The following is a 57,671-nucleotide window of genomic DNA, read 5'->3' as shown; positions in this document are numbered from 1 at the left end:
TCCGCCTAAAACCAAAAGTGTTTTTTTATTTGCATCTAATTTAAAATAAGCAATTGCTTCACTTTTACTTGCTTCGTTAATCAAATCTTCACGTACTGGATTTCCAGTTAAAATCATTTTATCTTTTGGAAAAAATTGTTCCAAATTTTCATAAGCGACGCAAATTTTATTCGCTTTTTTAGCTAATAACTTGTTCGTGATTCCTGGATACGAATTTTGCTCTTGAATTACTGTTGGTATATTCAACATTGATGCTGCTTTCAACACTGCTCCACTTGCAAAACCACCAGTTCCAATAACCACATCAGGTTTAAAACTATTGATAATTCGGAATGAATTCCACATACTTGAAAGTAATTTCAATGGAAACATTGCATTATCTAAAGTTAATTTTCTTTGAATTCCTGAAATCCATAATCCTTTGATGGCGTAACCTGCTTGAGGCACTTTTTGCATTTCCATTTTATCTTTGGCACCTACAAAAAGAAACTCTGCTTCTGGGAAACGAGATTTTAATTCGTTTGCAATCGCAACAGCTGGATAAATATGTCCGCCTGTTCCGCCTCCGCTTATTATGAATCTTGGTTTTTTCATCTTACACTCCTAAAGTCCCCTCGAGGGGACAATTATATGATTTTGCTTTTTATTTTTTATTTAAAACTGCGTTCATTGGATTTTGTCCGTTTACAAGCACATCTCCGTTTTCATCTTCAATTAAAGATTCTCTAATCGAACTTTTAATATCGTTTATTTTTTGCTGATTTTCATCGGCTTCTTTCTCTTCATTCAAAGCCACTTGCGCATCAATAATTTGCTGTAAAGCTTCATCACGTTTGCGTTTTTCTTCTAAGTCTAAAGCCACTTCTTCTTCTTTCTTAGTAACACTTAATATGATTCCGACAGCAATACATGTCATCCAAATAGAAGTTCCTCCACTACTAATCAACGGTAATGGCTGACCTGTAACTGGTAATAATTCTACAGCAACTCCCATATTCACAAAAGCTTGAAATATGATTGGGAATCCGAGTCCGATGATTAATAATTTTCCGAATAAACTAGAAGCTTTTTGAGCATTGATTACAAAACGAATCAACAATAACAAATACAATCCGATGATAGTTACTGCTCCTACTAATCCCCATTCTTCTACGATAATGGCGAAAATAAAATCGGAAGAAGATTGTGGTAAAAAATTTTTCTGAACACTCTTTCCGGCTCCCAATCCAATAACTCCACCAGAAGCGATGGCGATTTTTGCTTTTTCAATTTGGTAATCATCTTCGTTTGGCGTGTCTTTTGTAAAACGCTCAATACGTTTTTCCCAAGTACTTACCCTGCTGAAGAATTTATTATCTGGAAATGCTTTGGCTAATAATAAGAACAATAAAAGTGCAGCAATTCCCATTCCTAAAACATATCCTAAATATTTTAAAGGATATTGTCCGATGAAAATTAGCATGCAAATCATGGCAAAAATTAAGGCTGTTGTTGAAAAATTGGCTGGTAAAATCAGTACTAAAACCGCGCCAACAGGCACCCATAATTCTAAAAATGATTCCTTAAATGAATACACTTTATCGCTAACTTTTGCTAGATAGCGCGCTACATAAACCATTATTACAATAAATGCCAAAGTAGAGGTTTGAAAACTCACTCCTACAAACGGAATTTGAATCCAACGACTGGCATTTGCACCGCCAATTTCTGTTCCTTTGAGTAACGTGTAAACCAATAGCAATGCAACTAAAGGAATACCAAAAATGGATAAGGCTTTGAAATAATGATAAGGCATTTTATGAATCCAATAAATAATACCAAAACCTAAACCAACATGCACTGCGTGTTTAAATAAATGTCCGATTGTTGTTCCGTTTCCGATAACGTAAACTAAGTTAGTACTAGCGCTATACACAGGCAAAAAAGAAACTAAAGCCAACAGAAAAACTATGGCCCAAATGGTTTTATCTCCTCTTATTTTACCTATGATATCGAACATTTCTTATTTTTTAATTTTATATGAAATTGATATTTGATTTCTCCTTACGTCGAAATGACAATCAAAAATTTACAAATTATGAACGGCTTGTTTGAATTGTTTTCCTCTATCTTCGTAGTTTTCAAATAAATCGAAACTTGCACAAGCTGGTGATAATAAAACACTATCCCCTTTTTCTGCTAAACGTTGCGCCAGTTGAACTGCTTCAGACATTGAAGTGGTTTCTACCATCACATCTACCACATTATTAAATGCGTTGCTAATTTTTGTATTATCAACACCTAGGCAAACGATAGCTTTTACTTTTTCACGAACTAAAGGCATTAACTCATCGTAATCATTTCCTTTATCAACACCACCTACAATCCATACGGTTGGAGTAGTCATACTATCTAAAGCATAAAAAACCGAATTTACATTCGTAGCTTTAGAATCATTAATGTATTGCACTCCTTGAATTTTTAATACTTTTTCTAAACGGTGCTCTACTCCTTGGAAATTAGTCAAACTTTCTCTGATGGTTTGTTTTCTAATGTTCAACAATTGCGCCACAGCTGTTGCTGCCATTGCATTTTTAATGTTGTGTTTTCCTTCTAGTGCTAGTTCGTTGATTGGCATAGTAAATAATTCGTTTTTAATAGTACTGTTGATGTTGTTGTCTTTTATAAATCCTCCGTCATTTTCAGGTTTTTCTGTTAATGAAAAAGGCACTTTATTTGCTTTTATCTTATTGTTTTTTAACCAATTTTGAATCGCTTCATCTTCATTATCATAAATCAAATAATCGGCTTCTGTTTGGTTTTTTGTAATTCTAAATTTTGAATTGATATACAAACTATAATCGTAATTGTATCTATCTAAATGATCTGGACTAATATTGGTCAAAATCGCAATATGTGGCTTATAATTGATGATACCATCTAATTGAAAACTACTTAATTCTAAAACATAGATGTCGAATTTGTTTTCGGCTACTTGCCAAGCGAAACTTTTTCCAATATTACCCGCTAATCCAACATTTAAACCACCTTGTTTTAACAAATGATACGTCAAAAGCGTTGTGGTTGTTTTTCCGTTACTTCCGGTGATTCCAACCGTTGTTGCATCTGTAAATTGAATAGCAAATTCGATTTCAGAAATTACTGGAATACCTTTTTCGATTAACTTTTTTACAATCGGTGCTTTTTCGGGAATTCCAGGGCTTTTCATTACTACATCGGCATTTAGAATTAAATCTTCTGTATGCTTTTCATCTTCCCAAGCGATTCCATTAATAGTAAGAACTTCTTTATAATTTTCTTTTATTTTTCCAAAATCTGACACGAATACATCGTATCCTTTTTTCTTTCCTAAGATGGCGGTTCCTACTCCACTTTCGCCTCCGCCTAAAACTACCAGTCGCATCTTATCTTAATTTTAAAGAAACCAATGAGAAAATCGCTAACAAAATTCCGACAATCCAAAAACGAGTTACAATCTTACTTTCATGATATCCTTTTTTCTGATAGTGGTGATGCAAGGGCGACATAAGAAAAATTCTTCTTCCTTCGCCAAATTTCTTTTTGGTATATTTAAAATAACTCACTTGAATCATTACCGATAAATTTTCGGCTAAGAAAATACCGCAGATAACCGGAATTAATAATTCTTTACGGATTGAAATAGCAATTACAGCAATGATTCCACCAATAGTTAAACTTCCTGTATCTCCCATGAATACTGATGCTGGATAAGCATTATACCATAAAAATCCAACTAAAGCTCCAACGAATGCTGCAATATAAATTGTCATTTCTCCAGAATTAGGGATATACATAATATTCAAATAATCTGAAAAAATAATATTACCCGAAACGAAAGTAAAAATTCCAAGCGTAAGCACTGAAATTGCCGAAGTTCCTGCTGCTAATCCATCAATTCCATCTGTTAAATTGGCTCCATTTGAAACGGCTGTGATAATTAATATCACCATTGGAATAAAAATCAACCAAGCATAATCTTTGTAATCATCTCCCATAAATGACAACACTTCTGCATAATCAAACTCATTGTTTTTCATAAATGGAATAGTCGTAGCGGTAGACTTTTCTTGTAAATCAGCAGGTTTAATATTATTTTCAATTTTAATACGTGCTGCCATTGTATCTTTTCTAACGGTTACATCTGGACTCAAATACAAAACTGTTCCTACAATTAATCCTAAACCTACCTGACCAATTACTTTGAAAATTCCTTTTAAACCTTGTTTGTCTTTTTTGAAGATTTTAATGTAATCATCTATAAAACCAATAGTCCCCATCCATAAGGTGGTTACTATCAACATAATAATGTAAATATTATTCAATTTAGCTAACAATAAAACCGGAATTAAAGTAGCCAAGATGATAATAATCCCTCCCATTGTTGGCGTACCAGCTTTTTGGGTTTGCCCTTCTAATCCTAGTTCTCGAACCGTTTCCCCAACTTGTTGTTTTCTTAAATAGTTGATAATTTTTTTACCGTAAATGGTAGCAATTGATAGCGATAAAATAAACGCTAATGCCGAGCGAAAGGTTATATATTGAAAAACTCCTGCTCCAGGAACATCAAAGGCTTTGTCTAAGTATTGAAAAATGTAATATAACATATTTTAAAGTTTCTAGTTTCTGGTTTCAAGTGCGGGTTTATCACTAAACACGAAGCTCGGAACTCGAAACAATTATTTATTCAATTGTTGTAATAACTCCGTAACTGTTTTTAAATCATCGAAATCATGGCGAACCCCATTTATTTCTTGATAGGTTTCATGGCCTTTTCCAGCGATTAGAATTATATCGTTTGGATTTGCCAATTGACAAGCTGTTTTAATTGCTTGCTTTCTATCTAAAATGGAAATCGTTTTTTTAAAATTTTGAGGCTCTACTCCTTTTTCCATTTCTTCAATAATAGTTTCCGGATTTTCACTTCTAGGGTTATCAGACGTAAAAATGGCTTTATCGCTCATGGTTGAAGCAATATTGGCCATAATTGGTCTTTTCGCTTTGTCTCTATCGCCACCACATCCTACAACGGTAATTAATTGTTCGTTTTTAGTGCGAATATCTTCTATGGTACTTAACACATTTTCTAATGCATCAGGCGTATGCGCATAATCTACAATAGCTGTTATTTTAGAATCTGAAACTATAAATTGGAAACGTCCTGAAACACTTTCTAATTCAGAAAGTAAACGTAATGCTTCCATTTTTTCTATTCCTAATTCAACTGCAACTCCATAAATAGCTAGTAAATTATAAGCATTAAATGAACCAATTAATTTTACCCAAACTTCATTATCATTAATTTTCAACAATAAACCTGATAATTGGTTTTCTAAAATTTGGGCTTTGTAATCGGCATATGATTTTAGTGCGTAAGTTAATTTTCTTGCTTTTGTATTTTGAAGCATTACAGCACCATTTTTATCATCCCTATTAGTCAATGCAAAAGCACTTTTAGTTAAACTATCAAAAAATGATTTTTTAACATCGCGATATTCTGCAAATGAATTATGATAATCTAAATGATCGTGAGATAAATTGGTAAAAACGCCACCTTCAAACTGTAAAGCTTCGGTTCTTTTTTGATGAACACCGTGTGAAGAAACTTCCATAAAGCAAAATTCACAACCCTCTTGCAACATTAAATCTAAATATCTATTAATTGTTAAAGAATCGGGAGTCGTATGTGTGGCTTTAAATTCTTGTTCGTCAACCATAATTTTTACAGTTGATAACAATCCTACTTTGTAACCAGCTTTTTTGAATAATTGGTACAATAAAGAAGCTATAGTGGTTTTACCATTCGTTCCTGTAACTCCAACTAATTTTATGTTTTCTGAAGGATTATCATAATAATTAGCTGCCAAAAAGGCTAACGCTTCATTAGAATCTTTTACTTTAATGTAAGTAACACCATTAACTAGAACATTTGGAAATTCTTCACAAATTACTGCTATAGCACCCAAACTTAAGGCTTTTTCTATATAATCATGACCATCTGAAAGCGTTCCTTTGATGGCTACAAAAACATCATTTAACTCAATTTTTCTAGAATCGAATTCAATTTTAGAAACAATAACATCGGTAGCGCCATGAACTGCTTCAATTTGTACTTTATATAATATGTCCTTTAATTGTTTCACGATAATTCGATTATGATAGTTTGATTTTTGTTAAAAGCTTGCCCAGATGTTAATGATTGTTTTTTTACTCTTCCTACTCCAATAACCTTAACTTTTAAACCTAAATTTTCTAGCAAGGCTACAGCATCCATTCCTTCCATTCCTTTTACATTAGGAACAATTTGCTCTTCTTTTTCAACTTTTTTATAGTATTCCGAGTAGTTTTTTTCTTGCGAAACTACTTTAGCATCAATATTTTTTACGTGATTCATGGAAGGCGAATCGGTAAATATTTTTTGTGCGATTCTTTTAAAAACCGGTCCTGCAACATCAGCACCGTAATATCCAGCAGCTACATTAGGTTTATGAACAACTACTATGCAAGAATACTTTGGGTTATCTGCAGGAAAATATCCTGCAAATGAAGATGCATAGTATAATTGCGACTTGTCTTTATAATTTACTTGGGCCGTTCCTGTTTTTCCCGCCATTGAAAAATCTTTGGAATATAATTTTGAACCCGTACCTTTTTTCACCACATTCTTTAGTACTGCTTGCACTTTATTTAAAGTCTCTTGTGAACAAATTTTTGGATTTATTACTTCAGTATCGTACTTTTTAATAGTTTTATTCCATTCCTTGATTTCACTTACGAAAATTGGTTTTACCATAACACCATTATTTGCAACAGCGTTATACAAGGTTAGTGTTTGAAGTGGTGTAATTGACAAACCATATCCAAAAGCCATCCAAGGCAAAGCTACTCCAGACCAACGATTAGTTCCAGGCTGAGGAATAATAGGTATGCCTTCTCCTTTTATTGGCAACCCTAATGGCTTATTTAAACCATAGCTATTGATTCTATCAACAAACTGTTTTGGATTGTTTTTATAACTCTCATAAACCGATTGTACTAAAACCGTATTGGATGAAACTTCAAAACCTCTAGCCAACGAAATTTTACCGAAACCTCCTTTATGTGAATCTCTAACTTTTCTCTTAAAATATTCAATTTCACCACCAAAAGAATTATAAACCGTTCCGGTATCCGCTTTTTTATCATCTAAAACCGCAATTAAATCTATCAATTTAAAAGTAGATCCAGGCTCATGAGATTCCATAATTGCATAATTTTGTGTCTCATAATAAGATCCATCTTCTGCTCTTCCTAAGTTTGAAATTGCTTTGATGTGTCCTGTTTTTGTTTCCATAACCACCACACAACCATGATCGGCGCTATAGTATTCCAATTGTTTTAATAAAGCATGATGTGCAATATCTTGAATGTAAACATCTATTGTTGAAATAATATCATAACCATCTTGTGGTTCTTTTTCGTTGATATCGTTAATAGGTTTCCACTGATTTTTTGCAATTTTTTGCATCATTCTGTGGCCATTTTTCCCATTTAAATAATCACGGAAAGCGTATTCTAAACCTTTTCCATCTTCATTGGAACGCTCGTAACCTATAGTTCTTTTTGCAACTAAACCTATTGGATGTTCTCTTACAATTTTTTGTTCAATGATTAAACCTCCTTTATTAGCTCCTTTTTTAAATAATGGGAAGGATTTAATTCGCATATGTTCTGTATAGCTTAATTTTCTTGCTATAAAAACATAACGACTTTTATTAGCTCTTGCTTTTTGCAATTTTGCTTGATAATGTCCGGATGATTTTCCAAACATAACAGATAGTGAATCTGAAAGTGCTTTGATATTTTCTTTAAAAAGTTCTGATGAAGGCGCTACAGCATCAAAATAAATTGAATATTCAGGAATTGATGTTGCTAACAAACTACCATCCGCTGAATATACATTTCCTTTGTTTGCCGGGATTGTAAAATTTTTAACCGTTCTTTCTTGAGCTAACTTTCTGTAATACTCTCCTTCAACCCATTGAATATTATTAAGTTTTATCAATACAAGAACAGCCATCACGAGAAACATGAAAGCTACAAAATACATGCGGTACGATATTTTTTTATCCTCTACTGCCATATTTTTAATTTATCCCAAAAACTTTTTTTTGTTTCTTTTTTTTCTACAATTATCTTAACTGGTGGTACTTCAGAAGGAAATATTTCACGAACTTCCATTTTTTTAGCAACCGTAGATTCCATTTTTAATTTCATCAACTCTGAACGACGATCTACAAACTCAGAACGCAATTCTTTTACTTGATTATTCAATTCTGTAATTCGATAATTTTTGGCATCATATTGATGATTGTTAGCAATGGCCATCATTCCTAAGATTACTAAAAAAACGATGAATTTCCAGTTCTTAAGAGCGTCATCACTTATAAGAAATTTTGCTTTTAGTAAACTGTAGATTCCGTTTTTCATAGGTTGCTATATTTTTTCTGCTACTCTTAGTTTTGCACTTCGTGCTCTGTTGTTTATTGCTATTTCCTCTTCTGTAGGAACAATTAATTTTTCAATAATTTTGAAAGGAACTTTAAAATTTCCGAAGAAATCTCTTTCAGGCTCTCCTTCAAACATGCCGTTTCGCATGTAACGTTTTACCAGTCTATCTTCTAATGAGTGATACGAGATTACACTCAGTCGGCCTCCAGGTTTTAGAATCTCAAGTGATTGCTCTAAAAACTCTTTCAAAACATCCATTTCTTGATTGACTTCTATACGAATGGCTTGGTATATTTGAGCTAAAATTTTATTGCTTTTATGTCCAGGTAAAAATTTTGCTAACACCTTTTTTAATTCGTCTGAATTTCGAATTTCTTTATCTTTTCGAGCGGTTACGATTACGTTTGCCATAGCTCTTGCGTTTTTTAATTCGCCGTAATCAAACAAAACTCTTGCAATATCTTGTTCTTCATATTCATTCACCACGTGATATGCACTGATATCGCCTTTTTGATTCATTCTCATATCCAATTCAGCATCAAAACGAGTTGAAAAACCTCTCTCTGCTACATCAAATTGGTGTGATGAAACGCCTAAATCAGCCAAAATTCCATCTACTTGTTTGATTCCGTGGAAACGTAAAAATCTTTTTATGTAACGAAAATTCTCATTGATTAAAGTAAATCGCTCATCATCAATTGCATTTTTCAAAGCATCTAAATCTTGATCAAAGGCAAACAACTTCCCGTTTTCATTTAGTCGACTTATGATTTCTCTTGAATGACCACCTCCACCAAAAGTAACATCCACATACACACCATCAGGATGAATATTTAATCCATCAACTGTTTCTTTTAACAATACTGGATTATGATATTCCATCTTCGTCGTCATTAAAATTACCCATTACTTCTTCTGCCAAATCTGCGAAATCACCTACCGCATTTTCTATAGCATTTTCGTATTTATCTTTATCCCAAATTTCGATAATATTGATTGCTGAATTCAACACAATATCTTTTTCAATTTGAGCAAAAACTACCAAATCTTTTGGAATTAAAAGTCGCCCTGTTGCATCAATCTCTATCATTTTAACTCCCGCTGTAAATCTTCTAATAAAATCGTCATTCTTTTTATTGAAACGATTTAACTTATTGATTTTTAACATCATTTTATTCCATTCCGCCATTGGAAACAATTCCAAACAAGGCTGAAAAACAGAACGCTTCAACACGAAACCATCCTCTAAAGAACCCAATTGTTTCTTTAGTGACGTAGGTAGCATCAGCCTTCCTTTGGCATCTACTTTACACTCGTATGTTCCGATTAATGTTTTCAACTTTCTATTTCAATTAGAATATGGACAAATTTAGAAAAATTTTACCACTTTTTACCACATAATACCACTTTGTTAATAAGTTTTTGGAATTTAAAACTTGATTTTCCACTTTTAACAAAAGATTATTTGCAAAATCAAGAATCAAGAAGAATTTAACCTTAAAAATCAAGTATTAAGATTTTTACGATTTTTATTTAAAAAGGAATAAAATTGTTGATAACTAACATTTTAGAGTTTTCAAGTAACAAAAAATAACTGTGTCATTTTTTTCTTTAGATTCTTTAATAAAATAGTATATTTGTCGAGCATGAGAATTAACCCATCAAGCGGCATTTATGTTAAAAAAAGAAAAGAAATATACGTATTTTGAAGCAGGTGAAGGAACTCCTATTATCATTTTACATGGATTAATGGGAGGCTTAAGTAATTTTGACGGTGTTGCAAATTTTTTTCCACCAAAAGGTTACAAAGTTGTTATTCCTGAGTTGCCTATTTATACCCAAAACATATTAAAAACAAACGTTAAAGCATTTTCTAAATTTGTTAAAGATTTTGTTGTTTTTAAAGGATTTGACAAAGTGATTTTACTTGGAAATTCACTTGGAGGTCATATTGGATTGTATTTTACTAAAATGTATCCTGATTTAGTAAAAGCTTTAGTTATTACAGGAAGTTCAGGATTATATGAAAGTGGAATGGGCGAAAGTTATCCAAAACGAGGTGATTATGAATACATCAAAAAGAAAGCTGAAGATGTATTTTACGATCCTGCAATTGCCACGAAAGAAATTGTTGATGAAGTGTTTGCAACTGTTAACGACAGAATTAAATTAATTAAAACTTTAACAATTGCAAAGAGCGCTATACGTCATAACATGGCTAAAGATTTACCGAAAATGGCTACTCCAACTTGTATTATTTGGGGAAGAAATGACAAAGTAACTCCTCCAAATGTAGCCGAAGAATTTGATAAATTATTACCCAATTCAGAGTTGTTTTGGATAGAAAAATGCGGACATGCAGCCATGATGGAACATCCAGACCAATTTAATGAAATTTTATATCATTGGTTACAAAAGAATAACATATAATGGTTCCCCTCTTTTGGGGAATTTTATTTTATAGCATATGAAAATTAACACCGCCGAATTTATTATTAGTAATTCAGAAGTAGATAAATGTCCGAAAGAACGTTTACCAGAATACGCTTTTATTGGTCGTTCTAATGTTGGAAAGTCTTCCTTAATCAACATGTTGACCAACCATAAAAATTTGGCCAAAACCTCATCAAAACCTGGTAAAACCCAGTTAATAAATCACTTTAAAATTAACAATAATTGGTTTTTAGTAGATTTACCTGGTTATGGTTATGCTCGAGTTTCTAAAAAAACAAAAGCCGTTTTTCAACAATTTATTACCGATTATTTTGAAAGACGCGAACAACTAATTTGCGCTTTTGTATTAATCGATATTCGTTTAGAAGCTCAAAAAATTGATTTAGAATTCATGGAATATTTAGGTGAAAGCGAAATTCCGTTTGCTATTATTTTTACGAAAGCTGATAAAATTGGAAAAACAAAAGTAGCTTCTCATATTGCAGCATACAAAAAACAAATGTTAGCCAATAATTGGGCGGAGATGCCACAATATTTCATCACTTCTTCACTAGAAGCTACAGGAAGAGATTCTATTTTAGACTATATAGATCAGATAAATGAAGATATTTTTAAGAACGAAAGTTTTTAAACAAAAAGTCGCTATTACTAGCGACTTTTTTTTATGCTTTTAAATCCATCTTTTCGGCGAAATAATCACAAAAATCGCGCATAGTATCAGACATTTTCTCATCGGCAGTAGCGCGTTGAAAAGTATCTGCCATTGCTACTAACGTTTGATGAAAAAATTGTTTCATTTCGTCAACTGGCATATCTTTTGTCCATAAGTCGATTCGTAGTGTTTCTTTTGCTTTACTATCCCAAACCGATAACAACATAGCTTTGGCTTCTTCTTGTTCTACTCCGCCATCTTGCGCGGTCCATAAAAGTTTTTCAGGAACGTTATTTTCGTCTAATCCTACGGTAATTTTTATATCTGATGTTTTCATATGTTTTATTGCTTCTTTGGTTTGTATTTTGAATTATCGAAAATAGTTTTTGCATCCATAGCTAATAATTGCTCTAAAGTTACCCCTTCATTGTTTTCCATGTAACTTCTTACGATTTGCCAGCCTAACCATTGACCAACTCTTCCCGGAGTTTGGTTATCAATTTCTAAATAGAATTTTGAAAATGGAGCTGGTTTTATGAAACGTAATTCGTTTTTAGAATTTGAATCAAATAACAATTTATTTTCCACTAGATTGCTCCACATATAGTATTCATTTTCTTCACAAAACTTAATTTGTATATCGGTATAACCAATTTTATCAGCATCAGAATAAAATGGAATTAATTTGTCTTTAACATACAATTCTTTACCATAATAAATCATTGCCGAAAGCAAAGTTCTGTCTGTTGGAGCTGCAATTTTTCCATAACAAAAAGTTGAAACCAAATCGGGTAAAATTTGATTAGCCTCTAAACTTTGGCGTTTGTATTCTGGAAAATCTGAATAAAATCGATGTTCTTTACCTAAATAGCAATCCAATGAAACCAAAGCTAAAGTATCAACATAAAAAGCTTTAGCTTCAGTATCTACTTCATTTATTAAAGTAATTACTCTTGGTGTTTTAAATTTTGGAAAATAATATTGTACATATCCAAACATTTTCTCCATATCGGTTTCTAAAGCACCTAATGTTGGGAATTTTATTTGAACTTCTTTGTACAATTCTTTAAGCAATGGATCTTTTAACTTATTTACCCAAACTGAATCTGGATTACCTTCTGGAAAAAAGAAAGGATATTGCGCTTTAATTTTTGATAAATCTTCAGGTTTGGATTGATAAAAAATTTGATCAAATCGTTCTACTTTGAATTCAACTGGAATTTTTGCCACAGCCTCCTCTACTTTACTTTCTTCTTTACAAGAAAATAATGTAACAGCAATAAGGACAAATAATAATTTCTTCATATAGGGTATTTTTTATACTTTTATGGAACCAAAATTAATTTGCAAATATACAGTTATCGACTTATAAATTTTCATAAAAAAATGACAAATTCCAACAGTTTTCAGGCCGAAAAAATCAATCAATATATAGTACAATGGTTACTTGATTATGCTAATAACGCAAAAGTTAAAGGTTTTGTTGTAGGAATATCAGGAGGAATAGATAGCGCATTAACTTCTACCTTATGTGCCCAAACTGGTTTACCTACATTATGTATTGAAATGCCAATTCATCAAGCTGAAAGTCATGTAAATAGAGCTAACGAACATATTAACCAATTAAAAAATCGTTTTTCTAATGTTTTTAGTGAAAGAGCTGATTTAACTCCTGTTTTTGAATCATTTAAAAATCAAGTGCCTTCTAGTGAAAATGAAGCAGTATTAAACTTATCATTAGCCAATACACGAGCTCGCTTACGTATGACTACTTTATACTATTTTGCAGGATTACATGGATTTTTAGTTGCCGGAACCGGAAATAAAGTAGAAGACTTTGGTGTTGGTTTTTTTACAAAATATGGTGATGGAGGCGTGGATATTAGTCCGATTGCCGATTTAGTGAAAAGTGAAGTTCGTTTACTAGCCACATATTTAGAAGTCCCAGAAAGCATTTTAAAAGCCAAACCAACAGATGGGTTATTTGGAGACGACAGAAGTGATGAAGATCAAATAGGTGCAAATTATGATGAATTAGAATGGGCAATGTATCAAATGGAGAATGGAAAAACCATTGGAAATTTTTCTGGCAGAGAAGCAGAGGTTTTTAAAATCTATAAAAGATTAAATGAAATTAACCAACATAAAATGAATCCGATTCCAGTTTGTACAATTCCAAATGATTTAAAAATATTTCCAAAAGATTTAAAATTTTTGTAAAAAAAATCCACATAATATCTATTTTTTTTATTAACTTTGAGAGTATAAGTATTTAATTTAAACTTGTTTAGTTATGATTAAGGTATGTATCGCAGACAGTTTCCCTGTTGTGATTGAGGGCTTGCAATCTTATTTGCAAAATAACTCAAACATAGAAATTATTGGAACTGCAAAAAATTTAGAATCTCTACTCACAATTCTAGACAACAAACGATGTAATGTTGTAATTCTAGAGGTTGAATTAGATGGATTATCAAGTATTAGGGACATCAAAAATTTACTAAAGGATTTTCCAGAAATTAAAATTATTTTATTTACTAGAGTTTCAGAACAAATGTATGGCCCTACGGCAATTAAAACAGGTGTTTCTGCTTATGTATCTAAAAACAGTTCATTAAAAGACTTAGAATCTACTATTTTAAAAGTTGTTGATGGCAATGTCATATTTAGTGAAACCGTAAGAAAAAGTATGGAAATACTTAGTAAAGGGAAAAAATCTGAACGATTGTTTAAAAAGCTATCTACAAGAGAAATTGAAGTTTTGCGTTACCTAAATAATGGTAAAAAAAACAAAGAAATTGCTCAAATTTTAGGTTTAGATGAAAAAACAATTAGTACCTATAAATTGAGATTATTAGCAAAACTAAATGTTACAAACTTGGTTGACTTACTTAAAAAAGCTAAAGATTTAGATATTATTTAATTATATCTAGACAATACCCTACCTAAGTTTTTTGAGAAGATATGCGTTAACCCTAAATACGCTACAACCATTTCAAGTGTTTCTGAATTATCAGAGTTTGAATCTGTTGAAATAGAATTTTTTAAATCGTCTATAATATTATTTACTAAGTACCAGCGCAATGTAATTATTGTCTCTGTTACATATTGGCTAATAGTAGCTTCTTTTTGTTTTACGTAAATTTGCTGCACTTCCCAATTGTGTAAAACCTCACGTTCTTCATTCATAAGAATTGTGGTAACTTCTTGTGCTAATTCTTCAGGAAGCTGCATCAAATATTTATCTAGTTCAAATGTATCGTTTTCATTAAAATACGCAATTAAATGATTGTAAATTGCTTTAAAAATTGGATTTGCTAATTCAACCTCATCTTCTTGCAAACTCATATAAATGCGTTGATATACTTTATACGTATTCAACTCTTTAACCTCAACCATTTCCCCTTCTTCATTTTGCGCTAAAATAGTATCTTCAAATTCAGTTTCTTTATCACCATATAATAACAAAATCTGAATTATTTTTTGTTCTAACTCATACTGAATATCAACTTTAGTTGTGGGTTGCGAAACATCATTCTTTACTACTTCAAAAGCTTTTTGCTCCTCTTTGTTTTGTTTATTAGCTTCAGCTAAATCTTTTTTTACTAATTGCGCTAATGTATTAAAAAGTACATCTTCTGAGATATCCATAATTCTGGAACACTCTTTAATGTATACTTCTCTTTTAATTCGATCTGGAATTTTTGAAATACTCACCACCATATCTCGAATCAAATCTGCTTTTTTTATAGGATCATTCTTTGCTTCTTGCATTAACACAGAAGCTTTAAACTGAATGAAATCTTTAGCATTTTCTTCGAAATACAACAACAGATCTTCATAAGAAGTTTTTCGAGCAAAACTATCTGGATCATCTCCATCAGGGAACGTACAAACTTTTACGTTCATTCCTGCTTCCAAAATCAAATCAATTCCTCGAATTGAAGCACGAAGTCCTGCAGCATCACCATCAAAAAGCACGGTAATATTTGGCGTTAAACGATTGATTAGTCGAATTTGATCAGGTGTTAAAGCTGTTCCTGAAGAAGCTACAACATTTTCAATTCCAGCTTGATGCATTTGAATGACATCGGTATAACCTTCAACTAAATAACAATTATTTAGCTTAGCGATAGCTTGCTTCGCATGGAAAATTCCGTATAAGACTTTACTTTTATGGTAAATATCACTTTCTGGTGAATTTAGGTATTTTGCCGCTTTTTTATCATTGGTTAAAATTCGACCACCAAAACCCAAAACACGACCACTCATACTGTGAATTGGGAACATCACACGACCTTTGAATCGGTCGAATTGTTTTTCCTCTTTTACAATAGAAAGACCTGTTTTTTCTAAATATTCTAATTTATAACCTTTACCCAGAGCTTCTTTAGTAAAAGCATCCCAAGATTCAGGAGAATAACCCAAACCAAATTTCTTAATCGTATCAGAAGTAAATCCTCGTTCTTTAAAATAAGATAACCCAATAGCTTTTCCTTCTTCAGTATCTAATAAGGTGTGATGAAAATATTTTTGAGCAAATTCAGAAACCAAATACATACTTTCCTTTTCATTGGCTTGTGCAACATCTTCATCCGTTTGAACCGTTTCTTCAATTTCAATATTATACTTATTGGCTAAGTATTTAATGGCTTCTGGATACGTAAAATGTTCGTGCTCCATTAGAAACGTTACTGCATTTCCACCTTTTCCAGAAGAAAAATCTTTCCAAATTTGCTTTACAGGAGAAACCATAAATGAAGGTGATTTCTCATTAACAAATGGCGACAATCCTTTTAAATTACTTCCAGCGCGTTTTAACTGAACAAAATCACCAATTACCTCCTCTACTCGGGCGGTTTCAAATACTTTCTCTATGGTGTCTTTTGATATCAATTTAGATTTTCAGATTTTGGATTTTCAGATTTTGGAAAAGAATTCAAAGTTACAAAGTTAATCGATAAAAATCATTCGTAAACAAAAAAAGCACTTCAAATAAATGAAGTGCTTTTTTAAACAGAGAATCTAACCTAACCCTAAATTTAATTAAAATCAAAGCGTATTCCTAATGAAACGTTGTTTTGATCTATATTATTGTTCTTAAACATTGGATTTAAATCATATTTAACATATAGGCTGGTAGATTTGTATCCAACATAGGCACTAAGTCCATAAGTAAAATCGTTTACATTAAAATCCGCTTTTGTTCTTTCTCTCACTTTTCTTCCTTCAGTTTCATATCTAATAAATTGCTTAGAATTTGTGTTAACTCCAGCAAATCCGCCTAAACCAAATCTAAAACCTTGATGTGATTTGAATATTTTTTTTCCAACTTTTTCTTCTGTTTTTGAAAAATCAAACTCTAAATGAAGGGGTAAAACAAAATAGACATTTTTAAAATAAGTATGATTATCTTTTAAGTCGATTGGATATATTTCTAAAACCGTTTCACTTCCTGTGTCTACAAAAACTCTATTGCCGGTTGCATGCAACATATTGTATTGAAAACCTAAACCATATTTTAAATGCAATAAATTAGAATTTTGACTTAATCTTGTATTTAATGTTAAACCCCATTCATAAAAAGTTGAACGTAAATAACCAAAATCGGAATTTGCTATAGCACTATTAGTAACTAAATTATTGAAACCTGTAGCAAAAACAAATTGCGTGGTTGTTCTTTTTTCTCCATCGTTATTTATTTTATAGTTATTTTTATATCCTCCAGGAATCGATATTGAATGTTTTTTTTTAATTATTGAATCTGAATAAATAATTCTACCTTCAACTTTATCTTGTACCAATTGTGCTAATTTTGCTTCTTCAATTGCTACTTTGGTTTCGATATTTTTTGCGCGTTCTTCAGCAATTTTTAGTTTTAACTCTTGTCCTTTTTCAGCAGATATTTTCCCTTCTTTTACTTGCAAATCGATTGCTTCGATTTCTTTTTTTAATGCATTTTTTTCTTCAGTAGTAATTGTTTCGATATTTGAAGCAATTTCTTTTGCTTGTTGCTCAAAAGTTTTTTCTTGCGCAACGGCTTTAGTCAATAAACTAAAGACAATAACGATTGTGTACAAAATAATTTTTTGCATGACTGTTTGATTTTTAATTAATGATGATTTTTGTTTATTCGTAATTTCTATTGGCTAATGCTGATTTAGCATCTTGAAATTTTTTAGTCAATTTTTCTAAAGTTGTTTCTTTGTGAGTTTCATCTAATTCTTTTTCAACGTTAGTAAGTAAAGAATTAGCATCTATTTTCATTCTGTTTTTTGAAATAATTTTATTTTCAGATGTGTTTGTCTTTTCACCAGATTGAACTTCAGCTAACAAATCCTCTGGAGAAACGTATTTGAAAGTGTTGGGTGATGGGTGTTGGGTGATGGGTGTTGGGTTTTCTTGAATAATATTTTTCTCCTTCATCAATTCTTCAGTTTTAACTGGTTTTATATTTCTTAATTCTTTCTTTGAATAATTTACTTCATTCTGAACTAAAACAGGTTGCTCTTTTACAATGGAAATTTCATCGATTTTAATGGTTTTAACAGTATCTAGTTCTTCCTTGATGGTGGTAACAATTGGTGTTGAATTATTAATTTCGGTTGTTTCGTTTGAATTGAAAAGGAAAAATCCCAATCCGAAAAAAAACAGCATAGAAGCAGCCACAAAAAACCAACCATAACCTTTCTTTTGCTTTTTTTCTTCTGAAACCGTAAGCATTGCATCTAAGCGATCCCAAGCTTGAGCAGTAGGCTGAATTTCTCTAGCATTCAGCTTATCTTTGATTTGATTATCTAATTTATTTGGTTCCATTGAGTTTCTTTTTTAATTCGGTAATTTGTTGTTGCAATAACTTTCGAGCGTGTGATAATTGCGATTTTGATGTTCCTTCGCTTATTTTAAGCATTTCAGCTATTTCCTGATGTTTATAACCTTCAATTGCATACAAGTTAAACACCATTTTGTAACCATCAGGCAAATTGTCAATCATGTTTTGGATGTCATCTACTGAAAAATCTTCCATTTCATAAACTGATTCATTTTCGCTTATAGTAACATCTTCAATATCTTGGTGATTAAAATTGTTTTTTTTCACACGAAGAAAATCGATACATTCATACACCATTATTCGCCTAATCCAACCTTCAAAACTACCTTTGTGTTCGAAATTTTTTAAATTGGTAAACACTTTCATAAATCCGGTAATCATTACATCTTCTGCATGATGTATGTCCTTAATGTATTGACGACACACACTTAACATTTTAGAAGAAAACTTGGCATAAATCTGCTGTTGTGCTTGTCGATTGTTTTCGACAGCCAACTTAATGAGTTGTTTTTCTTCTTGATGTAATTGAATTACTTTCATTCTAAAGTTCAATGTCAAATTCAAAAATCAACTTCAAATTTAATATAATTGAAAAATTGTTTTTGATCTTGTACTTGTTATTGAATTATTGCCTCTAATTATAAAGACGAGATTGCATTTAAAATGGTTGTATGAATAAAAAAATTTATTTAATTTTTTGTGAGATATATTTTTTAGGAGACAAACCGGTAAAACTTTTAAAACAAACGGAAAAATAAGAAGTAGAATTAAAACCAGATTCAGATGCTAAAGTATCTACGTTAATTTCTCCTGCTTCAATGAGTCTTATTGCATAATTAAGTCTAATTTCTCTTATATAGGTAGAAACATTAACTTTTTTATCCTTTCTAATTTTTTTATCTAATGTAGATTTGCTAACAAAAACCTCTTTAGCAAGTTTTTCAATGGTTATATCTGTTTTTATATTGGTAATAATAATTTGATTAATTCTGTCAAAAAAGTCGCTCTTTCTAGATTTTAAAGAGATTTTTGAGACAGGACTTTGAGACTGATTAATTACCTTTTGTTTATAATCTAAAAAGTTTTGAATTTTAAGTACTAATTCTTGAATTTTAAAGGGTTTATTTATAAAATCATTAACTCCATTTTGTAGTTGTTTTATTTTACTTTCAAATGACAAATCTGCTGTTATCATAATGAAAGGAATTTGATCAAACTTTCTAAAATTTCTAATTTTTAAAAATAATTCCTCACCAGACATTATAGGCATCATCAAATCGCAAACAATTATTTCGGGTAATTGACTATCTAAATATTGTAATGCTTCTACACCATTTTTAGACCAGTGAACTTCATAACCATTTACCACTAATAGTTCAGACAAAGTTTGCCCTAATGACAAATCATCTTCTACTAACAATATGGTTCTATTTTTTTTCATGTAGTAAAATTACTTCATATTTTTTTAAATTATAAGTAATTATGTTTAACTCATAAGTAATAACAATTTGTTATAAAATTTAAAAAAATAAATTTGGCTCACTATAAAAAAATAACTTTTAAATTAACCCTAAAAAATGAATTACTCTTGTTGTAATAACAACATTGATTACCAATTATTTATTAATGATTACAATCTAAAAGAAATTGACTCTTTAAAAGTACAAAGAAAAAAGAAAAAATCATATTTGAATTCTATGATTCTTTTACATTTATTTTTTTTTTGTTTAAATATTATTAATTTCAAATGGATGTTTTTTCTAACTTATTTGACTTTTTATTTGTTATGTTTTTTGTTTTGTAATCAATATGCGTTTTATATTAAATTTAGTTATAAAAACGAAATAAAAAAATTAAACATCCATCCTAAAGAATATGAACTATTTGTTGAACTAGAAAATAAATTACATTCAAATAAATCAATCCCTACAAAATTTAAAAATGAATCATTTATTAAAAGCTATATCTGAAGCCAATAATATTCTTCTTAAAGAATCTGATATACACAAAGCACTTCAAGGTTGTATTACTGCATTGGGTAGTAACATTCTCATCGACAGATGTTACATATTCAAAAACGAAATAAATAACGAAGGAGTTACTATTCTAAACTATGAATACGAATGGTGCAAACCTGGCGCAATTCCTTTTATTGGAAGTCCAGAGTTAAGCGGACATACGTATGAAGCCTTTCCGGGTTTATACGAACCTCTATCTAATAATTTACCTTTTTACGGACTAGTTAAAGAAAGCACAAACGAGTTCTTTAAAGAAATTATGGAAATGCAAGACATAAAAGCATATCTTTTTACTCCTATTTTTTCTAATAATAGTTTTTGGGGTTGGATAGGATTTGATGATTGTGAAAATGAACGTATTTGGCTTGAAGAAGAAGTTAATGCACTTCATACTGTTGCACACAATATAGGTTTAAGACTTAACCAAAATAAAGTAAGACTTGATTTAGAAAACACTTTAAATGAGTTAGACTTTTACATGAAAAGCTCTAAACAAGCTAAATGGGAATGGAATATTATTACAAACAAGGTTAAATTCTCATACAACTGGTTTGGAATGTTAGGCTATAGTGATGAAGAACTACCTCATACATTTGAAACATGGGAAACTAAAATACATCCAGAAGATTTAGATGCTGTTAAGTCAAATTTAAACAACTATATCAACAATCAATCAGATAAGTACGAAGGAATTGTTAGATTACAACATAAATCTGGAAATTATGTTTGGATAAAATATTCTGGAATATTAATTGAAAATGATTTTGGAATACCAGAAAGAATAATTGGAACTCATATTGATATTAGTGAAATTAAAAATAAAGAAATTGAATTAGCTAAACAAAGAAATGAATACGATCATTTAGTAAACAATTTAGCTGAAATTATTTTTAAAACAGATTTAGAAGGAAACTTAATATTCATCAACCATCAATGGGAAGCAATATCAGGTCATAAAATAGAAAACTGTATTGGAACCAGTATTTTTAATTATTTAGAAAATTTCAATATTTCAGATATTAATGAATTATTTACTCATCCAAACAAAACGATTAGTACTGAAACCCAATTGATTAAAAAAAATAATGAGAAAATTTGGGGATTAATTATTTTAAGTATTGATTTCAATGTAAGTACAAATGAAAAAATTATCATTGGAACAATTACTGATATTAATGATACCGTTAATTTTAAAAATCAGTTAGAAATTTCGGAACAAAAATATCGATTCATAGCTAATAATACTTCCGATTTCATCATGCAACATCTTATTGATGGAACTATTACATATGCTTCTAACGCAGCAGAAAAAATTACTGGATACACTGCGGAAGAACTTATTAACAAAACTCCTTATCAATTTATTCACCCAGAAGATGTTGAAAGAGTTCAAAAACAAAACGCTAAAATAGCGGAAAATAAAAATGAAATCTTAACCTTCCGTTTTAAAAAGAAAGACGAGAACTATATATGGCTTGAAACTTATTCTAAAACTATTTTAGATAGCAACAATGAAATTGTAGGTTTTCAAACTTCTAGCAGGGATATTTCAAAAAGAATTGAGGATAAAGAAAACATTCAACAAGCTTTAAACAAAGAAAAAGAATTAAGTGAGTTAAAATCTGGATTTGTAACTATGGCTTCTCATCAATTTAGAACACCATTATCTGTTATATTTTCCAATGTTGAATTATTAAATCATAAGATAAATACAAACAACACCTACCAAAAAGAGGAGATAGAACGCATAACCAGTCGTATTTCAAATGAAGTAAACAGAATGACTGAATTAATGAATAACATCTTAGTTTTTGGTGCTTACGAATCTAAAAATTTAAAAGTAGAAATAAAAGAATTCAACTTAAACCATTTTATAGATAACCTTATTGAAACCTATTTCAATAACGAAAAAGATGGAAGAAAAATCATAGTTGAAAAAGAAGATTACAACAAAAATATTCAATGTGATGAAAGTTTGCTGACTCACATATTAAATAATTTAATTTCAAACGCTTTTAAATACTCGGTAGGCAGTAAAAATCCAATCATAAAAATAAACTATTTAGAGAGCCAATTTAAAATTGACATCATTGATTTTGGAATTGGAATACCTGAATTAGAAACAAAACATCTTTTTCAGTCTTTCTATAGAGGAAGCAATACTTCTACAATAAAAGGTTCTGGATTAGGACTAATTATTGCAAAACAATTTACAGAATTATTAAATGGTTCAATTTCTATTGACAGTAAAGTTAATGAAATTACAACCGCTACTCTCTTAATACCATATAAACAAAATTAACAAACACTATAAACTATAAAAAAATGGACAAATCTCTACAAGCATTCCTAAACTATTACAATGATTTTATCAAACAAAAAGGATTTGAACCGTCAGCTTATGATGTGAATTTTTGGGTAATTAATTATTTTAATACCAAGAAAGTAAACAAAAGTATGAGAAATCAAAAATTAGCTAGAAGCAACTAATCTTATTTTTTACGTTCTATAACGTAATTAACCATTAAAGTAAGCGAGGCTTTGTATGGACTAGATGGAAAATCTTCTATTAAATGCAAAGCTTCTTGCTGAAATTGGATCATTTTTTCTTCAGCATAAGTTAATCCGTTTTTGTCTTTTACAAATTGAATAACTTCTTTTACCCGTTTTTTATCTTTGTTATGATTTTTCACGGAATTGATTACCCAACTTTTCTCTTTAGCAGAACAATTATTTAAAGCATAAATCAAAGGCAATGTCATTTTTTGCTCTTTGATGTCAATCCCTGTTGGTTTCCCAATGGCATCCTCTGTATAATCAAACAAGTCATCTTTTATTTGAAATGCCATTCCAATAAGCTCTCCAAATTTTCGCATCTTTTCAACCAAAGCAACATCATCTGGAGCAACAGAACAAGCACCAAGCGAACAACAAGCAGCAATTAAGGTAGCCGTTTTTTGACGGATGATTTCATAATAAACGTCTTCTGTAATATCTAATCTGCGGGCTTTTTCAATTTGAAGTAATTCGCCTTCACTCATTTCGCGAACGGCAACCGAAATAATTTTTAGTAAATCGAAATCATTATTATCTATTGAAAGCAATAATCCTTTTGACAATAAATAATCACCAACTAAAACCGCGATTTTATTTTTCCATAAAGCGTTTAATGAGAAAAAACCACGACGCTTGTTGCTATCATCAACTACATCATCATGTACTAAAGTTGCGGTATGAATTAATTCAATCACCGAGGCACCTCTATATGTTCGCTCATTAACAACTCCACCCGAAATCATTTTAGCCGTTAAAAAAACAAACATAGGTCGCATTTGTTTTCCTTTTCGGTTAACAATATAATGCGTAATTCTGTTTAATAAAGCCACTTTTGAAGACATAGAATCGCGAAACTTCTCTTCAAAGAGTTCCATTTCAGTTGCGATGGGTAGCTTTATTTGTTCGGTTATTTTCATTGAGATACCAAAAGTACAAAAACAATTGCTAAAGGCAAAAAATTAGATTTTGAAATGAAAAAAGTTTGATTTGTTTATGATTTATTGGCTAACTGACCACAAGCGGCATCAATGTCTTTTCCTCTACTTCTTCTTACTTTTGCCACAATATTGTTTTTTTCTAAAGCCAAAATATAAGCATTTGTAGCTTCTTCAGATGCTTGCTGAAAGATGCCATCATCAATTGGATTGTATTCAATAAGATTGACTTTACATGGCACATATTTACAAAATTTCACCAAAGCATCAATTGATTTTTTATCATCATTGATTCCTTTCCAAACTACATATTCGTATGTAACTTTGCTTTTTGTTTTTCTGTACCAATATTCTAAACTTTCACGCAAATCAGTTAATGGAAAATTTTTAGTAAACGGCATAATTTCATTCCGAATTTCTTCAACTGCGGAGTGCAAAGAAACTGCTAATTTGAATTTTACCTCATCATCTGCCATTTTTTTAATCATCTTTGGAATACCCGAAGTAGAAACTGTGATACGTTTTGGTGACATACCCAAACCTTCAGAAGACGTAATCATATCAATTGCTTTCATAACGTTAGGATAGTTCATCAAAGGCTCACCCATTCCCATGAAAACGATATTGGACAAAGGTCGGTCATAATACAAACGACTTTCGTTATCAATAGCGGCAACTTGGTCGTAAATTTCACCAGGTTCCAAATTACGCATTCGCTTTAATCGAGCAGTAGCACAAAAATTACAATCTAAACTACAACCTACCTGCGAAGAAACACAAGCCGTAGTTCGAGTTTCAGTAGGAATTAATACCGACTCAACTACTAAATCATCATGCAAACGAACGGCATTTTTAACAGTTCCATCCTCGCTACGTTGCATGGTATCAACTTTAATGTGATTGATTACAAAATTAGCTTCTAACATGGCGCGAGTTTCTTTAGATACATTTGTCATATCTTCAAAAGAATGAGCTCGTTTTTGCCATAACCATTCATACACTTGATTGCCACGAAAAGCTTTATCGCCATTAGAAACGAAGAAATTTCGTAATTGTTCTTTAGTTAGTGCTCGTATGTCTTTTTTCTCAATTTGCATGGTGCAAAAGTAATGAATTTAGAAATTAGAAATTATAAAATAGAAATTAGAAGAGTTGTAATTTGTATTTTTGTTACAAATTTAATTTTATCATGCATTTCATATCAGAAGATTTAGAAGACTACGTTGCCAAACATTCTCAGCCAGAACCAGAATTGTTAGCAAAATTAAACAAAGAAACCTATCAAAAAATTATGCAACCACGAATGTTGAGTGGTCATTTTCAAGGTAGGGTTTTGAGTATGCTTTCTAAAATAATTCGTCCAAAGCACATTTTGGAAATTGGTACTTATACAGGTTATGCTGCTTTATGTTTAGCAGAAGGATTAGCTGAAAACGGAACTTTGGACACCATTGATATTGAAGAAGAATTGGTTGATTTTCAAAGAAAATACTTTGATGCTTCGCCATGGAAAGACCAAATTTTTCAACATTTAGGTGACGCTGTTGAAATTATCCCTACACTAAACAAAAAGTTTGACTTGGTTTTCATTGATGCTGATAAAGAAAATTATGTAAATTATTTTCACTTGATTGTTCCGATGATGAACAAAGGCGGCATTATTTTATCGGATAATGTGTTATGGAGTGGAAAAGTACTAGAAGAAGTAAAACCAAATGACAAAAGTACTCCCGTTTTATTAGAATACAATCAATTATTAAATACAGATTCAAGAGTTGAAACCGTTTTATTACCGATACGTGATGGTTTAACGGTTAGTCGAGTTTTATAGTTCAGTTGCGGTTTTCAAATTATATTTTTTCCCAAAATACATAAACAATTTGTAAAACACATAACCAAAAGCACCACCAAATAAATAACCTGTTAAAATATCACCTGGATAATGCAATCCAAGATAAATTCTACTGTAGGCAAAAACTAATGGAAATAAGAATAACAGATAGGTAAACTTATAGTATTTTCTGATTATTAAAAAAATAAACATAGTTGATGCCATAGAATTAGCAGCATGACCTGAAAAAAAACTAAACGATTTTCTTGTTATTACCTTACGCATAATCCCATCAAATTCTGGATTATTACAAGGTCGCAAGCGTTCAAAAAAATATTTGAATAGGTTTGTTATTTGATCTGTAAAAGTGATTAAAACCGCTAAAAAAAGAATTAAAATCCCAAAATTTTTCCAACCTATTTTTTTTTGAATTAGATAAAAAACAACAAGAAAAAAGGGAGCCCAATTAAATTGCTTTGTAATAATTTCCCAAAAACCATCAAAAGGTTCTGAACCTAATCCGTTCAAAAAAAGGAATAATTCTTTATCTAAATTAATTAAATGTTCCAATACTATAATTGTCTTTTAACGGGTCCGGTAATATTTTCAATATCCTCTTTTACTTGTTCAATAGGATTTTGAACCTCTAAATCAATATTTTCTAAAGGATTTACCATTTTAGTAATTCCTTCTTTTGCTTTTGCTATTTCTTCAGAAACTCCACCAGTTAATGTATTCATATCTAAACCGGCATCCTGAGTCCCTTTATGGATTTCATTTTTAATTTCGTTTGTGGCATTTTTTAATTGCGCCATTCCTTTGCCTAATGCACGAGCAATATCAGGAATCTTATCTGATCCAAACAACATTAATACAACTAAAATGATGAAAAAAAACTCACCTCCACCTATTCCAAACATAGTTTATTTTTGAAAATTAACTTCGCAAAGTTACAAAGTTTTACCCCTATTTATCTTAAAGTAATCAAAAAAAAGACTATCCGAAGATAGTCTTTAGTTTTACTTTTTATCTATAGTATCAAATTTTGAAACCATTTCACCTTTTGGCCAATAATTATTTTCTACATCAATATCTGCAGTTTCTAATTTTGGATCCAATTGAATTTTTACCACTTTTTTATCTGAAGCAAAAACTCTTTTAGCTGTTTCGTTGTTTCTTCTCCAAATTTGAGCTGGGAATTTATGAATTTCACTTGTTCCATCTTCAAATTGAAGTTCAACAATAATAGGCATGATTAATCCTCCTGGCTTTTCAAATTCTACTTCATAGAAATATTTAGGCGATTTTAGAGCATTCTTTTCTTCTTCAGAATAATTTTTATCCAAATAATCAGCTAGCGCTTGCACATTTTTAGGATCAAATCCTTTCTTTAATTCAGGATTAAAATCTGGCGTATCTTCAGCTACTAAAAACAACATTGGTTCACCATCACTAATTTTTCTTCCTCTTCTATTGAACATTGCTTGTGTTTCTTTTGAAGCTTCAGTAGAAACAAAATATTGTTTAACCGATTTTACCCCGATATCTGTATAATCTGTAGAATAGAACCAACCTCTCCAAAACCAATCTAAATCAACCGCTGAAGCATCTTCCATTGTTCTAAAGAAATCTTCAGGTGTTGGGTGTTTAAATTTCCAACGATTTGCATATGTTTTGAAGGCATGGTCAAATAATTCTCTTCCCATGATAGTTTCTCTTAAAATATTCAATCCAGTTGCTGGTTTACCATACGCATTAGCTCCAAAATTGTAAATATTTTCAGAGTTTGACATAATAGGTTCTAAAAACTTTTGATTTCCTTTCATGTAAGGCACTATGTTTTTAGCCGGACCTCTTGTTGCAGGAAAGTTTGGATCAAATGAGGTTTCTGTTAAATATTCTAAGAATGTATTTAAACCTTCGTCCATCCATGACCATTGTCTTTCATCAGAATTTACAATCATTGGAAAGAAATTATGTCCCACTTCATGGATAATAACTCCCAACATTCCGTATTTGATTCTATCACTTACAAATCCTTTTTCATCTGGTCGGCCGTAGTTCCAACAAATCATTGGATACTCCATACCTTGGTCTTCAGCTGAAACAGAAACTGCTTTTGGATAAGGATAATCAAATGTAAAATGAGAATATGTTTTTAATGTATGAGCAACGGCTTTTGTAGATAAATCTCCCCATAGCGGATTTGCTTCTTTTGGATAAATCGAAATTGCTAATGGTTTGTTTGTAGGTAAATCAACCGCCATTGCATCAATTATGAATTTTCTTGAAGTAGAAAAACCAAAGTCACGCACATTTTGAGCTTTAAATTTCCATGTTTTCTTTTGTTCTGAGAAACCTTTTTCTGCAGCGATTGCTTCATCTTGGGTTACAATAACAACTGGTTTATCAAAAGTTTTTTCAGCTAATTGCCATCTTTTCACTTGTTCTGCTGTAAATACTTCGCTTCTATTTTGCAAAACTCCTGTTGCCTCCATTACGTGATCAGCAGGAACTGTAATACTTACATCATAATCTCCAAAAACTAAAGCAAACTCTCCTCTACCCCAAAATTGCATATTTTGCCATCCTTCAACATCATTATAGACAGCCATTCTTGGAAAAAATTGTGCCATTACATATAAACGGTTCCCATCAGGAAATTGTTCGTATCCTGAGCGACCATTTTTAGCACCTTCCATGTAATTTACAATATTATACCACCATTTAATAGAGAATGAAATTTTTTCTCCATTTTTTAATGGCTTAGGCAAATCGATACGCATCATGGTTTGATTGATGGTATATTTCATTGCATTTCCTTTAGCATCTTTTACATATTCAATGTTAAAACCTCCTTCAAAAGGTTTATCCATATATTTTTTTGTAAAATTGCTAACGGTAATTGCCTTATCCATATTTTGACTTTCCACTAATGGAGTCTTAGAATCAGGTCTTTCAATATTTTGTTCTAATTGCACCCATAAATATTCTAATGCTTCAGGTGAATTATTATAGTAAGTAATTGTTTCAGAACCATATAATTTTTTATTCTTATCATCCAATTCCAGATTCATTTTATAATCTGCTTTTTGTTGATAATACGCTGGACCTGGCGCTCCAGATGCAGTTCTAAACATATTAGGAGTAGCCATTTCGTCATACATTTGACGGAATTTATTCTCGTTATAATGTCCAAGATCTCGCTTTTTCTCATCTGATTTTACATCTTGAGCAAAAGCTCCATAAGACATCAATAAAGATAGAAAGGCGCTTAAAACAATTGATTTTTTCATAAATTGAATTCTTTTAATAGTCTATTTTTTGATTGGTATCACTATTAGTAAACAAAAAACTATTTTTGTTACTGTTAATATTCAAATGAACAATATTTTGTTGTTCTTTATAAATATCGGTTAGTAATGAATTAAAGATTTCGAAGGTATTTATTTTTTTTGAAATTACAATTTTAGAGTAAACAATTAACACATCTCCTTCAACTTCTCTTGTTAGATATTCAATATTTTGGGCTTTTTTATTAATTGAAATTTTAATCTTTTCCTTAATATATTCTTGAATCAAAACATCCGCATTTTCAATTTCTCTTGACGAATTTAGATATAATTTCTTCTTAAATTTTTTCTCCAATGCTTTTTCAAGATCATCAATAAAGATTCGAGATGTGATTTCTACACGTTTCTTATTGGGCACATAATCTATTTGGGTTACAGATACATAAAACTTATGCCAAGCAAACGAACACAAAATAACCACCAAAAATAATGGAAGAGTAAACCGTAGTAATTTCTTTTTCATTTGGTAAAAATAATAATTATTCGGTTTGTATTACAGAATTAAACTTTTTAGCCTGAGTTGTTAAATATTCTATCAATTGAATTTCATATTCAGGCTTTAAAAAAAGAGACAAATCATTTAGAGGCATTTCTGCGAATTGAAGAAAAAGAGGAATTTCTTCATGCTTAATTTGTAATGTTTCAACAAAAAAATTGTGAGCAAAACGTTCAAACATATGATCTGAAAATGATTTCGATTGAATATCTTTTTTTCTTCGCTGTTCAAAAACTTGTTCTGAATGTTTTTTAGAATTGTCTTTACTAGTAAACAAACTAACAATTCCTGCTCCAATTGCTAAAAAATTAAAGTTTGACCCATTTGGAGCAAACTGACTTGGCATTACAGTATTTACTGGAGTTCCTATACGAACGTCATCTTCATAATGCATCACCTTTCTAGCATCTATTTTTGTAAATCCTTCTCCATAAACTTGAATTCTTTTTATATCAACTTCTACAATTCCAGTCAAAGTATAAGGAGTAATCTCTATTTCATTTAATTCTGTAATGTTTGTTTTTAGACGTATTTCTAATTCTTCTAACCAAAAATCTTTATGAGTTAATACATATTTCTTTGACTCATAAGATATCCCTTGAATATAAAGGGTATCTGTAGCTCTAGCTTTTATAGAAAATTTACCATCAGCATTCGTTACCGCTCCAACATTTGATGTTATATTATAAACCGTTAGATTTTCAACCTCTAAAGAATCTGCAACAATTTTTCCATTCAACACTTTCCTTTCGATATGCTGAGCAAACATGAGTTGGCTTACCATTAATAATAGGATGAGAACAAAATTATTTTTCATTTTGCTTATTTTTTAATAGTTCCGATTCTTTTAATTTTAAATACTCAGAAGCTAATTCAGACAAAATAAAAGTAGCCATTGTCTTGTTCTTGTCTTTCATTGCTCTAGTATATTTTTCATTTTCTACAATATAAAACAAGAAACCATCAACATAATCTTCGGGAATATTAAGTGTTTCTGTAAAATATTTTCTATCAAAATAATCAGAGGTTTTAGCTTGAAGTATTTCCTTTCGTTCAACAACTAACTCTTTTTTTAACATTGAGGTTCTCCCACTTATTGAATTAATCAACCCATCAACACTCATTCCTCCTAACGGAATTAACAAAGGACTGTACCATTTAAAATCGCCAGCAGCAGCTAATTTTCTTTCCGCTGGAGTATAAGTTCTTTGATTTGCGGGAACAATTCCTAACGCGACAGCATTAATGCTTTTATAATTTATTATCGCTACTTCTTCTAATTCTGTTATGAGCGATTCCATTTTGATTAATAATAAATCCGTTGAAAAATCATTTTCTTTAAGTATATGTTGAGTAGCTTTTAAATTTATTGCACTAAACTGTAACGTATCGGAAACTTTTGCTTTAATTTGAAAATAGCCTCTTGAATCAGTTACGGCTCCATTATTAGATGACAAATTAATAACGTGTATTCCCTCTAAAAGAGAGGATTCTGATACAATTTTTCCATTAATAGTGGAATCATTTTGAGACAAAACAACAAATGGAAAACATGTAAATAACAGAAGTAAATATTTAGTCATAAAACTAATTTAAGCATTTGTAAATTTAATTGTTATCTTTTAAAATTAAATCCTAATAAGATGATAAACTTATGTTAAGACAAATTTGGTAGTTTTGTAAAAAATTAATCGATGAAAAATATAATTATTGCCAGTACTTCAACATTACACGGAGGCGAATATTTAGACTATTTATTACCTGAATTACAGAACTTCTTTTCCAATGTAAAAGAAATACTTTTTATTCCGTATGCAAGACCAAGTGGGATATCGCATGATGATTACACAAAAAAGGTTAATGAAGCTTTTACTAAAATCAATATATCAGTAAAAGGAATTCATGAATTTGAAAACCCAATCGAAGCCGTTGAAAATGCACAAGGAATTTTTACTGGAGGCGGAAACACTTTTTTGCTAGTTAGTCAATTATATAAAAACAATGTAATTGATACTTTAGAAAAAGTCGTAAAAAATGGAATACCTTATTTAGGAACAAGTGCAGGAAGCAATATTTGCGGATTAACCATGAGCACCACTAACGATATGCCAATTGTATATCCGCCAAGTTTTAGAACTTTAGGATTTGTTTCATTTAATATTAATCCGCATTATTTAGATCCGATTGAAGGTTCAACACATATGGGAGAAACACGAGAAACTAGAATCAATGAATTTCATCATTTTAATCCGCAACCTGTTGTAGGATTAAGAGAAGGAAGTTGGTTAGAAGTAAAAGGCGATTCTGTAAAATTAAAAGGAACTTTAACCGCTAGAATTTTCAAAAGAAACGAAACGCCTATTGAAGTTGCACCTGAAACTGAATTAAACGAATTAAAATAAAAAAGCCTTGCAAATGCAAGGCTTTTTTGTAGAGCGGAAGACGAGGCTCGAACTCGCGACAACCAGCTTGGAAGGCTGGAGCTCTACCAACTGAGCTACTTCCGCAGGTGATAATTTTTAAAACTTTATCTTGTTTTGGAGCGGAAGACGAGGCTCGAACTCGCGACAACCAGCTTGGAAGGCTGGAGCTCTACCAACTGAGCTACTTCCGCATAACAAAAGCGTTAACTTTTGTGGGTGCAAATATACTTTAAAAGTTTTGGTAATTGCAAATTTTTTTTGATATTTTTTTAAAAGCTATTGCACTAACTTTACCCTAAAATCAGCTCTTTTACCTAAGAGATTAACTTTTAATGAGTTATATAATTATGAATATCAAAAAAATTAGTTCGATTGAAACCTACCCTGTTCGTCATGAAGTTTTACGAAAAGGAAAACCGATTGAAACGTGTCAATTTAAAGGTGATAATGATGAATACACAACGCATTTTGGATTCTTTTTTGAAGATAAACTTGTGGGAATCATCTCTATTTTTAAAGAAAATAATATTTTATTTCCCGAATCCAATCAATTCCAAATTAGAGGAATGGCGGTTTTGGAAGAATTTCAAGGAAAGGGTTTAGGAGCAGAATTAGTGAAAAAAGCTGAAAATCATTGCCTTAATTTTAATACCAATTTAATTTGGTTCAATGCAAGAGAAAATGCGGTTCCCTTTTACGAAAAATTAAATTATAAAATTATTGGCGATTCTTTTTTAATTCCTGATGTTGGCATTCATTTTGTAATGTATAAGAAAATACAGTAAAAAAATAATTCGGAAATTCTTCTTATATTTATAACACAATTGAGTTTTATGAAAAAAATTACGCTAATTCTATTTATTTTTTTCTTGATTTCTTGCAAAAAGGAACCTAAACCTTTTGTGTTTGATAACAAAATTATAAAAGATACTATTCATAACGTTATCATAAGACCTATACATCCCGATTTACTTACTGAAAAATCAGACAGCATACAACTCTATTATCAAAAACTAAATTTTCACGAAATTTGGTATCTTGACGAAAACAGAAAAGACTTAATAAATGAAATAAAATTTTGTTTTCAAGAAGGATTAAATCCAAATGATTATCAATTAAAAATTATTGAAGAATTAGAAAATAAACGCTCCAAACTTAATGATGATGAAATTATTAGTTACGATATTCTTTTAACTGAAAACTTTGAAAAATTAGCAAATCATTTACATAAAGGAAAATTGAATCCAAAAGATTTATATGCCGATTGGGATTTACAACCAAAAGAAATCGCACTTTCTTTACTTCTCGAAGACGCTATAAAAGGAAAAAAAATTGCAACCACTTTTAAAGAATTAAAACCCAATCATATTGTATATAAATTACTTAAGAAAAGCTTAATCGAAATTAACAGATTACCCAATCAAACTTTTGATAAAATTTACATAAAAAACAAAATTGTCATAGGAGATACTTTACCTGAAATGGTGAAAATTAAAAATCGATTGGCCTATTGGAAAGATTATCAAAATAAAGACTCTTTAATTACTTGGGCATATGACTCCATTACTTTAAAAGCTGTCAAACGTTTTCAACTGCGTCATGGATTAGCAGCTGATGGCGTAATTGGCATTGGAACCATCAAAGCATTAAACAGTACTAAAGACGAACGAATAGAACAAATTGTTGCCAATTTAGAACGATGGAAATGGTACCCATCGGATTTAGGTGAAAAATATCTAATTGCCAATATTCCCGATTACATGTTGCATTATGTAAAAAATAATGACACTATAGCATCACATCGCATTGTAGTAGGAACGCCAAAAAGAAAAACTCCCATCTTGAGTTCTAAATTATCCAATTTTGTATTCAACCCAACATGGACAGTTCCGCCAACTATTATTAAGGAAGACTTAACTCCTGCTGCAACTAAAAACAGAAACTATTTTTCATCTCGACAAATAACTATTTTCGACAAAAGTGGAAATGAAATAAATCCAGAAGAATGGTTACCCGAAAAAGCAAATCAATATAAATATGTACAAAAACCAAGTTATAACAATTCTTTAGGATTAGTAAAATTTAATTTTGCAAATCGTCATTCGGTATACTTACATGATACAAATCATCGTGATTATTTTGTAAAAACATATCGTTCCTTAAGTTCTGGTTGTGTTCGTGTTGAAAAACCTTTGGTATTAACCAAACAAATTTTAACCGAAATAAATCCTGAAAAATGGAACGGAGCAGAAATTGATTCCATTATTAAAAATGAAAAAACCAAAACTGTATCAGTCAAAGATACCGTTAATATTTATATTTTTTATTGGACAAGTTGGATGAAAAATGGCAAACTTCAATTTAGAGATGACATTTATAATTTAGACAAAGAATTGTTCTTAAAACTGAATTATAAAGATTAGAAAAACTAAGAAACCAATTTGGATTTTGAAACATAAGCTCTTGTAGGATGATAAATAAACACACAAGATTTTCCTTTAATTGTTTCAATTAATTCTTTGTGTACTTCATAAGGAACTGCTGGACATCCTTGACTTCTTCCTAATCTGCCATGATTTTTTATAAAAGATTTACTCACATAATCAGCACCATGAATCACTACTGCTCTTGCTCTTGCGTTATGATTTATTCCGAATTCCATTCCGTCTAAACGTAAAGATAATCCATGTTTTCCGTTATAAGATTCACCTGTAACATAAAAACCTAAACTACTCTTGTAAGATTCATTTTCATTTGAAAAATTAGTAGCAAACTCTAAACCTGAATTTTTCCCATGAGAAACTAACGATCGTAATAATACTTTTTGAGTTTTCATATCAACTACCCACATTCTCTCATGTACAGATGAAAGACTAAAATCAATAATAGTTAAAATTTCACTATCTAATTTTCCTTGCAACTTCAAGTTTTCATAACCTTCAAAAGCAGCTAAAAAACTTTCAAATGACGGCAACGAATAACCATTAGCATCTATAATGCTGTAAACAGATTTGCATTTTGTAATAAAACTAGTTTTTGCATTTGCAGCAATTAATTCAGGATCCGTTGAAATACCTTTTTGTTTAATTTGCTCTAAATTATTTAGAGGTTTAAACGAAAAAATGAAAAGTAAAATAAGGGGCAAAAAGCGGTAAATCATTGTTAATCTAATAGTTGTATCATTATAGAGCTGCACCAAATATATTTAATATTTTTAAACCAACAAACTTTTTTATGCATTTTGTCGAAATTTTTAACCTTTTGTCGATAAATAAGCGAAAAGTTAAACATTATATAAAAAAAGTAGACAAATATGATAAATCCATAATTTTGCCATTTAAATTCTATTACATGAAACAAAGATTCGGTATTACTTTTTTAATTTTTTTTGGTTGTTTTTTATCTACTTTTTCACAAACTAAGAAAAGTGTAACCACAAGAAAAACATCAGAAACTATTTCTATTGATGCTGAATTAAACGAAAAATCTTGGGAAGATGCAGAAATTGCAACCGATTTTGTTTCATTAGAACCTAAAAATGGAACTCCAATTCCAGAAGAATTTAAAACAGAAGTAAAGATTCTTTATAATGACAACGCTATATATATTGGAGCTAAACTTTATGACCCAAATCCAGAAAAAATTCTAAAAGAATTAGTAGAACGTGATGATATAGGCACTTCTGATTTTTTTGGTGTTTTTATTAATGGTTATAACGATGGACAACAAGAATTTCGATTTTTTGTAACGGCTGCTAATGGTCAAATTGACACCAATTTTACTTCATCTGAAGGAGAAGATGGCTCATGGAATGCGATATGGGAAAGTAGTGCAAAGATTACTGATTTTGGTTATGTAATTGAAATGAAAATTCCTTACGCTGCTCTTCGTTTTCCAGAACAAAACAAACAAACTTGGGGATTAAACTTTTTTAGAGAAGTAAGAAGAGAACGTCAAAAATACACTTGGAGTCCAATAGACAATAAAATTGGAGCCATTTCTCAACAAGCCGGAATTTTAACTGGTATAGAAAATATTAAAACTCCTACCCGATTATTTTTAATTCCCTATTCTTCTTTTTACCTTTCAGGAAGTGATACTCAAAAAACAAAAGGGGAATTAAAAGGTGGTTTAGATATCAAATATGGAATTAATGATGCGTTTACATTAGATGCTATTTTAGTTCCCGATTTTGGCCAAACAAAATTTGATAATGTAATTTTAAATTTAGGCCCATTTGAACAACAATTCAACGAAAACCGACCATTTTTTACAGAAGGAACCGATTTATTTAGCAAAGGAAATTTGTTGTATTCTAGAAGAATTGGACAAACACCGGATTTGCAATTAAACTTAGCTGATAACGAATATATTAATGAATATCCGGGTGCTATTAATTTATTAAATGCCTTAAAAATTTCGGGTAGAGACAAAGATGGATTAGGAATTGGATTTTTAAATGCAATCACCGAGAAAACAAATGCAACTGTTTCAAATTATGACAACGACGAAACAAGACAAATTGTAGTTGCTCCTCTTACTAATTATAATGTTACGGTTTTTGACCAACGATTTAATCAAAATTCTTCTGTTACTTTTATCAATACCAATGTAACTAGAGATGGAAGCTTTAGAGATGCAAACGTTACTGGCCTCTTATTCAATTTAAATGATAAAAACAACAAATACAATCTTTCTGGAGGATTAAAATCGAGTAGTATTAACGATGTTGAAAATAAAAATGGCTATAATACTTCTTTATATTTTGCAGAAAACAATGGTAAAATCAGATATAGTTTTGGTGGTGAATATGTATCAAAAGATTTTGATATCAATGACTTAGGAATTAACTTCAGAACTAATTATTATTCATTTTCTGGGAATACCAACTACCGAATTTTAAATCCCAATTCTATTTTTAATACGTTTAGAATAAGTTTAGGCTCTTATTTTGAATTTTACAAACCTACAAATCAAATTCAAGTCAGTAATTTTAACGTAAACATAAATTCTACTAACAAAAAGAATCATTATTTTGGTGGAGGAATCAATTATAATCCGTTTGAAAATTATGATTATTATGAACCTCGTGTAGAAAACAGATACTTTGTAATTCCGAAAAATGCAGGCGGTTACTTCTATTTTTCATCAAATTACAATTATAAATTTGCCTTAGATATTAACCCATATATCACACATATTTTAAATGAAAATCGCTACGAAGCCGGAATTAATATAAGTCCAAGATATCGCTTTAACGATAGGTTTTCTTTGATTTACAGTTTTGATTATTTCAAACAAAAAAATGACATTGGGTTTATTGATTTTGACAACAACAATATCATTTTTGCCAGAAGAGATAGAGATACTTACACTAATGCAATTAGTAGTAAATTTTCTATTAGTAGTGTAATGAACTTTAACTTATCTGTTAGACATTATTGGTCTTTAGCAGAAAACAACAAAATTAATAATTTAAACCAAGATGGAAGTATAACCGAAAACACAACATATAGTAGTAATAAAAACTCAAATTTCAGTACTTGGAATTTAGATTTAAGTTACTCATGGTGGTTTGCTCCCGGAAGCCAAATGTCTGTTTTATATCGAAATAATGCAGCAACATTTAACAGAACTATTGACAAAAATTTCAACTCTAATTTCTCAAAATTATTTGATAACAATTTGAATCACGTTTTATCTGTAAGTATTCGATATTTCATTGATTACAACCAAGCAAAAAACTGGATGAGCAAAGGATAATACGTAATCGTTTTCGTAATTTTTAGCTTCTTTTTTACTACAAAATTTACCAATTGTTTATCTTTGTACAAACACACAAAAATGAACAAAAAAGTAATTTTAATGATATTGGATGGTTGGGGAAAATCACCAGATCCAAAAGTTTCTGCAATAGACAATGCAAATACTCCATTTATAGATAGCTTATATACTAAATATCCAAACGCACAATTAAGAACTGATGGTTTGAATGTGGGTTTACCAGAAGGTCAAATGGGAAATTCAGAAGTAGGCCACATGAATTTAGGAGCTGGAAGAATTGTGTACCAAGATTTAGCAAAATTAAATTTAGCAGTTGAAAACAAAACCATGAGTCAAGAACAACCCCTTATGGATGCCTTCAATTATGCTAAAACCCACAACAAAGCCATTCATTTTTTAGGATTAGTTTCTGACGGTGGCGTTCATTCGCACACTTCTCATTTAAGAGGATTAATTGATGCAGCTCAAGAAAGTGGCGTTCAAAAAATGTTTGTACATGCCTTTACGGATGGACGAGATGTGGATCCAAAATCAGGTGTAAAATACATTGCCGATTTAGAAAATTATCTTCAAAACACAAATGCTAAACTGGCTTCTATTATAGGAAGATATTATGCAATGGACCGCGATAAGCGTTGGGAAAGAGTAAAATTAGCTTACGATTTAGTTGTTAATGCAGAAGGAACACATTCAAAAAATGCCGTTGCAAGTATTAACGAAAGTTATGCCAACGACGTTACTGATGAATTCATTCAACCTATTGTAATGGTGGATGAAAACAACAACCCAATATCAAAAATTCAAGATGATGATGTGGTGATTTTCTTTAATTTTAGAACGGATAGAGGAAGAGAATTAACAGAGGCTTTGTCACAAAGAGATTTTCACGAATTCAATATGCACAAATTGAATTTGTACTATGTTACGATGACCAATTACGATGAAACATATGAAAATGTTCATGTAATTTACGATAAAGACAACATTACAGAAACACTTGGAGAAGTCCTAGAAAAAGCGGGTAAAAAACAAATTCGTATTGCCGAAACCGAAAAATATCCACATGTAACTTTTTTCTTTTCAGGAGGAAGAGAAGAACCTTTTGTAGGTGAAACTCGTATATTAAAAAATTCACCAAAGGTAGCCACTTACGATTTACAACCCGAAATGAGTGCTTTTGAATTAAAAGATGCTTTAGTTGATGAATTAAAAAAAGGTGAAGTTGACTTTGTTTGTTTAAATTTTGCAAACGGAGATATGGTTGGACACACTGGTGTTATGTCGGCTGCAATTAAGGCTTGTGAAGCAGTTGATGTTTGCGTGAAAGAAGTAGTTGAAACTGCTCTAGAAAACCAATACACAACAATCATTATTGCCGATCACGGAAACTGTGAAACCATGATTAACCCAGATGGTTCACCAAATACGGCACATACTACAAATCCAGTCCCAATTATTTTAGTGGATAACGAATTAAAAAATATTGAAAATGGAGTTTTAGGAGATATTGCCCCTACCATTTTAGATATTATGGGAATTCAAAAACCTGAAGTAATGACCTGTAATTCATTATTATAATGAAGAAAATTATATTTACACTTTTCTTATTATCTGCTTTTAGTTGCTCCACAATAAAGAAATCAAAAGGTGAAGACGGAAAACCTGGAGAAGATGGAAAACCAGGAACAACAACAGGAAATAAAGGTGAGGATGGAAAAAAAGGTGAAGACGGAAAATCAACTTCATTGTTCAAATAAAATCAATTACAATCCCGAATAATCTTCGGGATTTTTTGTTTCAATTTCTAAAATAAAAGTTAAACTTTTTTAAAGCAATAGTATTACTATTATATTTGTGATGTTAAATTACATATTATGCCTAATTTACTAACAAATTTAAAAATTACAATTAACGAAAAACTTTATGTTAAAGACCCTGAAACATCAGAATTAGGTCGTAACATTATTAAAAACAGTATTTTATTAATTGATGAAATTGGTTTTGAAGCGTTTACTTTCAAAAAATTGGGAGAGAAAATTCAATCAAATGAGAGTTCCATTTATCGCTATTTCGAAAATAAACACAAATTATTGTTGTACTTGTCCTCTTGGTATTGGTCATGGATAGAATATAACTTAGTATTTGCCACTCACAACATATCAGACCCAGTTGAAAAACTTACCATTGGTATAAAAATCATTACACAAAATATTGTAGATGATATCAGTACACCCCATATAGACGAGTCGGTATTAAATAGAATAATCATTTCTGATTTTTCCAAAACACTTTTAACCAAAGATGTAGATGAAGAAAATAAAGAAGGTTTTTTTGCAGTGTATAAGCGTTTAATTAACAGGCTAATCGACATGATAACCTTAGTAAATCCAACTTATCCTTATGCAAAAAGTTTAGCATCGTCAGTAGTTCAAGGATCTTTACATCAGCACTATTTAAAAGACCATTTTACAACTATCACAAATTTATCAGATCAGGATTGTTTGTCTGATTTCTACATTCACATGATTAAAAAAACATTGTTATGAGTCCAATAGAAAGATTTAAAAATTTAATAATTGTTGACAAAAAAGATATTTATCAGTTATTAATTTATGCCGTATTAGCTGGATTAATAAGTTTGTCTATTCCATTGGGAATTCAATCTATTATTAACTTTATACAAGCAGGAAAAGTTAGCACTTCATGGATTGTACTTGTTTTTGTAGTGGTAATTGGAGTTGCCTTTGTAGGTATTCTTAAAATAATGCAATTTAGAATTACCGAAAATATCCAACAAAAGATATTTGTACGTTCTTCATTTGAATTTGCATTCCGATTTCCAAAGATAAAATTCAACCAAATTTACAGACATTCTCCACCAGAACTTGCTAACCGTTTTTTTGACACATTAACCGTACAAAAAGGATTTTCAAAATTAATTCTGGAGGTATCCACATCGGCACTTCAAATATTATTTGGAATTCTATTACTTTCGTTATACCATCCATTCTTTATCTTTTTTGGAATCATCCTTTTGGTTTTACTATATCTTATATTTAAAATTAACTTTTACACCGGATTAAATACCAGTTTAAAAGAATCAAAATACAAATACAAAGTAGCACACTGGCTGCAAGAAATAGCTAGAAATCACTTAAGCTTTAAAAACGGTAAATTATTTGAGTTTTCATTAGAAAAAAATGACAGTTTAGTTAATGAATACTTGACGCACCGTGAAAGTCATTTTAAAATATTAAGAAAACAATTCATACAGTTAACTGGTTTTAAAGTTATCATAACTGCTGGCTTGCTAATTATTGGGGGGATTTTAGTTATAAATCAACAAATGAACATAGGGCAATTTGTAGCTGCAGAAATCATCATTATTACCATAATTTCGGCTGTAGAAAAATTATTTTATGGCTTAGAGTTATTTTATGATGTTACTACCTCATTAGAAAAATTAGGTGCTGTAGTTGATTTAGAGTTAGAACATACATCAGAAAACAAAAGTACAAAATACTATATTGAAGAGGATGCAATTAATATAGAAACTAAAGAAATTTCGTTCCAATTTCCTGACAGTGAATCTCCAGTAATTAAAAATATTAATTTAACTATAAACAATGGAGAAAGAATACTAATTCAAGGTAAAAACGGAAGTGGAAAAACAACACTATTACGTCTTTTAGCAAGATTATTAGAACCCTCTACAGGAAGCATTTTTTTAAACAACACCAATTTAAAAAAATATTGCATTGATGATTTTAGAAACAACATCGGAGTAATTACAGTAGATGATAGTCCATTTGAAGGAACTATTTATGAAAATATTACTTGTAGTAATCCAAATATTACCAAAAAAGAAGTAGCTAATATCATTGAAAAACTAAAATTAACCGATTTAATAAAATCATTACCTTTAGGATTAGACACTTTAATGGTTTCAGAAGGAAAAAGAATCAATTCTGCTTCAGTTCAAAAAATTCTACTAGCACGTTGTCTTATCACTAATCCAAAAATACTGTTTTTAGAAGAACCAGTTGATAAACTTGATAAAAATAGTGCGGGAGAAATAATTGACTTTTTAACGGATCCAAAAAATCCCTGGACCTTAGTAGTTATTGCAAAAGGAAATTATTGGAAAGAAAAATGCACAAAAATTGTAACTTTAGAAAACAACACTATCAAATCCATTAATTAGACATGTTAAATATTACGAATAACAGAATAGAAAATTGGGTTGATGTAAAAAAATACAAATCAGCCGTAGTTTTTGAAGACAACAAAGGCTATCAAAATATTAAAAAAACCATATGGGTTTTAGGCATACTTTTGCTGATCTTTTTATTCTTGCCGTGGACACAAAATGTTTCTGGACAAGGAGCCGTTACTACATTGAAACCAAACCAACGCCCACAAGCTATACAAACAATTATTGGTGGTAGAATTGAAAAATGGTATGTTCAAGAAGGAGATTATGTAAAAAAAGGAGATACAATCATTTTTATTTCGGAGATAAAAGAAGATTATTTAGACCCAAATTTAGTTGAAAATACAGGCAATCAAGTTAAAGCAAAAGAAAATGCTGTTACTTCTTATTCGGATAAAGTTTTAGCTTTAGAAAATCAAATAAACGCTATTCAAAACGAAAAGAACTTAAAATTAAAACAAGCGCAAAATAAATTAAAACAAGCTTATCTTAAAGTTCAAAGCGATAGTATTGATTTTGAAGCAAGTAAAACCCAATTAAAAATTGCAAAAACACAGTATAATCGTTCTGTAAATTTAAATAAAGAAGGTTTAAAACCTATGACTGATGTTGAAGAAAAAAGAGTAAAACTTCAAGAATCGGAAGCAAAAATCATTACTCAAGAAAACAAATATATAGCGAGCAAAAATGAAGTGTTAAATGCTACAATGGAACTTAACCGAATTAGCGCAGAATATGCTGAAAAAAATGCAAAAGCAAATAGCGACAAACAATCTGCATTAAGTTCACAATACGACACTGAGGCACAAGTAAATAAATTAAAAAATCAATATAAAAACTACCAAATTAGAAATGGTATGTATTACATAACAGCACCTCAGGATGGTTATGTAAATAAAGCATTACAATCGGGTATTGGGGAAACAATTAAAGAAGGAACTTCTATTGTGAGCATTATGCCTGCTAATTTTGAAATTGCAGTTGAAACTTACATAGATCCAGTAAATTTTCCTTTGATTAATAAAGGAGAAAAAGTACGTGTATGGTTTGATGGTTGGCCTACAATTGTGTTTAGTGGCTGGCCAGGTGTTTCTTTTGGAACTTTTGGTGGCGTAATCGTTGCAAAAGAAAATTTCATTAGCCCAAATGGTAAATATCGTGTATTAATTGCACCCGATCCTAAAGACAAAAAATGGCCATCACAACTTAGCATTGGGGCAGGAACACAAACTTTGGCGTTACTAAACGATGTACCAATTTGGTTTGAAATATGGAGAACTTTAAATGGTTTCCCACCTAATTTTTACCAACCAACATCAACCGAAAAAACAAAAAAATAATGAGAGTAAAACTGTTTTATATTTTCATTTTCATCTGTGGTTCATTTAGTGCACTTGGACAAAATGTTACAAGCGAATTCACATACAACGAATTTTTAGGTTATGTGAAAAAATTTCATCCTTTGGTAAAACAGGCTGATTTAAAACTAAATGAAGCACAGGCTAATTTATTGCAAGCTCGTGGTGCCTTTGATCCTAAAATTGAAGTTGATTTTAGCGAAAAACAATTTAAAAACAGTCAATATTATTCCATTTTAAACAGTAGTTTTAAAATTCCTACTTGGTATGGAATTGAATTGAAAGCCGGTTTTGATAACGCAGAAGGAATTTACTTAAATCCAGAAAACACACTTCCAAATACTGGATTAACATCGTTTGGCATTTCAGTTCCTATTGGTCAAGGTTTGTTCATTAATCAACGTATGGCAGATATTAGAAAAGCTAAAATAGCTCGAAATTTAAATCTTGCCGAAAGAAACCTGCAAGCTGTAGAAGTTTTATATGAAGCTTCTGTAAGCTATTTGAATTGGAAAAGAAGTTTTGATGAAGTTCAACTTTATGAAACTTATTTAAAAAATGCACTTATTCGATATGATGGAGTATCAAAATTAATAGCAGAAGGAGACAAACCTGCTATCGATAGCGTTGAAGCCGGAATAACAGTAAAAACAAGACGTTTAAATTTAGAAGCAGCAAAACTAAAATTAACAAAAGCGAAATTAGATTTATCAAATTATTTATGGCTTGAAGATAATATCCCGTTAGAATTAAATGATAATTTAAAACCCGAAGATTTATTATCAAAAAGCATTAAAGAAACGCTACAAATAAATGAGCTTGGGACAATTAACATAGAAAATCATCCGAAAATTTTAGCTTTAGACGCCAAAATTAATATGCTTAAAGTGGATCGAAAACTTAAAGCAAATGCGCTTTTGCCCAAATTAGATCTTAGTTATAATTATTTATCTGAACCAAGTTATATTGACAATTATCGTTTTGAAGATTATAAAGTGGGAGTGAATTTTTCGTTTCCACTGTTTTTAAGAAAAGAACGTGGAAGTCTAAAACTAACCGATTTAAAAATTCAAGATTCTGAATTTGGATTACAGTTTGAACGTAAAAATCTAGAAAATAAAATTAAAGCTCAACAACAAGAAATTTCTTCTTTACAAATACAAAAAGAATACAACACTAATCTTGTTAAAGATTTTACAGCTTTGTTAAACGCTGAAGATCGTTTGTTTGAAATGGGAGAAAGTTCCTTATTTGTTATTAATTCAAGAGAGAACGCTTTGGTAAGTTCTCAAATTAATAACATTGCTCTAGAAAATCAATATTTGAATGCTATTATTAGTTTATTTAAAACATTAGCAAATCCAAATTAAATCACAAATCAAAAGGTATTATGTAATTTTTATAACATATCAAATAAAATTAATAAATTAGCAATCCCAAATCTGTATTATGAAAAAAAGTGTTCTTAATTTATTAATTTTATTTTTACTTGTTGGTACCAAAACCTTTAGTCAAGGTGGTGCTTCTTCATGTGCTGAATTAGCAGCTAACCCTACTGCTTATCAGTCTTGTGCAACAAGCGTTCCTTTTAGCAGTTCTGTTGGAGGAAATGGTGAAAATTTCAATTCAAGTTGTATTCCCACCCAATATGTAGGTCCAACTTGGTTTTTTATCGAAATTGATTCACCTGGAAATGTTACTTTACAAATTAGCCAACAAAACTTAGCTGGTATTGGTACCGATGTTGATTTTGTTTTGTGGGGACCATTTCAAAATTTAAATAACATTTGTAGTCAACTTATTCCTGCAAATGAAGTTGATTGTAGTTATTTACCAGATAATATTGAAACTGTTACTATCCCTAATAGTAATGCTGGAGATTTATATGTTATCGTAATAGATAACTACTCTGGACAGCCCGGAAACATAACGGTATCTCAAACCGGAGGAACCGGAAGTACAAATTGTGATTTCTTATCATCCGTTAGTTTAAACAATACCGATGGTTCTGCTCTAACCACCCTAGATTATTGCAAACCCGATACAAAAGAGATTGTTGCAACTATAGATATTTCAGATTTTCCTGGAGCTCCAAGCAACTTACGATTTAATTATACTTGGTTTAAAGATGGTGTTCAAATAAATGCAATTTCAAACGCTACATCTTCAACTAATAACCTTATAGTTTCTGAAAGTGGTGTGTACAAAGTTGTAACAACAGCTTACGATATTACTGTAAATCCATCAGGCGACACCTCAGGATTAAGAATAAGCGAAGCAGAGGCAAATTTAAAATTTCACACTAAACCCGATGTTAGTATTACAAACACTAATACGGTTTGTTTGAATACAAATCCAACGTTAACAGCATCTGTTTTAAACAATTCTGCTTTAGATACTACTATTGATATTTTAAGCTATCAATGGTATCTAAATAACAATCCAATTGCTGGTGCAACAACAACAAATTACATCCCAACATTACCTGGTGATTATTATATTAAAGTAATTAATTCTCCTTGTTCTGAAACAGATTCGAATATAATTAGAATTATTGCAAATCCTAATATTCAAATTGCATCTACTACAACCATTTGCGAAAACGATTCTTACACCATAACCTCAACTAATTCAAATGCAAGTTTAAATAGTTCTATTACATATCAATGGTATAGAGATGGAATAGCTATTATAGGAGCAAACAACGATACCTATACTGTAACAAAATTTAATCAGACTCCTAATACTACTGCTCAATATTATTTAGAGAGTATTGAACAAGGAACCTGTACAAATGTTTCAAACACAATTTCAGTTACAATTAATGCTTTACCAGTAATTAATACTGCTTTAACAACTTTAGAACAGTGTGATTATATCAATAATACTCTAGATGGAATTGCTGAAACCAATTTATTACAACTTTATTATTATTTCACCAATAATGTATCAGGGTTAACTGTAAACTTTTATAGCGATTCAGGATTAACACAGTTGATTACTAATCCATCAAATTACATCAACACCACATCTCCATTTTTACAAACTATATATGTAAAATTGGTTAATGAAAATATTATCCCTAATTGTACATCTGAAAACACAGGTAGATTTACTCTACAAATTAACCCAACAAGTGTTGCAAATTATCCAGACATTCCTGCTGTTTGTCCAGAAATTAATCAAAACTATGGATTTATAAATTTTGACGCACAACGCATTTTAATCAAGAATACCTATTTTACAAGTTCTGATGTTAGCATATCGTTTCACTTGAATACCTCTGATGCTTCAACAGGGTTAAATGGATTAACCAACTTAAGTCAAATTCCCGTTGGAACAACTACAATTTATACAAGGGTTATTTCTAATACAACTCAAAGTTGCGAGGGAATTGGTACATTTGAAGTTATAGTTACTCAAGCGCCAAACCAAAACATTATTACTAATGAATCCGTTTGTCTTTTAGATTCGTTTATTTTAAACACTAAAGATACTGAAGCTATAGCTGGACAAAATACTTCAGTTACCGCTTCTTATTTTAACACCTTTGAAAATGCTCGTGACAATGTTTTAGTGATAAACAAAAACGTTCCTCTTCCATTAACATTAGGTACAAGAACCTTTTTTGTTCGTTTATATGATTCAGCAACAGGATGTGTTTCTATCGTTAATTTTAATGTTACTGTCTTCCCAAATCCTACAATAGTTCAACCATCACCAATTCGTCATTGCGGAGATACAACAGCAATTTTTGATTTGAATAGCAGAATCAATCAAATCACTAATGGCAACAACAATTATCAAGTAAGTTTTTATGCAAATAATGCTGATTTACTAGCTAACAATCCAATTATAACACCTGATAATTATTCTAGTCCATCAACAACAGTTATTTGCAAAGTGGTTGATCCTACAAACAACTCATGTGAAGCAATAACTACATTAGATTTAATTGTTTTAGCATTACCAGGAAGCAATTCAAACCCTACACCTATTGAATTATGTAACGATTCAGGATTTGAATATTTTGATTTAACTATTAGAGAAAATGAAATGGCAGGTGCTACAGCTATTAACTCAATTGATTTTAAATATTATACTGAGTTAGCAGATGCTTTAGCACATACAAATACAAACCGAATAAGTTCCCCAAATAATTACTTAAATAATACTATAAACTTTCAAAAAATATATGTTCGATTAAACAGCAGAACAAATATTGATAGCGAAACTGGAATTGCTTGCTTTAAAATTCTAGAGTTAGATTTACATGTAAGACCTTACCCCGTTAATAACCTTTTAGATGAGCCTTACACTATTTGTATTGACCAAGAAAATAATATTACTTATCCAGTTGAAATTAAAACACAATTAAACAATACCGATTACATATTCCAATGGTTTAATGGTTATGATGCAGTACCAGGAAATGAAATTATTGGTGAAACAAATACTTCGTTTACTACTTCAACTGTAGGAACGTTTTCAGTAGTTGTAACTAATATTTCAAATGCAGCGAATTGTTCTTCTGTATTTAATTTTAGCACTCAAAATTCGATTGTACCAAATGCCATTACCATCAATCCAAATGAATTAATTGCTTTTGGAATAGAAAATACAGTAACTGCAATAGTAACACCCGCTTCAAATGACTATTTATATTCTATTAATGGAACATATTTTCAAGAAAGTAATGTGTTTACCAATATTGAAGCTGGAGATTATACCTTAACTGTTATCAATAAATTTGGTTGCGGTGATGTAAGTGCTACATTTACAATTGTAGATTATCCATATTATTTTACACCAAATGGCGATGGTCATAACGACACTTGGAATATCAAAGGAACCAGCGCATTAGATGCTGCTGTTATTCGAATTTTTGACCGCTATGGAAAATTAATTAAACAAATAGACCCTAATGGATTAGGTTGGGATGGAACATTTAATAAAGAATTACTTCCTTCAACTGATTATTGGTTTACAATTGAATACACAAAGAACAATATTACCAAAGAATTCAAAGGACATTTCAGTTTAATTCGATAATAGAAAAAACAAAAAAACCTTCGCAATGCGAAGGTTTTTAATTTTATATCCAAAAAAATATTAGTAACGACCTCTGTTGTTATCTCTATTGTTCGAATAACCACCTCTACCACCTGAATTACGATCGAAGCTTCTTCTCTCTCCTTCTGGTTTTGGTTCAGATTTGTTAACAACTATTTTTCTACCTTCGATAGAACCACCGTTTAATTCGTCAATTGCTTTTTGTGCTTCAGCATCATTAGCCATTTCAACAAATCCAAATCCTTTACTTCTTCCGGTAAATTTATCAGAAATAATTTTAACTGATTCTACAGTTCCATACTCTTCAAAATAACCTCTTAAATCTGCTTCCTCTACACTGAAAGGAAGACTTCCTACAAAAATATTCATCTATGAAAAATTTAATTCGAGACAAAGGTAGACTAATTAATGTTGCCAAAAGGTTAAAGTTTGATTTATTTTCAAAAAATAGCAATTTTTAGTAAAAAGTTTAAAATCAAAAAGTTATAATATTTAAAATTTTTCATTATTACCTTTATTTATTTTATAAAAAATGCAAAAAAAGACAATCTTTCGATTGTCTTCCTGTAACTAACCTCTTGTGAAATTATTTAAAACATCCTGTCATTTCGTGATAAGCTCTCTCAACAGCCTCTTGATGAGTAGGGTGAGCAATTTTAACTAATTCATCAACCCTTTGTTTTAATGTTTTTCCATATAAATCAGCAATACCATTTTCGGTAATTATGTAGTGAGCATGCGCCCTTGTAGTAACAACTCCTGCTCCTTGTTTTAAATAAGGAACAATTCTACTTTCGCCTCTTTTTGTAATCGAAGGTAGTGCAATGATAGCTTTTCCTCCTTCACTTAATGAAGCTCCACGAATAAAATCCATTTGACCTCCTACTCCTGAAAACATCGTACTCCCAATAGAATCGGCACAAACCTGACCTGTTAAATCAACCTCAATAGCAGAATTAATTGCAACCATTCTAGGATTTCTTCTAATTCGAGCTGTATCATTTACCATTGACGATTCTTTCATCTCAATAAATGGATTATCATTTACGAAATCATACAATCGTTTTGAACCCATTAAGAAAGTTGCTAAAGCTCTTCCTCTCAAAGTTCCTTTATAATTACAATTGATAACATCATTTTCAATTAAATCGATAACCCCATCAGAAAACATTTCAGTGTGTAGTCCTAAATCTTTATGATTGGTTAATTTGCTCAGTGCTGCATTTGGAATTGACCCAATACCCATTTGAAGGGTACTTTTATCTTCAATCAACGATGCAATGTAACCTCCAATTTTTTCCTCCTCTACAGTAAATGGAGCTACATCATGAGCATAAATTGGTACATCAACTTCAACTAAATAATCAATTTCAGACACATGTAAAATACCATCACCAAACGTTCTTGGCATTTGTGGATTTACCTGAGCGATAACAATTTTAGCATTTTCAATTGCTGCCACAGAAGCTTCAACCGAAACTCCCAAGGAACAATATCCGTGAATATCCGGTAGCGAAACATGAATAAAAGCCACATCTAATTCTACTACATTCTTTCTAAATAATAAGGGTAATTCACTTAAAAAAACAGGTGTATACGATCCATTCCCTGCTTTTAATGTATGACGAACATTAGCGCCAATAAAAAACGAATTTACATGAAAACTTTCAGCTAATTCAGGATTTGCATAAGGAGCATCACCTTCTGTATGCAAATGACATACTTCAACATTTCTAAGCTCTGATGCTCTTTCAGTTAAAGCTTTTGTTAAAATTGTTGGAGTGGCAGCTGCTGCCTGAACATATACCCTATCGCCACTTTTTACTACTTTTACAGCTTCTGCTGCAGTTACATATTTTCCCATACCTAATGAAATTTATTCTACAAAATTATTACCTAATTTAAACATAAAATATGATAATACTCATATTTGACTAAGTATTTAATACAACATAAACCCTGATTCAAAATTGAATACTGAAATTGTGCTTCAAATTGAACTTGAATTTGTACTTTTGCTTCGAAATTTTGCATTATGATTGTAATTAAAACCTTAGAAGAAATTGAATTAATGCGTGAAAGCGCTTTGATTGTTTCAAAAACTTTAGGAATGATTGCTAAGGAAATTAAACCTGGCGTAACCACTTTATATTTAGACAAATTAGCGGAAGACTTTTTGCGTTCACATGGTGCTGAACCTGCATTTCTAGGGATGTACGGTTTTCCAAACTCGCTTTGTATGAGTCCTAACACTCAAGTTGTGCATGGGATTCCTAATAATATCCCATTACAAGATGGCGATATTATTTCGGTAGATTGTGGTGCCTTTAAAAATGGATTTTACGGTGATCACGCTTACACTTTTGAAGTGGGTGAAGTTGCTCCAGAAACAAAAAAACTATTACAAGTTACCAAAGAATCTTTATACGTTGGAATTCGCGAAACTAAAGTTGGGAATCGTGTAGAAGATATTGGGCATGCCATTCAACAACATTGTGAAGGTCATGGCTATGGTGTGGTTCGTGAATTATGCGGACATGGTTTAGGCAGAAAAATGCACGAAGATCCAGAAGTTCCAAATTATGGAAAACGTGGTCGTGGAAAGAAATTAGTTAATGGTATGGTTATCGCAATTGAACCGATGATTAATATGGGAACTAAAAACATCAAACAACATAAAGACGGTTGGACCATTACCACAGCCGATGGAAAACCAAGTGCACACTTTGAACACGATGTGGCTATTGTAGATGGCAAACCGGAATTGTTATCCACTTTTGCATATATCTATGAGGCTTTAGGAATTATAAGTAATGAAGAAGATGGATTAAGACAAAAACCATTAGTATTGTAATGAAAAAAATATTTAAAATCATACTTAATACCATTCCTCGTCCTATCTTAATTCGGTTAAGTATTGTGGTGCGACCTATATTAGCTTTTTTATTAAAAGGTAAACGTTTTACTGATCCGATTGACGGGAAAAGCTTTCATATGTTTTTACCATATGGATATGGAACACAACGTAATAATGTTTTGTCACCAAGTACTCTTTCGTTAGAAAGACATCGATTATTATGGTTGTATTTGCAAAATGAAACCGATTTTTTTACGGCTCCTAAAAAAGTATTGCATTTTGCACCAGAGCAAGAATTTTACAAACGTTTTAAAAAACAATCGAATTTAGATTATACCACTACCGATTTATTTTCGCCTTTAGCTGATGTTAAAGCGGATATTTGTAATTTGCCTTTTGAAGACAATTCTTATGATATGATTTTATGTAATCATGTTTTAGAACATATTCCAGATGACACAAAAGCGATGCAAGAACTATATCGCGTTTTAAAACCTGGCGGTATGGGAATCTTTCAAATTCCGCAAGATTTATCAAGAGCAACTACTTTTGCAGATGATTCAATTACAGACCCAAAAGAACGCGCAAAAATATTTGGACAATACGACCATGTGAGAGTATATGGAAGAGATTACTTTGACAAATTAAGAAGCATTGGTTTTAAAGTAGATGAAATAGATTATACCAAAACAATCGCACCTGAATTAGTAGAAAAATATTGTTTGGCAAAAGGAGAAATTATTCCAGTTTGTTATAAATAAAAAATCCAGAAACCTTTTCAGTTTCTGGATTTTAATATTCTATTAAAAAATTTAGTTTTCCGGCATCAAGATACCAATAACTTTATCTTTTGAAAGATATTTTTTAGCTACCTCTTGAATTTCCTTAGCCGTTAATGCATTTAATTTATCTTCAAACTCCAAAGATTCTTCCGAATTTTCTTGGTCAGTGTAACTTTTCTTTAAAACAGACATCCAAAAGTTATTTACCTTTAAATTTTCTTTATACTCTAATTTTGCAGACTCTTTGAACTTGTCAACATCTTTTTGTTCAGGACCATTTGCAATAATTTTATTCAATTCTCGCAAAGAAGACTCAACTAATTTTTCAGCATTTTCTGGCCCACATGGAAAGTTAATAGAGAAGTTATATGAACCATAGGGAATTTTATTCATACTAGCTCTAGCGGAAATACCGTATACACCACTTTCATTTTCTCTTAACTCTTCAATTAATTTAATTGTCAAAACTTCTCCCAAAGCTTTTAATGCAAATGCTTCTTTTGTATCATATTTTGTTTCTCCATAAAACATGATATTAACTGTACTTTTAGGATCTTTACCTTTATTCACTATTTTTTTATGATCTCCTTTAATCATTCGATAGCCTAAATCAATAGCTGTTTCAGTTTTAGAAGCATCTCCAGGTAAAGAAGCAATATATTGATTAACAAAATTTTCTAATTGATTTTCGTCGAAATTTCCTACAAAATAAAATTGGAAATCTGCAGCGTTTGCAAATCTTTCTTTAAATTTTTGGTAAGCTAATGCATAATCAGCATTATCATAATCAGCTTCTGAAGGAAAACCTTTGTATCTTGGATTACCTTGATTTAAAAAAGTATAGAACTCATTTGAAAAATACATGGAAGGTTGCGACAACAAATTTGCCATAAAACCTTTTTGTTTGGAAACAAATCCATTAAAAGCTTCTTTATCAAAATTTATATCGGTAAAATAAGCATGAACCATTTGCATCAAATATTCCATATCCTTTGGGGTTGATGACCCTCTAAATCCTTCTGTTGTTCCTCCGACGTATGGGTTTACTCTTGCAATTTTACCAGTCATAAATTTATTAATATCATTTTTAGACATACCTGAAAACCCAGCTTCAGTAATTCCGCCCATTGCTAATGACACTTTTGCAATTTCTTCGTCAGAAAACAAATTAGACCCACCAAAACTTACAGCTTCAAAAAGAATTTCGTCATTTTTAAAATCTGTTTTTTTGTAGGTAACTGTTGCTCCATTTGATAATTTTAAAATAGTTGCTCCTAATTTATCATTTTTAGTTTTTGACACAATTGAACCAACTTTTAACGAATTTCTCAGTAAACTAGATGCAATTTCAGTTTCCGTATAAGCTGTTACCTCTTTAGCGTCTACTTTCATAGCATTTAACACTTGCTCTTCAGTTGGTTTTATCATTCCATCTTTTTCAGGACCTGTAAAAACAACAACTCTATTATCATCTTTTAAATATCTAGTAATAAGTCCATTAGTATCATCCAATGAAATCATTGGCAATATTTTTTTCATAGTTTCAAAAGTCCATTCAATACCTGGAATAGGTTCTTTTGTTAAGAAATTTCCTTGATATTCCCATACAAAATTCTCTGATTCACTTTTGTTTCTCTCATTGTATTGACGTTCCATTTGTGCCAAAAAGTCTACTTTTGCTCTTTCTAATTCCGCTTGAGTAAATCCATATTGCTTTACTCTCTCATTTTCTTTTACAAGTACTTTTAATGCTTCTAATTGCTTGTCTTGAGCTACCATTGCAAAAGATTGAAAAGCTTCTTTAGTTCTTGCAAATGTTTCTCCGTGATAAGTATAACCAAAATTAAATGGTGGATTTGGACTATTTTGAAGTTCTTGTAATCGTTCATTTAACATGGTTGCAAATAAACCTTCTGTTAACTCTTTTTTGAAATCTAGTAGAGTAACTATTGGTTTTGGCTCATCATAATCTTTATATAACAATTGCACTTGAGCATAAGGAGATTCTTTATCACTTTCTATAGCTACTAATGTTTCTTTATGATTAGGAACATCAAACATCTTGCGAGGTTTTTCATTTTTTGGATTTTTATATTTACTAAAATGTTCTTTGATTTTCATTTCCATTTCAGCAACATCAATATCTCCCACTACAATCACCGCCATCAAATTTGGACGATACCAATCCTTGTAAAAACTTGTTAATTTATCATAAGTAAAGTTTTCTAAGATTTCTTTTTGACCTATTGGCAAACGCTTTGCGTACAATGAATTATACATCATTTTTGGCATAAAACGCCCCATCATTCTTTTATCTGCACCAAGACCAATTCTATATTCTTCAAGAACAACCCCTCTTTCTTTGTCAATTTCTTCTGGAGTAAGAGTAGTATTAAACGCCCAATCTTCTAGAATTTGAAATCCTTTTTCAACTTTTTCTTTATCATCTGCTGGAATAGGTAAGAAATAGACTGTTTCATCAAAACTTGTATAAGCATTCAAGTGTTGTCCGAATTTCACTCCTATACTTTGTAAATAGTCCACTAATTGATTTTTTGGAAATCGCTTTGTCCCATTAAAGCACATGTGCTCCATGAAGTGAGCCAAACCTTGTTGCTGATCAGTTTCAAGAATTGAACCAGCATTAACTACCAAACGCAAATCTACTTTGTCTTCTGGTTTGTCATTTTTTCGAATGTAATAAGTTAATCCGTTTGATAACTTCCCGATTTTAACATTTGGATCTGTAGGAATAGGATCCTCAAGTTTAATTTCCTGAGCAAAAAGAAATGCAGGAACTAATAGCAATAACGAAATTGAAAATTGGAATTTCTTCATAAAATTTGATTTTGTTTTCATAAAATTATCTTTATAACTACAAAATCAAAAGTTTATTATATAAGATTTAACAATCTATTTCTAATTTAGAATTATTCTTTAATCAATTGTTTGAAATTTTCTGTAATAAATTGTTGCATTTTATGATTTGAATCAGAATACAAGAGCATTACATATAATTCTGGATGTTTTTGAAGAAACAACTTACTTTCTTCTAAACTCATTAACATAAATGCTGTTGCATATCCATCTGATAAGCCTGAAGATTTAGATAAAACAGTCGCACTTAACACATTATTTTTTTGCGCTAAACCTGTTTTAGGATTAATAATGTGAACGAATTTCTCTCCTGTTTTTTCATCAATCATAACTTTTCGATAATTTCCAGATGTTGCCATTCCAAGATTCTCTAAATTCACTTTAGCAATTAAGGTACGCTCTTCTGGTTTTTGTAATGGATCATCAATTCCTACTACCCAATTTTTATTATTAATCGTATTTTTACCTAAAGCGAATAATTCACCTCCAATTTCTACTATTGCATTTTCAATCCCTTTTGACATTAAATAGTTGACCACTACATCAACTGAATAACCTTGCGCAATTGCATTAAAATCAATAAACATCTCATTGTATTTCTTTGATATAGTTTTATTTTCATTTAATTTAATCTTATCAAAACCTACAAATTGCAATAAACTATCTACTTGTTTAGGAGTTAAATCTTGATGCTTTTTATTTGGACCAAAGCCATAAGCATTGACTAAAACACCAATAGTAGGATCAAAAAAACCATTGGTTTCATTATAAATTTGATTCGAAAGTTGGAATGTTTCTATAAAAAAATCATCAATTACAACAGTAGAATCACCCGCATTTATTTTGGAAATTTTAGAATCTGATCGATACGTAGAAAGTGATAAATCGAAAGCCGTTAACAAAGAATCAATTTGATTTTTAGTAACTTTTTCTTCTGTTGAAATGTATTTTATAGAATACGTACTTCCTTGTGCTTCACCTTGAATGGTATAAAAATCAGTTGTTTTATCACATGAAATAAATAATACTAGGACAATAAAAAAGCTACAAAATCTCTTTAATTCCTTCATAATTTAATATATAATCTTGATTTTTTAAAATCGGTTTTTCGAAATCTTCTGCATTAGCAAAACCTACTCCTGCAAATAAAACTTTCGCTTTCTTTTCTTTAGCATGCTTGATGAATGTTTCCATAAAAACAACATCATATTCAGTGGGATTATCGGGATAAGTTACGGCTTGAACCATTACAAAATGCAAGGTATTTGTAGGTTTATCTACACAAATAAATTGGGGATGTCTTTTCAATTGGCTGTTAATAGAAATAAACTCAAAACCTTGTTTTTCGAGTTCTTTTCCTACGTGATTCATAGCCAAATGATGTAAGTCTTGTTTTGATAATGCTTCCATGATGCAAAGGTAGTTATTCTATTTGAATGCATAAAAAAACCGACTCATTTCTGAATCGGTTTATATTATTTATAGTTTAATACATCTATAAAATGATTTTTTGAGTATAAACTTGACCATTTTTCAATTTTACTTTCACAACCAAAGCTTGATTGCTTGAATTTAATAATGGCAAAGCAAAACTTAAATTTGCAATTGATTTATTTTCATATAATTTTCGTCCCAATACATCAAATACTAATACTTCTTGAATTTCATCCTTTGTAGTAACATTAATAATATTTGAGTCTACATAAATTGAAACGGATGAATTAATAAAGTCTTCATTGCCTAAAACATCATTCTTGTAAATAATTTCAAATCTGTTATTTACAATTCCAGCATCTGCATAAAAACTATATGGTGAAGTTTTTAAATCATGAATAACATTATTTAATTTATCTTTTAAATAAATATTTTGATTCACAAATAAACCATCTAAAGCACCAATTGCAATGGTAAACTGACCATTTGATGGAATTTTAACTCCCAATTCGATGGAGTCGTCATCTAAAAATGGTAGCGCTTTACCTTGAATTACCATAGGTTCGTTTTCTAATAAAGTATAAATTGTTTGTAAATTTCTATAATTTGTAATGGCGTCATACATTCTATCTCTTCCGTTTGTTGCCATTTCGTTATAGGAAATTAACGTTCTTGAAGTTTCTGTACCACTTACAAGATCTAACCAAAATCTATGATTTTCAACACCTTCAGTAGCTCTGTAAAACTGACTATTTGAAAACAATTTATCTCTCATAGAATTATTAAACAGTACAGTACTACTAGTTGCTAAACCTGGATTCATTAGCACAAAGAACGATTGTCCACCACCAATAACACTTAATGTACCAGGACCACTCGTTGCACCTGCTCCATTTATAGTTATGTAATCTGATGCGGAATAATTAGAATTAAAATTACCATAAAAAGAACCCGTATTTACTGCATTAGGCAATGAATTATGAGTCCATAAACGAACAAAACCATCAATATCTGTATTTGCAGTTAAAAATGCATCTATTCCAATTGAAGATGGATATGGATTACCAATTAAATTCCAATTATCATCTGTATCAGCTAGAGTTACGCCGCTAGGTGTTGTTAAACCTGAATTCACATTATTACCTCTAGAAATTGAAGGAGTAAACACTCCGTTGTTAGGAACTCCTCCATTAAAATTAACAACCCAATTTTGATTAACCGAATTACTAAATCCA

Annotated in this window: 51 protein-coding genes and 2 tRNA genes (2 of these 53 cut by a window edge); 20 read left to right on the top strand and 33 right to left on the bottom strand. The window is 30.7% G+C overall.

Going from position 1 to position 57,671, the window contains the following annotated elements; genetic code table 11:
- The 9 genes from murG to mraZ all read right to left on the bottom strand — a co-directional run.
- A protein-coding gene (gene murG, locus LOS86_RS02705) for an undecaprenyldiphospho-muramoylpentapeptide beta-N-acetylglucosaminyltransferase (RefSeq protein WP_231843123.1) crosses the window boundary here: on the bottom strand, positions 1–594 show its 5' portion. Its footprint begins 516 nt before the window's first position; only the first 594 of its 1,110 coding nucleotides appear in the window; its start codon is at positions 592–594; its stop codon lies beyond the left edge, outside the window.
- 49 nt (positions 595–643) lie between these two features.
- Positions 644–1,999 (bottom strand): FtsW/RodA/SpoVE family cell cycle protein, encoded by a 1,356-nt coding sequence (locus tag LOS86_RS02700; protein ID WP_231843122.1) that lies wholly within the window; start codon positions 1,997–1,999, stop codon positions 644–646.
- 69 nt (positions 2,000–2,068) lie between these two features.
- Positions 2,069–3,403 (bottom strand): UDP-N-acetylmuramoyl-L-alanine--D-glutamate ligase, encoded by a 1,335-nt coding sequence (gene murD, locus LOS86_RS02695; RefSeq protein WP_231843121.1) that lies wholly within the window; start codon positions 3,401–3,403, stop codon positions 2,069–2,071.
- Between the two features lies 1 nt (position 3,404).
- Positions 3,405–4,625 (bottom strand): phospho-N-acetylmuramoyl-pentapeptide-transferase, encoded by a 1,221-nt coding sequence (gene mraY / locus LOS86_RS02690; RefSeq protein ID WP_231843120.1) that lies wholly within the window; start codon positions 4,623–4,625, stop codon positions 3,405–3,407.
- A 72-nt stretch (positions 4,626–4,697) separates the two neighbouring features.
- Positions 4,698–6,161, bottom strand: a complete 1,464-nt coding sequence (locus LOS86_RS02685; protein ID WP_231843119.1) for a UDP-N-acetylmuramoyl-L-alanyl-D-glutamate--2,6-diaminopimelate ligase — start codon at positions 6,159–6,161, stop codon at positions 4,698–4,700.
- Positions 6,158–8,140 (bottom strand): PASTA domain-containing penicillin-binding protein, encoded by a 1,983-nt coding sequence (locus LOS86_RS02680; RefSeq protein ID WP_231843118.1) that lies wholly within the window; start codon positions 8,138–8,140, stop codon positions 6,158–6,160. The genes LOS86_RS02685 and LOS86_RS02680 overlap by 4 nt, the downstream gene beginning before the upstream one ends.
- Complete coding sequence (locus LOS86_RS02675) at positions 8,131–8,487, bottom strand: FtsL-like putative cell division protein (RefSeq protein WP_231843117.1); 357 nt, start codon at positions 8,485–8,487, stop codon at positions 8,131–8,133. Before LOS86_RS02675 ends, LOS86_RS02680 begins: the two co-directional genes overlap by 10 nt.
- A 6-nt stretch (positions 8,488–8,493) precedes the next feature.
- On the bottom strand, positions 8,494–9,402 hold the full coding sequence (gene rsmH / locus LOS86_RS02670) for a 16S rRNA (cytosine(1402)-N(4))-methyltransferase RsmH (RefSeq protein WP_231843116.1): 909 nt from the start codon (positions 9,400–9,402) through the stop codon (positions 8,494–8,496).
- A complete protein-coding gene (gene mraZ / locus LOS86_RS02665; protein WP_231843115.1) occupies positions 9,377–9,847 on the bottom strand; it encodes a division/cell wall cluster transcriptional repressor MraZ in 471 nt (156 codons plus the stop codon). The genes rsmH and mraZ overlap by 26 nt, the downstream gene beginning before the upstream one ends.
- Positions 9,848–10,182: 335 nt before the next feature.
- Between mraZ and LOS86_RS02660 the strand changes: the two genes are divergently transcribed.
- Together LOS86_RS02660 and yihA are read left to right on the top strand one after the other, a co-directional pair.
- Complete coding sequence (locus LOS86_RS02660) at positions 10,183–10,938, top strand: alpha/beta fold hydrolase (RefSeq protein ID WP_231843114.1); 756 nt, start codon at positions 10,183–10,185, stop codon at positions 10,936–10,938.
- Between the two features lie 37 nt (positions 10,939–10,975).
- Positions 10,976–11,593 carry a ribosome biogenesis GTP-binding protein YihA/YsxC gene (gene yihA, locus LOS86_RS02655; RefSeq protein ID WP_231843113.1) on the top strand — a complete coding sequence of 206 codons (618 nt, stop codon included), beginning with the start codon at positions 10,976–10,978 and terminating at the stop codon, positions 11,591–11,593.
- 31 nt (positions 11,594–11,624) lie between these two features.
- On the opposite strand, the gene gldC is transcribed toward yihA, so the two are convergent.
- On the bottom strand, positions 11,625–11,951 hold the full coding sequence (gldC, locus tag LOS86_RS02650; protein ID WP_231843112.1) for a gliding motility protein GldC: 327 nt from the start codon (positions 11,949–11,951) through the stop codon (positions 11,625–11,627).
- 5 nt (positions 11,952–11,956) lie between these two features.
- Positions 11,957–12,919 carry a gliding motility lipoprotein GldB gene (gene gldB / locus LOS86_RS02645; RefSeq protein ID WP_231843111.1) on the bottom strand — a complete coding sequence of 321 codons (963 nt, stop codon included), beginning with the start codon at positions 12,917–12,919 and terminating at the stop codon, positions 11,957–11,959.
- An 81-nt stretch (positions 12,920–13,000) separates the two neighbouring features.
- Between gldB and nadE the strand changes: the two genes are divergently transcribed.
- Together nadE and LOS86_RS02635 are read left to right on the top strand one after the other, a co-directional pair.
- A complete protein-coding gene (nadE, locus tag LOS86_RS02640; RefSeq protein ID WP_231843110.1) occupies positions 13,001–13,834 on the top strand; it encodes an NAD(+) synthase in 834 nt (277 codons plus the stop codon).
- Between the two features lie 73 nt (positions 13,835–13,907).
- Entirely contained in the window at positions 13,908–14,537 is a 630-nt protein-coding gene (locus LOS86_RS02635) for a response regulator transcription factor (protein ID WP_231843109.1), read from the top strand.
- Here LOS86_RS02635 and dnaG read toward each other — a convergent pair.
- The 5 genes from dnaG to LOS86_RS02610 form a co-directional block, all read right to left on the bottom strand.
- Entirely contained in the window at positions 14,534–16,510 is a 1,977-nt protein-coding gene (gene dnaG, locus LOS86_RS02630) for a DNA primase (protein WP_231843108.1), read from the bottom strand. The genes LOS86_RS02635 and dnaG overlap by 4 nt on opposite strands.
- A gap of 146 nt (positions 16,511–16,656) precedes the next feature.
- Positions 16,657–17,709, bottom strand: coding sequence for a kinetochore Spc7 family protein (locus LOS86_RS02625; protein WP_231843107.1), 1,053 nt, complete (start codon positions 17,707–17,709; stop codon positions 16,657–16,659).
- Between the two features lie 34 nt (positions 17,710–17,743).
- A complete protein-coding gene (locus LOS86_RS02620; protein ID WP_231843106.1) occupies positions 17,744–18,430 on the bottom strand; it encodes a hypothetical protein in 687 nt (228 codons plus the stop codon).
- Entirely contained in the window at positions 18,417–18,986 is a 570-nt protein-coding gene (locus LOS86_RS02615; RefSeq protein ID WP_231843105.1) for an RNA polymerase sigma factor, read from the bottom strand. The genes LOS86_RS02620 and LOS86_RS02615 overlap by 14 nt, the downstream gene beginning before the upstream one ends.
- A gap of 145 nt (positions 18,987–19,131) precedes the next feature.
- Positions 19,132–19,887 carry a response regulator transcription factor gene (locus LOS86_RS02610; protein WP_231843104.1) on the bottom strand — a complete coding sequence of 252 codons (756 nt, stop codon included), beginning with the start codon at positions 19,885–19,887 and terminating at the stop codon, positions 19,132–19,134.
- 500 nt (positions 19,888–20,387) lie between these two features.
- Between LOS86_RS02610 and LOS86_RS02605 the strand changes: the two genes are divergently transcribed.
- Positions 20,388–22,766: a PAS domain S-box protein gene (locus tag LOS86_RS02605; protein ID WP_231843103.1), complete on the top strand. Its 2,379-nt coding sequence runs from the start codon at positions 20,388–20,390 to the stop codon at positions 22,764–22,766.
- 23 nt (positions 22,767–22,789) lie between these two features.
- Positions 22,790–22,954 carry a hypothetical protein gene (locus LOS86_RS02600; protein ID WP_231843102.1) on the top strand — a complete coding sequence of 55 codons (165 nt, stop codon included), beginning with the start codon at positions 22,790–22,792 and terminating at the stop codon, positions 22,952–22,954.
- A gap of 2 nt (positions 22,955–22,956) precedes the next feature.
- Here the strand turns inward: LOS86_RS02600 and LOS86_RS02595 are convergent, their stop codons facing one another.
- Complete coding sequence (locus tag LOS86_RS02595; protein ID WP_231843101.1) at positions 22,957–23,937, bottom strand: polyprenyl synthetase family protein; 981 nt, start codon at positions 23,935–23,937, stop codon at positions 22,957–22,959.
- Positions 23,938–24,011: 74 nt separating this feature from the next.
- Positions 24,012–25,052, bottom strand: a complete 1,041-nt coding sequence (gene rlmN, locus LOS86_RS02590; RefSeq protein WP_231843100.1) for a dual-specificity RNA methyltransferase RlmN — start codon at positions 25,050–25,052, stop codon at positions 24,012–24,014.
- A gap of 92 nt (positions 25,053–25,144) precedes the next feature.
- Between rlmN and LOS86_RS02585 the strand changes: the two genes are divergently transcribed.
- Positions 25,145–25,786, top strand: a complete 642-nt coding sequence (locus LOS86_RS02585; protein WP_231843099.1) for an O-methyltransferase — start codon at positions 25,145–25,147, stop codon at positions 25,784–25,786.
- Here LOS86_RS02585 and LOS86_RS02580 read toward each other — a convergent pair.
- From LOS86_RS02580 to LOS86_RS02555, 6 genes are all read right to left on the bottom strand, one after another.
- Entirely contained in the window at positions 25,781–26,356 is a 576-nt protein-coding gene (locus LOS86_RS02580) for a phosphatase PAP2 family protein (RefSeq protein ID WP_231843098.1), read from the bottom strand. The genes LOS86_RS02585 and LOS86_RS02580 overlap by 6 nt on opposite strands.
- 2 nt (positions 26,357–26,358) lie before the next feature.
- Positions 26,359–26,706 (bottom strand): Sec-independent protein translocase subunit TatA/TatB, encoded by a 348-nt coding sequence (locus LOS86_RS02575; RefSeq protein ID WP_231843097.1) that lies wholly within the window; start codon positions 26,704–26,706, stop codon positions 26,359–26,361.
- A gap of 99 nt (positions 26,707–26,805) precedes the next feature.
- The gene (locus tag LOS86_RS02570) at positions 26,806–29,082 is read right to left on the bottom strand and encodes a M1 family metallopeptidase (protein ID WP_231843096.1); all 2,277 of its coding nucleotides are present in this window, start codon (positions 29,080–29,082) and stop codon (positions 26,806–26,808) included.
- Positions 29,083–29,095: 13 nt separating this feature from the next.
- The gene (locus tag LOS86_RS02565; protein ID WP_231843095.1) at positions 29,096–29,602 is read right to left on the bottom strand and encodes a DUF6702 family protein; all 507 of its coding nucleotides are present in this window, start codon (positions 29,600–29,602) and stop codon (positions 29,096–29,098) included.
- Between the two features lie 16 nt (positions 29,603–29,618).
- On the bottom strand, positions 29,619–30,452 hold the full coding sequence (locus LOS86_RS02560; RefSeq protein WP_231843094.1) for a BamP family beta-assembly machinery protein: 834 nt from the start codon (positions 30,450–30,452) through the stop codon (positions 29,619–29,621).
- Entirely contained in the window at positions 30,442–31,218 is a 777-nt protein-coding gene (locus LOS86_RS02555; RefSeq protein ID WP_231843093.1) for a carboxypeptidase-like regulatory domain-containing protein, read from the bottom strand. The genes LOS86_RS02560 and LOS86_RS02555 overlap by 11 nt, the downstream gene beginning before the upstream one ends.
- Positions 31,219–31,329: 111 nt before the next feature.
- On the opposite strand from LOS86_RS02555, the gene pepE reads away from it, so the two are divergent.
- Entirely contained in the window at positions 31,330–32,037 is a 708-nt protein-coding gene (gene pepE, locus LOS86_RS02550) for a dipeptidase PepE (protein WP_231843092.1), read from the top strand.
- Positions 32,038–32,069: 32 nt separating this feature from the next.
- Here the strand turns inward: pepE and LOS86_RS02545 are convergent.
- Together LOS86_RS02545 and LOS86_RS02540 are read right to left on the bottom strand one after the other, a co-directional pair.
- Positions 32,070–32,142 (bottom strand) — tRNA-Gly (locus LOS86_RS02545).
- A 31-nt stretch (positions 32,143–32,173) separates the two neighbouring features.
- Positions 32,174–32,249: transfer RNA gene (locus LOS86_RS02540), tRNA-Gly, on the bottom strand.
- 156 nt (positions 32,250–32,405) lie between these two features.
- Here LOS86_RS02540 and LOS86_RS02535 point away from each other — a divergent pair.
- Together LOS86_RS02535 and LOS86_RS02530 are read left to right on the top strand one after the other, a co-directional pair.
- Positions 32,406–32,843 (top strand): GNAT family N-acetyltransferase, encoded by a 438-nt coding sequence (locus tag LOS86_RS02535; RefSeq protein ID WP_231843091.1) that lies wholly within the window; start codon positions 32,406–32,408, stop codon positions 32,841–32,843.
- A 48-nt stretch (positions 32,844–32,891) separates the two neighbouring features.
- Positions 32,892–34,481: a L,D-transpeptidase family protein gene (locus tag LOS86_RS02530; protein ID WP_231843090.1), complete on the top strand. Its 1,590-nt coding sequence runs from the start codon at positions 32,892–32,894 to the stop codon at positions 34,479–34,481.
- Between the two features lie 5 nt (positions 34,482–34,486).
- Here LOS86_RS02530 and LOS86_RS02525 read toward each other — a convergent pair whose 3' ends face one another.
- Entirely contained in the window at positions 34,487–35,218 is a 732-nt protein-coding gene (locus tag LOS86_RS02525; RefSeq protein WP_231843089.1) for a murein L,D-transpeptidase catalytic domain family protein, read from the bottom strand.
- Positions 35,219–35,409: 191 nt separating this feature from the next.
- Between LOS86_RS02525 and LOS86_RS02520 the strand changes: the two genes are divergently transcribed.
- From LOS86_RS02520 to LOS86_RS02485, 8 genes are all read left to right on the top strand, one after another.
- Positions 35,410–37,821, top strand: coding sequence for a DUF5916 domain-containing protein (locus LOS86_RS02520; protein WP_231843088.1), 2,412 nt, complete (start codon positions 35,410–35,412; stop codon positions 37,819–37,821).
- 81 nt (positions 37,822–37,902) lie between these two features.
- Positions 37,903–39,420 (top strand): 2,3-bisphosphoglycerate-independent phosphoglycerate mutase, encoded by a 1,518-nt coding sequence (gene gpmI / locus LOS86_RS02515; RefSeq protein WP_231843087.1) that lies wholly within the window; start codon positions 37,903–37,905, stop codon positions 39,418–39,420.
- Complete coding sequence (locus LOS86_RS02510; protein WP_231843086.1) at positions 39,420–39,599, top strand: hypothetical protein; 180 nt, start codon at positions 39,420–39,422, stop codon at positions 39,597–39,599. Before gpmI ends, LOS86_RS02510 begins: the two co-directional genes overlap by 1 nt.
- Positions 39,600–39,716: 117 nt before the next feature.
- The gene (locus LOS86_RS02505; RefSeq protein ID WP_231843085.1) at positions 39,717–40,388 is read left to right on the top strand and encodes a TetR/AcrR family transcriptional regulator; all 672 of its coding nucleotides are present in this window, start codon (positions 39,717–39,719) and stop codon (positions 40,386–40,388) included.
- A complete protein-coding gene (locus tag LOS86_RS02500; RefSeq protein WP_231843084.1) occupies positions 40,385–42,046 on the top strand; it encodes a peptidase domain-containing ABC transporter in 1,662 nt (553 codons plus the stop codon). The genes LOS86_RS02505 and LOS86_RS02500 overlap by 4 nt, the downstream gene beginning before the upstream one ends.
- 2 nt (positions 42,047–42,048) lie before the next feature.
- Positions 42,049–43,395: an HlyD family secretion protein gene (locus LOS86_RS02495; RefSeq protein WP_231843083.1), complete on the top strand. Its 1,347-nt coding sequence runs from the start codon at positions 42,049–42,051 to the stop codon at positions 43,393–43,395.
- Positions 43,395–44,783, top strand: a complete 1,389-nt coding sequence (locus tag LOS86_RS02490) for a TolC family protein (protein WP_231843082.1) — start codon at positions 43,395–43,397, stop codon at positions 44,781–44,783. Before LOS86_RS02495 ends, LOS86_RS02490 begins: the two co-directional genes overlap by 1 nt.
- Before the next feature lie 79 nt (positions 44,784–44,862).
- A complete protein-coding gene (locus LOS86_RS02485) occupies positions 44,863–48,465 on the top strand; it encodes a T9SS type B sorting domain-containing protein (RefSeq protein WP_231843081.1) in 3,603 nt (1,200 codons plus the stop codon).
- A gap of 60 nt (positions 48,466–48,525) precedes the next feature.
- Here LOS86_RS02485 and rbp read toward each other — a convergent pair whose 3' ends face one another.
- Positions 48,526–48,855 carry an RNA-binding regulator gene (gene rbp / locus LOS86_RS02480; protein WP_231843080.1) on the bottom strand — a complete coding sequence of 110 codons (330 nt, stop codon included), beginning with the start codon at positions 48,853–48,855 and terminating at the stop codon, positions 48,526–48,528.
- Positions 48,856–49,072: 217 nt separating this feature from the next.
- Entirely contained in the window at positions 49,073–50,350 is a 1,278-nt protein-coding gene (locus LOS86_RS02475) for an acetyl-CoA hydrolase/transferase family protein (protein WP_231843079.1), read from the bottom strand.
- A gap of 171 nt (positions 50,351–50,521) precedes the next feature.
- Between LOS86_RS02475 and map the strand changes: the two genes are divergently transcribed.
- Complete coding sequence (gene map, locus LOS86_RS02470; protein WP_231843078.1) at positions 50,522–51,340, top strand: type I methionyl aminopeptidase; 819 nt, start codon at positions 50,522–50,524, stop codon at positions 51,338–51,340.
- Positions 51,340–52,104, top strand: a complete 765-nt coding sequence (locus tag LOS86_RS02465) for a class I SAM-dependent methyltransferase (protein WP_231843077.1) — start codon at positions 51,340–51,342, stop codon at positions 52,102–52,104. Before map ends, LOS86_RS02465 begins: the two co-directional genes overlap by 1 nt.
- 51 nt (positions 52,105–52,155) lie before the next feature.
- On the opposite strand, the gene LOS86_RS02460 is transcribed toward LOS86_RS02465, so the two are convergent.
- From LOS86_RS02460 to LOS86_RS02445, 4 genes are all read right to left on the bottom strand, one after another.
- On the bottom strand, positions 52,156–54,963 hold the full coding sequence (locus LOS86_RS02460) for a M16 family metallopeptidase (RefSeq protein ID WP_231843076.1): 2,808 nt from the start codon (positions 54,961–54,963) through the stop codon (positions 52,156–52,158).
- A gap of 92 nt (positions 54,964–55,055) precedes the next feature.
- Complete coding sequence (locus LOS86_RS02455) at positions 55,056–56,072, bottom strand: FAD:protein FMN transferase (protein ID WP_231843075.1); 1,017 nt, start codon at positions 56,070–56,072, stop codon at positions 55,056–55,058.
- A complete protein-coding gene (locus tag LOS86_RS02450) occupies positions 56,047–56,412 on the bottom strand; it encodes a DUF8840 domain-containing protein (protein ID WP_309508780.1) in 366 nt (121 codons plus the stop codon). Before LOS86_RS02450 ends, LOS86_RS02455 begins: the two co-directional genes overlap by 26 nt.
- A gap of 85 nt (positions 56,413–56,497) precedes the next feature.
- Positions 56,498–57,671, bottom strand: partial view of a RemA C-terminal-like gliding motility protein gene (locus LOS86_RS02445; RefSeq protein ID WP_231843074.1) — the 3' end only. Its footprint extends 3,029 nt past the window's final position; 1,174 of the gene's 4,203 nt are visible here — the last part of the coding sequence; its start codon lies beyond the right edge, outside the window; its stop codon occupies positions 56,498–56,500.

The sequence above is a fragment of the Flavobacterium cyclinae genome (genome assembly GCF_021172145.1).
Classification (GTDB): domain Bacteria; phylum Bacteroidota; class Bacteroidia; order Flavobacteriales; family Flavobacteriaceae; genus Flavobacterium; species Flavobacterium cyclinae.
This window is presented reverse-complemented; position numbering and strand designations above follow the sequence as displayed.

Excerpts from the sequence above, each read along its gene's own strand:
- LOS86_RS02700 (WP_231843122.1), bottom strand. The coding sequence starts at position 1,999 with ATGTTCGATATCATAGGTAAAATAAGAGGAGATAAAACCATTTGGGCC.
- murD (WP_231843121.1), bottom strand. The coding sequence starts at position 3,403 with ATGCGACTGGTAGTTTTAGGCGGAGGCGAAAGTGGAGTAGGAACCGCC.
- mraY (WP_231843120.1), bottom strand. The coding sequence starts at position 4,625 with ATGTTATATTACATTTTTCAATACTTAGACAAAGCCTTTGATGTTCCT.
- LOS86_RS02680 (WP_231843118.1), bottom strand. The coding sequence starts at position 8,140 with ATGGCAGTAGAGGATAAAAAAATATCGTACCGCATGTATTTTGTAGCT.
- LOS86_RS02675 (WP_231843117.1), bottom strand. The coding sequence starts at position 8,487 with ATGAAAAACGGAATCTACAGTTTACTAAAAGCAAAATTTCTTATAAGT.
- rsmH (WP_231843116.1), bottom strand. The coding sequence starts at position 9,402 with ATGACGACGAAGATGGAATATCATAATCCAGTATTGTTAAAAGAAACA.
- LOS86_RS02660 (WP_231843114.1), top strand. The coding sequence starts at position 10,183 with ATGTTAAAAAAAGAAAAGAAATATACGTATTTTGAAGCAGGTGAAGGA.
- yihA (WP_231843113.1), top strand. The coding sequence starts at position 10,976 with ATGAAAATTAACACCGCCGAATTTATTATTAGTAATTCAGAAGTAGAT.
- gldC (WP_231843112.1), bottom strand. The coding sequence starts at position 11,951 with ATGAAAACATCAGATATAAAAATTACCGTAGGATTAGACGAAAATAAC.
- gldB (WP_231843111.1), bottom strand. The coding sequence starts at position 12,919 with ATGAAGAAATTATTATTTGTCCTTATTGCTGTTACATTATTTTCTTGT.
- nadE (WP_231843110.1), top strand. The coding sequence starts at position 13,001 with ATGACAAATTCCAACAGTTTTCAGGCCGAAAAAATCAATCAATATATA.
- LOS86_RS02635 (WP_231843109.1), top strand. The coding sequence starts at position 13,908 with ATGATTAAGGTATGTATCGCAGACAGTTTCCCTGTTGTGATTGAGGGC.
- LOS86_RS02625 (WP_231843107.1), bottom strand. The coding sequence starts at position 17,709 with ATGCAAAAAATTATTTTGTACACAATCGTTATTGTCTTTAGTTTATTG.
- LOS86_RS02620 (WP_231843106.1), bottom strand. The coding sequence starts at position 18,430 with ATGGAACCAAATAAATTAGATAATCAAATCAAAGATAAGCTGAATGCT.
- LOS86_RS02615 (WP_231843105.1), bottom strand. The coding sequence starts at position 18,986 with ATGAAAGTAATTCAATTACATCAAGAAGAAAAACAACTCATTAAGTTG.
- LOS86_RS02610 (WP_231843104.1), bottom strand. The coding sequence starts at position 19,887 with ATGAAAAAAAATAGAACCATATTGTTAGTAGAAGATGATTTGTCATTA.
- LOS86_RS02605 (WP_231843103.1), top strand. The coding sequence starts at position 20,388 with ATGAATCATTTATTAAAAGCTATATCTGAAGCCAATAATATTCTTCTT.
- LOS86_RS02600 (WP_231843102.1), top strand. The coding sequence starts at position 22,790 with ATGGACAAATCTCTACAAGCATTCCTAAACTATTACAATGATTTTATC.
- LOS86_RS02595 (WP_231843101.1), bottom strand. The coding sequence starts at position 23,937 with ATGAAAATAACCGAACAAATAAAGCTACCCATCGCAACTGAAATGGAA.
- rlmN (WP_231843100.1), bottom strand. The coding sequence starts at position 25,052 with ATGCAAATTGAGAAAAAAGACATACGAGCACTAACTAAAGAACAATTA.
- LOS86_RS02585 (WP_231843099.1), top strand. The coding sequence starts at position 25,145 with ATGCATTTCATATCAGAAGATTTAGAAGACTACGTTGCCAAACATTCT.
- LOS86_RS02575 (WP_231843097.1), bottom strand. The coding sequence starts at position 26,706 with ATGTTTGGAATAGGTGGAGGTGAGTTTTTTTTCATCATTTTAGTTGTA.
- LOS86_RS02570 (WP_231843096.1), bottom strand. The coding sequence starts at position 29,082 with ATGAAAAAATCAATTGTTTTAAGCGCCTTTCTATCTTTATTGATGTCT.
- LOS86_RS02565 (WP_231843095.1), bottom strand. The coding sequence starts at position 29,602 with ATGAAAAAGAAATTACTACGGTTTACTCTTCCATTATTTTTGGTGGTT.
- LOS86_RS02560 (WP_231843094.1), bottom strand. The coding sequence starts at position 30,452 with ATGAAAAATAATTTTGTTCTCATCCTATTATTAATGGTAAGCCAACTC.
- LOS86_RS02555 (WP_231843093.1), bottom strand. The coding sequence starts at position 31,218 with ATGACTAAATATTTACTTCTGTTATTTACATGTTTTCCATTTGTTGTT.
- pepE (WP_231843092.1), top strand. The coding sequence starts at position 31,330 with ATGAAAAATATAATTATTGCCAGTACTTCAACATTACACGGAGGCGAA.
- LOS86_RS02535 (WP_231843091.1), top strand. The coding sequence starts at position 32,406 with ATGAATATCAAAAAAATTAGTTCGATTGAAACCTACCCTGTTCGTCAT.
- LOS86_RS02530 (WP_231843090.1), top strand. The coding sequence starts at position 32,892 with ATGAAAAAAATTACGCTAATTCTATTTATTTTTTTCTTGATTTCTTGC.
- LOS86_RS02525 (WP_231843089.1), bottom strand. The coding sequence starts at position 35,218 with ATGATTTACCGCTTTTTGCCCCTTATTTTACTTTTCATTTTTTCGTTT.
- LOS86_RS02520 (WP_231843088.1), top strand. The coding sequence starts at position 35,410 with ATGAAACAAAGATTCGGTATTACTTTTTTAATTTTTTTTGGTTGTTTT.
- gpmI (WP_231843087.1), top strand. The coding sequence starts at position 37,903 with ATGAACAAAAAAGTAATTTTAATGATATTGGATGGTTGGGGAAAATCA.
- LOS86_RS02510 (WP_231843086.1), top strand. The coding sequence starts at position 39,420 with ATGAAGAAAATTATATTTACACTTTTCTTATTATCTGCTTTTAGTTGC.
- LOS86_RS02505 (WP_231843085.1), top strand. The coding sequence starts at position 39,717 with ATGCCTAATTTACTAACAAATTTAAAAATTACAATTAACGAAAAACTT.
- LOS86_RS02500 (WP_231843084.1), top strand. The coding sequence starts at position 40,385 with ATGAGTCCAATAGAAAGATTTAAAAATTTAATAATTGTTGACAAAAAA.
- LOS86_RS02495 (WP_231843083.1), top strand. The coding sequence starts at position 42,049 with ATGTTAAATATTACGAATAACAGAATAGAAAATTGGGTTGATGTAAAA.
- LOS86_RS02490 (WP_231843082.1), top strand. The coding sequence starts at position 43,395 with ATGAGAGTAAAACTGTTTTATATTTTCATTTTCATCTGTGGTTCATTT.
- LOS86_RS02485 (WP_231843081.1), top strand. The coding sequence starts at position 44,863 with ATGAAAAAAAGTGTTCTTAATTTATTAATTTTATTTTTACTTGTTGGT.
- rbp (WP_231843080.1), bottom strand. The coding sequence starts at position 48,855 with ATGAATATTTTTGTAGGAAGTCTTCCTTTCAGTGTAGAGGAAGCAGAT.
- LOS86_RS02475 (WP_231843079.1), bottom strand. The coding sequence starts at position 50,350 with ATGGGAAAATATGTAACTGCAGCAGAAGCTGTAAAAGTAGTAAAAAGT.
- map (WP_231843078.1), top strand. The coding sequence starts at position 50,522 with ATGATTGTAATTAAAACCTTAGAAGAAATTGAATTAATGCGTGAAAGC.
- LOS86_RS02465 (WP_231843077.1), top strand. The coding sequence starts at position 51,340 with ATGAAAAAAATATTTAAAATCATACTTAATACCATTCCTCGTCCTATC.
- LOS86_RS02460 (WP_231843076.1), bottom strand. The coding sequence starts at position 54,963 with ATGAAGAAATTCCAATTTTCAATTTCGTTATTGCTATTAGTTCCTGCA.
- LOS86_RS02455 (WP_231843075.1), bottom strand. The coding sequence starts at position 56,072 with ATGAAGGAATTAAAGAGATTTTGTAGCTTTTTTATTGTCCTAGTATTA.
- LOS86_RS02450 (WP_309508780.1), bottom strand. The coding sequence starts at position 56,412 with ATGGAAGCATTATCAAAACAAGACTTACATCATTTGGCTATGAATCAC.